Origin of the sequence: Pseudomonas sp. TWR3-1-1, from assembly GCF_049896545.1 — a bacterium.
Lineage (GTDB): Bacteria > Pseudomonadota > Gammaproteobacteria > Pseudomonadales > Pseudomonadaceae > Aquipseudomonas > Aquipseudomonas weihenstephanensis.
The window spans coordinates 171,202-228,872 of sequence record NZ_JAFCUO010000005.1; the positions used below are offsets into that span (position 1 = coordinate 171,202).

The 57,671-nt window shown below is 58.2% G+C and carries 40 protein-coding genes and 2 pseudogenes (2 of these 42 only partly in view); 18 read left to right on the forward strand and 24 right to left on the reverse strand.

What is annotated here, in order from left to right; translation table 11 throughout:
• The 7 genes from ACP7A4_RS13480 to ACP7A4_RS13510 all read right to left on the reverse strand — a co-directional run.
• A protein-coding gene (locus tag ACP7A4_RS13480; protein WP_426247358.1) for a dermonecrotic toxin domain-containing protein crosses the window boundary here: on the reverse strand, positions 1–3,580 show its 5' portion. The gene continues 1,124 nt to the left of window position 1, outside the view; the window shows 3,580 of its 4,704 coding nt (coding positions 1–3,580); the start codon lies at positions 3,578–3,580; its stop codon lies off the left edge, out of view.
• 186 nt (positions 3,581–3,766) lie between these two features.
• Entirely contained in the window at positions 3,767–6,424 is a 2,658-nt protein-coding gene (pepN, locus tag ACP7A4_RS13485) for an aminopeptidase N (protein WP_426247360.1), read from the reverse strand.
• 12 nt (positions 6,425–6,436) lie between these two features.
• Positions 6,437–7,267, reverse strand: coding sequence for a DUF2797 domain-containing protein (locus ACP7A4_RS13490; protein ID WP_059763309.1), 831 nt, complete (start codon positions 7,265–7,267; stop codon positions 6,437–6,439).
• The gene (locus ACP7A4_RS13495; protein ID WP_059763310.1) at positions 7,264–7,524 is read right to left on the reverse strand and encodes a YeaC family protein; all 261 of its coding nucleotides are present in this window, start codon (positions 7,522–7,524) and stop codon (positions 7,264–7,266) included. Before ACP7A4_RS13495 ends, ACP7A4_RS13490 begins: the two co-directional genes overlap by 4 nt.
• Positions 7,525–7,649: 125 nt before the next feature.
• The gene (locus tag ACP7A4_RS13500; RefSeq protein ID WP_426247363.1) at positions 7,650–8,528 is read right to left on the reverse strand and encodes a rhomboid family intramembrane serine protease; all 879 of its coding nucleotides are present in this window, start codon (positions 8,526–8,528) and stop codon (positions 7,650–7,652) included.
• A complete protein-coding gene (locus ACP7A4_RS13505) occupies positions 8,525–9,496 on the reverse strand; it encodes a metallophosphoesterase (protein ID WP_059763312.1) in 972 nt (323 codons plus the stop codon). The genes ACP7A4_RS13500 and ACP7A4_RS13505 overlap by 4 nt, the downstream gene beginning before the upstream one ends.
• Complete coding sequence (locus ACP7A4_RS13510) at positions 9,496–10,386, reverse strand: NAD(+) kinase (RefSeq protein WP_048364997.1); 891 nt, start codon at positions 10,384–10,386, stop codon at positions 9,496–9,498. Before ACP7A4_RS13510 ends, ACP7A4_RS13505 begins: the two co-directional genes overlap by 1 nt.
• Before the next feature lie 101 nt (positions 10,387–10,487).
• Between ACP7A4_RS13510 and ACP7A4_RS13515 the strand changes: the two genes are divergently transcribed.
• Entirely contained in the window at positions 10,488–11,471 is a 984-nt protein-coding gene (locus tag ACP7A4_RS13515) for a DUF1853 family protein (RefSeq protein ID WP_059763313.1), read from the forward strand.
• A 55-nt stretch (positions 11,472–11,526) separates the two neighbouring features.
• Positions 11,527–12,075 (forward strand): cytochrome b, encoded by a 549-nt coding sequence (locus ACP7A4_RS13520; RefSeq protein WP_203302552.1) that lies wholly within the window; start codon positions 11,527–11,529, stop codon positions 12,073–12,075.
• Here the strand turns inward: ACP7A4_RS13520 and ACP7A4_RS13525 are convergent.
• Together ACP7A4_RS13525 and ACP7A4_RS13530 are read right to left on the reverse strand one after the other, a co-directional pair.
• Positions 12,072–12,992 carry a 1-aminocyclopropane-1-carboxylate deaminase/D-cysteine desulfhydrase gene (locus ACP7A4_RS13525; protein WP_426247366.1) on the reverse strand — a complete coding sequence of 307 codons (921 nt, stop codon included), beginning with the start codon at positions 12,990–12,992 and terminating at the stop codon, positions 12,072–12,074. The genes ACP7A4_RS13520 and ACP7A4_RS13525 overlap by 4 nt on opposite strands.
• 47 nt (positions 12,993–13,039) lie before the next feature.
• Entirely contained in the window at positions 13,040–15,076 is a 2,037-nt protein-coding gene (locus tag ACP7A4_RS13530) for an FAD-dependent oxidoreductase (protein WP_426247368.1), read from the reverse strand.
• 212 nt (positions 15,077–15,288) lie between these two features.
• On the opposite strand from ACP7A4_RS13530, the gene ACP7A4_RS13535 reads away from it, so the two are divergent.
• Both ACP7A4_RS13535 and ACP7A4_RS13540 read left to right on the forward strand, forming a co-directional pair.
• Positions 15,289–16,419: a carbon-nitrogen hydrolase family protein gene (locus ACP7A4_RS13535; RefSeq protein WP_059763317.1), complete on the forward strand. Its 1,131-nt coding sequence runs from the start codon at positions 15,289–15,291 to the stop codon at positions 16,417–16,419.
• Positions 16,420–16,422: 3 nt separating this feature from the next.
• Positions 16,423–17,463 carry an AraC family transcriptional regulator gene (locus ACP7A4_RS13540; RefSeq protein WP_059763318.1) on the forward strand — a complete coding sequence of 347 codons (1,041 nt, stop codon included), beginning with the start codon at positions 16,423–16,425 and terminating at the stop codon, positions 17,461–17,463.
• Between the two features lie 16 nt (positions 17,464–17,479).
• On the opposite strand, the gene ACP7A4_RS13545 is transcribed toward ACP7A4_RS13540, so the two are convergent.
• The 8 genes from ACP7A4_RS13545 to ACP7A4_RS13580 all read right to left on the reverse strand — a co-directional run bounded on the left by ACP7A4_RS13545 (position 17,480) and on the right by ACP7A4_RS13580 (position 29,502).
• Positions 17,480–17,608 carry a hypothetical protein gene (locus tag ACP7A4_RS13545; protein ID WP_256209838.1) on the reverse strand — a complete coding sequence of 43 codons (129 nt, stop codon included), beginning with the start codon at positions 17,606–17,608 and terminating at the stop codon, positions 17,480–17,482.
• Between the two features lie 92 nt (positions 17,609–17,700).
• Positions 17,701–18,600 carry a DUF2242 domain-containing protein gene (locus ACP7A4_RS13550; RefSeq protein ID WP_426247371.1) on the reverse strand — a complete coding sequence of 300 codons (900 nt, stop codon included), beginning with the start codon at positions 18,598–18,600 and terminating at the stop codon, positions 17,701–17,703.
• A gap of 125 nt (positions 18,601–18,725) precedes the next feature.
• Positions 18,726–20,231, reverse strand: a complete 1,506-nt coding sequence (locus ACP7A4_RS13555; protein ID WP_426247373.1) for an efflux transporter outer membrane subunit — start codon at positions 20,229–20,231, stop codon at positions 18,726–18,728.
• The gene (locus ACP7A4_RS13560) at positions 20,228–23,335 is read right to left on the reverse strand and encodes an efflux RND transporter permease subunit (protein ID WP_426247375.1); all 3,108 of its coding nucleotides are present in this window, start codon (positions 23,333–23,335) and stop codon (positions 20,228–20,230) included. The genes ACP7A4_RS13555 and ACP7A4_RS13560 overlap by 4 nt, the downstream gene beginning before the upstream one ends.
• Positions 23,332–26,433, reverse strand: coding sequence for an MdtB/MuxB family multidrug efflux RND transporter permease subunit (locus tag ACP7A4_RS13565; protein ID WP_059763321.1), 3,102 nt, complete (start codon positions 26,431–26,433; stop codon positions 23,332–23,334). Before ACP7A4_RS13565 ends, ACP7A4_RS13560 begins: the two co-directional genes overlap by 4 nt.
• A complete protein-coding gene (locus ACP7A4_RS13570) occupies positions 26,430–27,740 on the reverse strand; it encodes an MdtA/MuxA family multidrug efflux RND transporter periplasmic adaptor subunit (RefSeq protein WP_059763322.1) in 1,311 nt (436 codons plus the stop codon). Before ACP7A4_RS13570 ends, ACP7A4_RS13565 begins: the two co-directional genes overlap by 4 nt.
• Before the next feature lie 322 nt (positions 27,741–28,062).
• A complete protein-coding gene (tpx, locus tag ACP7A4_RS13575) occupies positions 28,063–28,563 on the reverse strand; it encodes a thiol peroxidase (RefSeq protein ID WP_059763323.1) in 501 nt (166 codons plus the stop codon).
• A gap of 270 nt (positions 28,564–28,833) precedes the next feature.
• Positions 28,834–29,502: a DUF3313 domain-containing protein gene (locus ACP7A4_RS13580; RefSeq protein ID WP_203302545.1), complete on the reverse strand. Its 669-nt coding sequence runs from the start codon at positions 29,500–29,502 to the stop codon at positions 28,834–28,836.
• A 351-nt stretch (positions 29,503–29,853) separates the two neighbouring features.
• Between ACP7A4_RS13580 and ccoN the strand changes: the two genes are divergently transcribed.
• The 3 genes from ccoN (at position 29,854) to tal (ending at position 32,653) form a co-directional block, all read left to right on the forward strand.
• Entirely contained in the window at positions 29,854–31,281 is a 1,428-nt protein-coding gene (gene ccoN / locus ACP7A4_RS13585) for a cytochrome-c oxidase, cbb3-type subunit I (protein ID WP_059763394.1), read from the forward strand.
• Positions 31,282–31,337: 56 nt separating this feature from the next.
• On the forward strand, positions 31,338–31,568 hold the full coding sequence (locus ACP7A4_RS13590) for a hypothetical protein (RefSeq protein ID WP_048365011.1): 231 nt from the start codon (positions 31,338–31,340) through the stop codon (positions 31,566–31,568).
• A gap of 161 nt (positions 31,569–31,729) precedes the next feature.
• Positions 31,730–32,653: a transaldolase gene (gene tal, locus ACP7A4_RS13595; RefSeq protein WP_048401839.1), complete on the forward strand. Its 924-nt coding sequence runs from the start codon at positions 31,730–31,732 to the stop codon at positions 32,651–32,653.
• Between the two features lie 184 nt (positions 32,654–32,837).
• Here tal and rfaD read toward each other — a convergent pair whose 3' ends face one another.
• Positions 32,838–33,824 (reverse strand): ADP-glyceromanno-heptose 6-epimerase, encoded by a 987-nt coding sequence (gene rfaD / locus ACP7A4_RS13600; protein WP_426247379.1) that lies wholly within the window; start codon positions 33,822–33,824, stop codon positions 32,838–32,840.
• A gap of 220 nt (positions 33,825–34,044) precedes the next feature.
• Positions 34,045–35,322 (reverse strand): serine/threonine transporter, encoded by a 1,278-nt coding sequence (locus ACP7A4_RS13605; protein ID WP_059763327.1) that lies wholly within the window; start codon positions 35,320–35,322, stop codon positions 34,045–34,047.
• A 226-nt stretch (positions 35,323–35,548) separates the two neighbouring features.
• On the opposite strand from ACP7A4_RS13605, the gene ACP7A4_RS13610 reads away from it, so the two are divergent.
• Positions 35,549–36,079 carry a DUF4946 domain-containing protein gene (locus tag ACP7A4_RS13610; RefSeq protein WP_059763328.1) on the forward strand — a complete coding sequence of 177 codons (531 nt, stop codon included), beginning with the start codon at positions 35,549–35,551 and terminating at the stop codon, positions 36,077–36,079.
• Between the two features lie 6 nt (positions 36,080–36,085).
• On the opposite strand, the pseudogene ACP7A4_RS13615 reads toward ACP7A4_RS13610, so the two are convergent.
• The 3 genes and pseudogenes from ACP7A4_RS13615 to ACP7A4_RS13625 form a co-directional block, all read right to left on the reverse strand.
• Positions 36,086–36,274, reverse strand: a pseudogene (locus ACP7A4_RS13615) (transposase); the annotation flags it as partial.
• 185 nt (positions 36,275–36,459) lie between these two features.
• Positions 36,460–41,451, reverse strand: coding sequence for an RHS repeat domain-containing protein (locus ACP7A4_RS13620; protein WP_426247381.1), 4,992 nt, complete (start codon positions 41,449–41,451; stop codon positions 36,460–36,462).
• A gap of 129 nt (positions 41,452–41,580) precedes the next feature.
• Positions 41,581–41,793 (reverse strand): annotated as a pseudogene (locus ACP7A4_RS13625) (IS5/IS1182 family transposase); the annotation flags it as partial.
• Between the two features lie 133 nt (positions 41,794–41,926).
• Here ACP7A4_RS13625 and ACP7A4_RS13630 point away from each other — a divergent pair.
• From ACP7A4_RS13630 to ACP7A4_RS13675, 10 genes are all read left to right on the forward strand, one after another.
• Positions 41,927–42,373 carry a DUF411 domain-containing protein gene (locus ACP7A4_RS13630; protein ID WP_059763330.1) on the forward strand — a complete coding sequence of 149 codons (447 nt, stop codon included), beginning with the start codon at positions 41,927–41,929 and terminating at the stop codon, positions 42,371–42,373.
• Between the two features lie 522 nt (positions 42,374–42,895).
• Positions 42,896–44,473: a glycogen synthase GlgA gene (gene glgA, locus ACP7A4_RS13635; RefSeq protein WP_426247383.1), complete on the forward strand. Its 1,578-nt coding sequence runs from the start codon at positions 42,896–42,898 to the stop codon at positions 44,471–44,473.
• A gap of 167 nt (positions 44,474–44,640) precedes the next feature.
• The gene (gene malQ, locus ACP7A4_RS13640; protein WP_426247385.1) at positions 44,641–46,731 is read left to right on the forward strand and encodes a 4-alpha-glucanotransferase; all 2,091 of its coding nucleotides are present in this window, start codon (positions 44,641–44,643) and stop codon (positions 46,729–46,731) included.
• Between the two features lie 221 nt (positions 46,732–46,952).
• A complete protein-coding gene (locus tag ACP7A4_RS13645; RefSeq protein WP_048365022.1) occupies positions 46,953–47,201 on the forward strand; it encodes a DUF2934 domain-containing protein in 249 nt (82 codons plus the stop codon).
• A gap of 128 nt (positions 47,202–47,329) precedes the next feature.
• Positions 47,330–49,501 (forward strand): glycogen debranching protein GlgX, encoded by a 2,172-nt coding sequence (gene glgX / locus ACP7A4_RS13650; RefSeq protein ID WP_059763333.1) that lies wholly within the window; start codon positions 47,330–47,332, stop codon positions 49,499–49,501.
• Positions 49,498–50,499: an acyl-CoA dehydrogenase gene (locus tag ACP7A4_RS13655; RefSeq protein ID WP_426247388.1), complete on the forward strand. Its 1,002-nt coding sequence runs from the start codon at positions 49,498–49,500 to the stop codon at positions 50,497–50,499. The genes glgX and ACP7A4_RS13655 overlap by 4 nt, the downstream gene beginning before the upstream one ends.
• Positions 50,496–51,272 (forward strand): PIG-L deacetylase family protein, encoded by a 777-nt coding sequence (locus tag ACP7A4_RS13660; protein WP_426247390.1) that lies wholly within the window; start codon positions 50,496–50,498, stop codon positions 51,270–51,272. Before ACP7A4_RS13655 ends, ACP7A4_RS13660 begins: the two co-directional genes overlap by 4 nt.
• Complete coding sequence (locus ACP7A4_RS13665) at positions 51,269–51,868, forward strand: class I SAM-dependent DNA methyltransferase (protein WP_059763336.1); 600 nt, start codon at positions 51,269–51,271, stop codon at positions 51,866–51,868. Before ACP7A4_RS13660 ends, ACP7A4_RS13665 begins: the two co-directional genes overlap by 4 nt.
• A complete protein-coding gene (locus ACP7A4_RS13670; protein ID WP_203302539.1) occupies positions 51,865–52,566 on the forward strand; it encodes a glycosyltransferase in 702 nt (233 codons plus the stop codon). The genes ACP7A4_RS13665 and ACP7A4_RS13670 overlap by 4 nt, the downstream gene beginning before the upstream one ends.
• A gap of 24 nt (positions 52,567–52,590) precedes the next feature.
• Entirely contained in the window at positions 52,591–53,391 is an 801-nt protein-coding gene (locus ACP7A4_RS13675) for an endonuclease/exonuclease/phosphatase family protein (RefSeq protein ID WP_059763338.1), read from the forward strand.
• 176 nt (positions 53,392–53,567) lie between these two features.
• Here the strand turns inward: ACP7A4_RS13675 and glgB are convergent, their stop codons facing one another.
• On the reverse strand, positions 53,568–55,793 hold the full coding sequence (gene glgB, locus ACP7A4_RS13680; protein WP_426247393.1) for a 1,4-alpha-glucan branching protein GlgB: 2,226 nt from the start codon (positions 55,791–55,793) through the stop codon (positions 53,568–53,570).
• On the reverse strand, positions 55,790–57,671 hold the 3' portion of the coding sequence (treS, locus tag ACP7A4_RS13685) for a maltose alpha-D-glucosyltransferase (RefSeq protein ID WP_426247395.1). 1,469 nt of this gene lie beyond the right edge of the window; 1,882 of the gene's 3,351 nt are visible here — the last part of the coding sequence; its start codon lies beyond the right edge, outside the window; it ends in the stop codon at positions 55,790–55,792. The genes glgB and treS overlap by 4 nt, the downstream gene beginning before the upstream one ends.

Below are 57,671 nucleotides of genomic sequence, written 5' to 3' on the forward strand. Positions count from 1 at the left end.
CATGCGTTTGCAGGGAGAACGTCAACGGCCAGACAATTTCTCTCAGCGCTTGCCAATCTTCGCCAAAGGCAATCACGGGAACAACATCGGTCAGGATTCCCAGATGCATCGACATAAAATCCAGTTCCGTAGCCTGCTGTCGAGTGCCATCAGGGCGCTCTATGAGCGCCATCGCGCTGACCCGTTTTTCGGCCATTGCATAACCCACACGCGGGGACTCGCGCAGCACCTCCAGAAGCCGAACCTGTTCGCGAAAATCGTTCAAGTGTTGCTGGTGCGCCTTGAAGAGTTCACGCCTGAAGCTGGCATAACGATCCCTCTCATTTCTGGCCAGAATCTCTTCTGGCGGCCCACTGAATTCGGGGTACAAGGCAACGAGATGGACGATATACAGGTGCTGGGCGTAGACGATATCCGTCGCAAAATCGAAAAAAGCCTCGTTGAAGTTGCCTTCGCGGATATGGTCCTTAACCTCGCTCATTAGCGCGTGTCGCTCCTTGAAGTTCGCGTGCTCCACTGCAAATTCCGCACGGCTTTTCTCGGCAAGCGATCTCAGGCTTTTGACCCGCAATGTTTTTTCGAGATAGGTCAGTTGCTTACTTAAATCGCCTTCTTGCGTTTCAATTGCCTTTGTCCGCGCATCACTGAGCTGGGTATGGATCTCCTGCTCCCTGTCATGGAACGCAAAGTATTTGTTATTCAACTCATTGATACGCCTGTTGCGCAGCGCCATTTGCGCTGCCAGTTCGCGGCGGGTCTTGGGCCCCCCTCCACGCAAGCGCATACCCGTGTCAAAGTCCCAGTTTCCGGCTGAGTCTGGGCGGATCCATGGCCCTGTTTGAGTCGGGTCTTTAGGGCTGACCAGCACTACGCCCTCATCCTCAAGGGATACCTGATAACTGTGGCCTCTGATCATGGCGTGCCATGTGTTGTCAATGATATACAAGCCCTTGTACTGACCCTGCGCGACCGGGTCGCGCTCACCCGGGTCGACTCCCTGGTTACGGTCCAGCCACGTGAGATGCGTTTCGTTCAAATAGATACGCGGATTATTGAACCAGGAGAAATCCAGCGCACTGTGCTGATTGCCCACCGCGACGCTGGAAAAATAAGTGACCCCCTGTTCAACCTTGACTGAGTCAGGTTCGAAGGCCACTTCGGGCGGGCGCACCGCCGGGCCGATCAACCGCGGTGCGACATTCGCTACCTCATGCAATGGCTCATCGCTGGACGGTACGGGTTGAGTCACATGCAGCAACACCATCCCGATATTAAAAAGCAGGTCAATAATTGCCGGTGCCCTGGTGTCTTCACTGTCACTGCCAAGCGCTTCGATATCGTGCTTAAGCGCGGAGACAGTGAGTAATACCCAAGAGAATACGGCTACCGGTCCGCGCAATAACGGCACCACCGTATTGAAAAGTAACCAGCCCCCTTCCTTGAGGATTGCCCATCGGCTCTCCGTATTCGACACCGATTGGCGATCAGCCAACTCAATCAATGTCAGGGCGGTTTCCATAAACAAATCATGCAGAAAAGGACTGCTTAAAGGACGCAGATAAAATGTCTCAGATGCCTTTAGACGCACATTGACCAGGCTCAAAACACCGGCCTCCATCGTGGTGCGCGACGTTTCGGACATCCAGTCAAGTACGCTGCTGCGCAAGTCCCCCTTCTCGCGTATCGCAGCCAGCATGGCTTGCGCGCTCGCAAACTCAAGCAACACCGCCTTGAACAATGGCCGATACAATACGCAACGCCCGTCGGGGTCATGGGTCAGGCCGATCACAAACATGTTGCGCGCATAATCAGGGACCGCTTTGGGTGTGCTCAACAACGCCAATGGGCTAATGCTGACGCTCTGACCGTCAAGCACTCTGGAGGCGACGTCGACCTGCATCAATGCGGCGATACAGCGGTAACCCCACATGCTCAGCCCTCCCTCCCCCTTCAACAGTTTTTCCAGGGCCAGCATCGGCAGCGCGACGCGTAATTGATCAACGAAAAGTGTTTCTCGTCGCGCAGACTCATCTGCATCACCTATCAGCAAACGCGTGATCAATTGCGGGTATTTGGCGCCCACATTCACCCGTTGAATGAGTGATTTCACGTAGGTTGGCGTCATCCACCAGTCTTGAATCAGTTGATTATGCCGATGCCGAATCGTCATGTGCCCGCTGGGGATCGCGGCCAGGTTTTGCAACGCCAGCTCGGTCAGCGTGAACGTTACCGTGTGCACGCTGCCCGAGGTGCCCGGCAGACCACTGGCCACGAGAAAATCGAGTTCGATGTCGTCCGAGTAATACCCGGGCGCCAAAGGCTGATCCTTGAACATTTGTTCACGCAGGACTTTGGACGCGTACGTGTGCAGGTCATCAATACCGTCGTTAAACGTCTGGCCTTTGGCGTTACGCAGGACATTGGCCAGGTCAATAACGTGCGAGCGGTAAACAAAGCGATCAGCCTCGCTTGCCTGTTGTAACCATTGAGGCAACGCCGTAAACACCCGCCCCAATACCGTCGCGTCATACACGGCGTCGGCTTCATCCTCATCGGCAAACCCCGCGCTCAGGTCCGTTAGGTCGCCAAGCTGGCGCTCAAGCATTGCTACCGTGCAGTCCTTTACCCGTGAAGCCGGTTCAAGGGCTGCCACCCTCTCAAGCTGATTGTTGAGCAAAATCATCGCCTGGGTGTGCAGGCAGTTGCCGCTGGGTTCGTAGCGTTTCCATGTCAGCGAATCTATCAGGTAACGTGCGCCCAGCATCCTGCCCATGATGCGGCCATAAGCACTCCACGTTGCAAAGGCTTCGATAGCCCCGGATGGCTTGCATTGCAACATCTGCTCGTGGCCATCGACCTTGTGCGCGATAAGAAGATCGGGAGAGAGCGGCGCATACGTCGCCTGTGCGTGGCTCACTTGCAACTGGGCGACATACGCCCTGGGCCGTTCAGCAGCTCCAAACACCCGCCATCGGTCCTCGATCACCGGGTACTTGAGTATCTGGCGCACCGCGTCAATCTGCTCATCACTGAGCCCGCCACGGGTATTGGCCGAGGACAGCAACGTGTCACCCAGCAACGTGGCCAGCCAATGCTGGCGACTGCGAAAGGTCCCCGTCGGCTGGTTCCAATAATCAACCACTGCCGTTTGAAAAGCCCTGTTCCACTCGCGCAACACCTCACGTATCACGCGCTCTACCGTTGTCATCGGCAACACAGGGGCAGCACTCGCTGACGCAACACCGCCAACCGGCACCTGTGCCAGAAAACATTGCCGGGGTTCATAAAACGTGTAGTCAAGGGGCGTTGCACAGGCGATATGTTCAAGCACCGCCTCGAGCAACACGCGCTGACGCGGCACACTCAGCGCCTGTTCTCGCTGATCAACCGTCCACACAATGTTGAGTTGATTGAGCGGCGGCAAGGTTTCCCAAGGCCCTAGCTTGCTGGTCAGTTTTTTTTCAAGCAGCTCATTTACAGCACTGCGCAGTGTCGGCCGTGCAGAGAATTGATGGGCGATGGCCTGTCGCAGCATCTCGGCGGGGCTCAGCGCCAACGGCGAATCCGGGAGGTTTGTCATGGGATATCGGCTTCCAGAGGGATCAAATGGGCGGCTCAGCCACCCTTGACGCTCATCTAAAAGCAAAAACTCCCGGCACCTGCGGTACACCTTTATGGCGCGGGGCATGACGTTGATCGGGCGTTCTGCAAGCCATAAAAAAGGCGCTGTCCAAACCTCGGAGAGCGCCTTTTTTACCCCCGGGTTTTACGCCAGGCTTTTACTCACCACCTCAAACACATCACTGGACAGCTCACCCGAATTACGGATGCGCTCCAGCTCAGCTTTCATCAGCGCCTGACGGGCACTGTCGTATTTACGCCAGCGCGTCAACGGTGCCAACTGGCGCGAAGCGATCTGTGGGTTAAAGCCGTTGAGCTGGATGACCGTGTCCGCCAGGAAGCGGTAACCCGAACCGTCCGCCGCATGGAAGTTGATCAGGTTTTGGCCGGCGAACGCACCAATCAACGCGCGTACCTTGTTCGGGTTCTTGATGTTGAAGGCCGGGTGTTCCATCAACTCGCGTACCCGCTGCAAGCCGCCAGGCAAAGTGCTGCCCGCCTGCACGCTGAACCACTGATCCATGACCAACGGATTGTCCTTGAAGTGCTCGGCAAAACTGGCCAGTGCCTGGGCCTTTTCAGCCTCGAACGGCGAATTGACCAACACCGCCAGCGCTGTCAGGCGCTCAGTCATGTTATCGCTGTGCTCAAATTGCTCCAGGGCGGCGGCCAGCACTTCGGGTTTGCCTGTGAGCATCAGGTACGACAATGCGATGTTTTGCAGCGCACGGCGCGCAAAGTGCGACGCTTGGGGCACATACGGCGTGGTTTTGGACACTTCACGGTTGGCCTGATAACGCGCCCACAAGGCATCGTAAAGGCTGTCAGCGAGCTGTTTGCGGGCGAATTCGCGGGCGGCATGAATCGCCTCCACATCCGCAACGTCACTGATTTCAGTCAGGTAGGCTTCACCCGGCAGCGATAACATTTCTGCCACCATCGCCTGATCCAGTTGCTCATTGCCCAGCACACTGCGCAGGGCTTGAACCAGACGTTGATCCATGACCAGCGCTTCACCGCGCTGATGCTGCCCGATCAAGTCCTGCAACACCTGCACCGCTAACTGCTGGCCTGCTTCCCAACGGTTGAAGCCATCGCTGTCGTGTTGCATGAGGAACATCAATTGGTCACGGCTGTACGCAAAGTGCAGTTTGACCGGGGCCGAGAAACCACGCAGCAACGACGGCAGCGGCTGTTCAGCGATACCGGTAAAAGTGAACGTCTGCTGGCTTTCAGTCACCGACAACACCCGGCTGGTGCCCGCAGGCGACGATTCACCCGCCAATTGCAGTGGCAGTTCTTTGCCCTTGGCGTCCAGCAGGCCCAGTGCCACCGGGATCACAAACGGCAGTTTTTCAGTCTGCCCCGGTGTGGCCGGGCAGCTTTGGCTGAACGTCAGGCTGTAGGTCTGGCTCGCGCCATCGTACTGCTCGCTGACGCTCAGGCGCGGCGTCCCGGCCTGGCTGTACCAGCGCTTGAACTGGGTCAAGTCCACGCCGTTGGCGTCTTCCATGGCTTTGATGAAATCGTCGCAGGTCACGGCCTGGCCGTCGTGGCGATCAAAGTACAAGTCGCTGCCTTTGCGAAAACCTTCGGCACCGAGCAAGGTGTGAAGCATGCCCACCACTTCCGAGCCTTTCTCGTACACCGTCAGGGTGTAGAAGTTGGATATTTCGATGAAGCTGTCCGGGCGTACCGCGTGAGCCATCGGGCCTGCGTCTTCAGCAAACTGATGAGTGCGCAGGTAGGCCACGTCCTGGATGCGCTTGACCGTCGCCGAGTTCATGTCGGCCGAGAAACCTGCATCGCGAAACACGGTGAAGCCTTCCTTGAGCGACAACTGGAACCAGTCGCGGCAAGTCACGCGGTTGCCCGACCAGTTGTGGAAGTATTCATGCGCAACGATGGCTTCAACGCGCTGGTGGGCGGCGTCGGTCGCGGTCTCGGCACGCGCCAGCACGGCGCTGGAGTTGAAGATGTTGAGGCCCTTGTTCTCCATTGCGCCCATGTTGAAGTCGTTGACGGCCACGATCATGAAGATGTCCAGATCGTATTCACGGCCGTAGGTTTCTTCGTCCCAGCGCATGGATTTTTTCAGGCTGTTCATGGCGTGCTGGCACTTGTCGATGTTTTCAGGCTCGACATAAATACGCAGCGCCACCTCGCGCTGGCTCATCGTGGTGAAGGTGTCTTCGACGCACCACAGATCACCGGCCACCAGCGCAAACAGGTAAGCCGGTTTTTTGAACGGGTCTTCCCACGTCGCCCAGTGCCGACCGTCGTCCTGCGGGCCGCTGCCCACCGGGTTGCCGTTGGACAGCAGGATCGGGTAGCGGTTTTTATCACCGATCACCGTGGTGGTGAACGTGCTCATCACGTCAGGGCGGTCGAGGTAGTAGGTGATCTTGCGAAAGCCTTCAGCCTCGCACTGGGTGCAAAACATGCCGCCGGACTTGTACAGGCCCTCAAGCGCGGTGTTGGATTCAGGGTGGATCTTGACGCTGGTGTCCAGTACAAACTGTTCGGTTTGCGGGTGCAGGGTCAAGTGGCTGTCCGTGAGCTGATAGTCCTGCGCCGTCAGCTCCAGGTCATTGAGCTTGACCGACAGCAACTCCAACTGCTGGCCATCGAGCGCCAATGGCGGCAAGCCTGCACCCCGTTCCGGGTTGCGACGCATCACCAGCTGCGCATGAACCAGCGTGTGGTCCTCGAACAATTCAAAGGTCAGGTGCGTTTCGTCGATCAGATACTCGGGCGCCTGATAGTCCTTGAGGTAGATCATTTTCGGTTGTTCGGTGCGCATGCTGGAGTCCTTTTACTGATGCACGGCCAGCTCGTAGGCCGTGTATTTGCGAATGTTGATAACGCCGGTGTCAAAGATCAGGTACTGGCCCTTGATCCCCATCAGCGTGCCTTCGACGATCGGATCTTTGTCCAGATTGAAACTGACGATCTTGCTCGGGTATTGCTCGACCGGGTAACGAATCTCGATGGGCGCAACGTCATGCAAAGGTTGGACCGCTTGCAGGCCAAAACGCTCCTGCAACTGTTGCAGGCCTTCGGCACAGCTCTCAAACAATTGCTCACGCACTGCAACGAGGTCCACCGGCGCGGCGTCGCCCTTGAGCAGTGCACGCCAGTTGGTGCGGTCCCCCACTTGCGAGCGAAACAGGTCTTCGACAAACCCCGATTGCTGTCGCGTGGCCACACGCACAATCGGTATTGCCTGGCTGGCGCCCTGATCGAGCCAGCGCGTAGGCAACTGCGTGGCACGGGTGATGCCGACTTTGATCCCTGACGAATTGGCCAGGTACACCACGTGATCGGTCATGCAGAACTGCTCACCCCACGACGGATCACGGCACGTGCCTGCGTCGTAGTGGCAACGCTCCGGGCTCATGATGCACACATCGCATTGGGCCAGTTTGGTCATGCAGGGGTAGCAATACCCTTGACTGAAGCTTTTTTTGGTTTTGCGCCCGCAGTGGGTGCAGTTGATCGCCCCCAAAAACTCCAGGCGCAGTTTAGTGCCGATCAACGGGTTGACCGGCACCTCGGTGTCACCCAAGCGAAACGCATATTGAACAGTCGGCGATTCAAGGCTTGCCGACATTTTGCTGATTGCACCACGACCAATTTCAATCAATGGATGGCATCCGATTTGAACAGGATGTTAGGCACCGAGATGGACTTGGAGCTGCACTCCTGCGGGCCCATGTAACCGGTGCGCTGGTCTTCCGGCAGGTTGTTCACCTCCCAGGCAATCATGGCCTGCAACGACAGCTCGCGCTGTTCGGCGGTCAACTTGTTACCGTCCGCCCATTTGCCGATTTCCACGGCCAGTTTCAGGCTCTGGTAGATCTCGGGGGTGATGTTTTGGATCATTTCGTTGAAAGAGGACATGGTTGTTTTTCCACTAAAAAGTAATTAATCGCGTAGTCGCTGGCGCAGGCTGAGATAGGGCCGAAAAAACCTTCGCTAATTTCAGGAAGGCTCGCCACGTATACATCGCAGCCTTGGGCATCGACTTACAGGGCATGAGTCTGCTTTCTGCGGGCCCACAGGCCGCCGAGCAAACCGGTGAGGCAACCGATCAACAGCCCGCCCACGTGGGCGGCGTTGGCGATCTGGCCAAAACCGATCAGTGACACCAGACCGGACAAGCACACGGCCAGCCACACCAACATCATCACCAAAACCCCGCGAGGCAGGCGATAAAGCGGGTTTGGCGCCATCAACTGGTAAATCCACACATGCCCCAACAGGCCGTACAGCACGCCGGACAAGCCGCCAAACAGGCTCGGGCCGCCAAACAGGTACTGGGCAAAGTTGGACACCAGGCTGAACAACAGGCTCAACCCAATGAGATTGATGCTGCCCTGACGCATTTCAATGCGTCGCCCCAATTCCCAGTACCACAGGCCGTTCATGGCGATGTGCAAGAAACCGAAGTGAATCAGCATCGGGGTGAACAATCTCCACCATTGCCCGGCGGCCAGGCTATCCGACAAAGGTGTGAACTGGATGTACTGCCCGCGGATGCTGAAATCGAGAAACGTCAGCCCGCTGAGGGTCGAGAGGTTTTCACCCAGTTGCGTCACCCCCGCGACGATGATGCACAACAGCAAAATCGCGGCAGTGGCCGGACTGTCGCGCAGTTGCTGGACAAAGCCGGGGCGCGCCATCGCCTGCGGGCGCTCAACGATCGGCAATTGATGCTCGGGATCACCCTGAGGGAAACGCTGATACAGGCTGCGCACATCGTCAGCGATGCTGTCTGGCGCCCACACCACTTGCTCGCCCGCCTCTTCACTGACGCGATGCGGCACTTGCAGGCGCTTGAGCAGGCTGACAAAGCCACTTAAATCAGTCGACAGCGGCAAACGTAATACAGCAACAGCACTCATTGAATAGCCTCCGGGCGCTCAACATCCACCCATACAAATTTGTGCGGATCGAGGCGTGTTTCCTGATCCAGACGATAGGCCACCAACTTGCCGTACAACACGGCACTGTAATCCAGACAGGCCAGGTTTGGCCGGATCGGTGCAGGCTTGCCACTGCGCCAATAGTGACCGACAAACAACATCGGCTCTTCAATGCCGTAGCGCAGCAAGGCGCTCTTTTCAGTGGGCGATAGTGGCTTTTGTGCCACGCCTGCGGGCAGTGCATCAGGCTGAAACACAATATCGCCGTAGGTTTTGGGGTCGTCTTCCCAGAATTTGGTGCGAAAAAACGCTCGTGTCAGACCGTCGCCACCGGTCAACGTCATGCCATTCGGCAAGCGCATGTCGGTGCCGCGCAGCAGGCGATTGAAGCTCATATTGGCAAAGCTTTCAGGCTGCGCCGCCGCTTGCAGGAACGGTTCGTCGATGCAGCCATCGGGGTATTGCGCGCGCAGGGTGGCAATCACATCCGCATCCCAGCAGGCATGCACCACCCGAAAACGACCGGCATCGACAAACAGCGGCATGTCGTAAAACCACTGCACAAAGTCGCGCCACTCGCCGGGGTACTGGGCAAATTGCTCCAGGGTTTCGTGGATCAGCCGGGTGTGGCGCGGGTTGTGCTCACGCACATACTGCTTGCCACTGCCCGCAGGCGCCGGTGTGCACCAACCCAACGCGTTGAACTCATGGTTGCCCATCAGGCACAGCGCGTGCCCCGCCACAACCATGTCGCGCACGATATGCAGCGCCTCGCGGATCCGCGGACCACGGTCGATGATGTCACCCAGAAACACCGCCATGCGTTGCGCGTGTTGCCACACACCGCCATGTTTGCGATAGCCCAGACGCTCCAACAGATGCTCAAGGGTATGAGCACAGCCATGCACGTCACCGATCAGATCGTAACTGCGCGCGGGATCGAGCATCAGTCGCTCCTACCGCCCAGTCGGCTACCCCAACCGAGCTTGGTCCGACACACTTCATAGTAGTTGTGGTCCAAGGGGTGGATCAGGCGCAGCTTTTGCGCTTTTTTGCTGACGGTGATGGTGTCGCCGGGCGCGCAGGTGAAATGGTTCTGACCGTCGCACGACACTTGCGGGTAGATCTGCATGTCCTTGGCCACCACGATTTTCAGCTCGCTGTTGCCATCCACCACAATCGGCCGACTGCTGAGGGTGTGCGGGTACATGGGCACAATGACGATGGCATCCAGCTTGGGGTGCATGATCGGGCCACCGGCCGACATGGCGTAGGCCGTGGAGCCAGTCGGCGTGGCAACGATCAGGCCGTCGGCTTTCTGGCTGCACACGAACTGACCGTCGATGTGCAATTCGAATTCGATCATGCGCGTGGATTTACCGGGGTGCAGCACCACGTCGTTCAGCGCGTCGCCCTGGCCAATGGCTTCGCCGTGACGGCGCACTTCGGCTTGCAACAGAAAGCGGTTTTCAACCAGGTAATGGCCGTCGAGCACCTCGGCCACTTTGACTTCCAGTTCATCCGGACGAATGTCGGTCAAAAAACCCAGGCTGCCCCGGTTGATGCCCAGCACCGGGACATTGTGCCGCGCCAGTGCGCGAGCGGCGCCCAGCAAGCTGCCATCGCCGCCGACCACAATCACCATGTCGCACACTTCACCGAGCATTTTGCGCGAGGAGGTTTGCAAGCCATGACCGGGCAACACTTCGGCAATGGTGTCTTCGAGGATCACGTGCATGTGCCGCTCGAGCAGGAATTTTTTCAGTCGGCGAACCGTGTCGAGCACTTGCGAACTGCCCAAACGACCAATGATGCCGATATTACGAAATTGCTCCATGAGGCTCCTGCGGGATACGTGACGGGCGAAAACGACGATTATGGGCGAAAGCACACGATAGACAAAACCCTTTCAGCCCTTCAGCACGCTATGCTCGCAGCATGATCCTCTTCCCCGACTTGCTCAACCTGCCCCGCCAGCTACGTCACCCCCAGGTGCGGGATTTGGCGTGGGTGATCCTCGCGCCCCCCATGCTCAGCCAAACCCCGTGGCCACAACGTCACCCGCTGGCTGGCAGCGACTGGGTACAGGCCCCGGATGCGCTCGAACACTGGCTGCGGGCACTGGATCAGCACAGCCAACCCCTGGAGGACTGGCTCGCGCAGGCCACCACGCGCAGGCTCGGCCGTTACTACGAGCGACTGTGGCAGTTTGCTATCCAGCACGCACCCGGTGTGGCGTTGATTGCAGCCAACCTGCCCATTCGCGTGGGTGGCCACACGCTGGGCGAACTGGACATGCTGTTGCGTGATCGCGACGGCGTGCATCACCTCGAACTGGCGATCAAGCTCTATCTGGGGCCGCAACAAGGCGACGGCCGCGACCCCGCGCAATGGCTTGGCCCCGGCAGCAATGACCGACTGGACCGCAAACTCAACCACTTCGCCCAGCATCAGTTGCCGATGTCCAGCCGGGCGCAAAGCCGCGAGATTCTGGCCGGGCTGGATATCCAACAGTTCAGCGCGCACCTGTGGCTGGGCGGCTACCTGCTGTACCCGTGGCCCGGCCATGCGCAGCCACCAGCGGGCGCTCACCCTCAACACTTGCGTGGGCGGTGGTTGCACCAGCGCGACTGGCCTGCGTTTGTCCGTCAGAGCGCCCAAGGCTGCTGGCAGCCGCTGCCCCGCCATGCGTGGCTGGCGCCCGCCCACTACGGCCCGCAAGACTGCTGGAGCGCAACCCAACTCAAGGGCTGGCTGAGCCAATTGCATCCCCAGGCACCCGCGCAATTATTGGTGCGCCTGACTCAAAACAACGACGGTGACTGGGAGGAAGCCGAGCGTTTGTTTCTGGTGTCCGACGTGTGGCCAAACCTGCCGGGTAACAGCGAAACCATGCAATCGAGTGCAACCGTATTAAAGTGAACGCACTGCGTCAGACAAGAACGCAGGCTCAAGACCTGAACCGTGAGGAAACACCATGTCCTGGAAAAGCTCGACTGACCGTTACAGTCGTATGTCCATCGCCCTGCACTGGCTGATGGTGCTGTTATTTGTATTGATCTACGCCGCCATCGAGTTTCGCGGGATCTTCCCCAAAGACAGCGACGGCCGCACGCTGATGAAAGATGCACATTTCATGCTCGGTTTAACCGTGTTTGCGCTGGTTTGGCTGCGCCTGCTGGCACGCACCCTCGGCGTGGCGCCCACCATCACGCCAACACCGCCCGCCTGGCAAACCGCACTCGCGACCCTCATGCACTGGGCGTTGTATGTGTTCATGATCGCCATGCCGGTCATGGGTTATCTGGTGCTGAGCTACAACGACAAGTCGATATTTTTCTACGGCTTTGACCTGCCGCCGTTAACCCTCAAAGACATCGACACTGCCAAACAGATCAAGGGCTGGCACGAACTGGGCGGCACCCTTGGTTACTGGCTGATCGGTCTGCATGCACTGGCCGGCCTGGCGCATCACTACGTGATCAAAGACAACACCTTGCTGCGCATGCTGCCCAAGCGCAGCTAAACCGGTGATGCAAATCCCCGGCGGCCCTGCAAGCCGCCGGTGTGTACAAAAACCACTCGCCGACCGCGTGCAATATGCCCCGTTTGCACCGCCTCTTTGAGCGCCAACAAGGCCTTGGCGGTGTACAGCGGCTCCAGCGGCACCCCACTCGACTGTTCGCTGGCACGCATAAATTCAAGCAACTGATCATCGACCTTGGCAAACCCGCCACGGCAGGCCTCGATCAACTGATAGGGCCGCGAGGCCTGCCCGGCCTGTTGCAAGATGGCCAGCACATTAGGTGCCACCCCATGATCCTGCGGCACCGCCAGCGCGCCATACACCTCGCGCGGGTCTGCAAGCACCAAGCCTGCCAGCGTAGTCCCGGTGCCCGCGGCCAACCACCACGCGTCATAATCCGCCCAGCCGACAGCACCCAGTTGCTCGCGCACCTGCGTCACCAGCGGCGCGCACCCTAAAGCGCCCGCCAGCCCGCCTCCGCCTTCGGGCACGGTGTGTAACTGCGGATACATCGCGTGCCAAGGCTGCCAGAAACCCGGCTCATGCCGGGCGCGATACCCGGCAAACCCCAGCCAATGCAGATGCATGCCGAAGTCTTGCAGGTCGCGGGTGGTCGGGGTTGCTTGAGGGTGCCCGCGCAGCAGGCCCACGGTGGTAAAGCCGAAGCGTTTACCCGCAGCGGCCAGCGCATGCAAATGATTGGAGTGTGCCCCGCCGAGGCTGATCAGCCCCTGCGCGCCAGCGGCCTGAGCGGCCCTTAAGTGATGATGCAGCTTGAACCATTTGTTACCACTGATCAGTGGGTCAATCAGATCCAGGCGCAGCACCGCCACCTCAACCCCTGCGTTTGTCAGCCAGTCAACGTGCAAGCGCTGCAAAGGCGCATAAGGCTGCCAGTCGATCAAAGGCACATTCACGGCAGACTCCGCTCAAAAATGAGCGGAGTTTAGCGCACCTCAATCGCTTATAGCTCGGCCGCCAGCCGCGACCCCTGATTGATCGCACGCTTGGCGTCCAACTCAGCGGCAACATCGGCGCCACCGATCAAATGCACGCACTGCCCGGCGGCTTCCAGACCTTGCTGCAATTCACGCAGCGGGTCCTGGCCTGCGCAGATCACGATGTTGTCGACCGCCAGCAGTTGCGGCTCGCCCTCGCCGATGCGGATGTGCAGACCTTGATCGTCAATGCTCAGGTATTCGACGCTGTTGAGCATCTGAACGTGTTTGTTTTTCAAGCCGGTGCGATGAATCCAGCCGGTGGTTTTACCTAAACCTTCACCCACTTTGGTTTTTTTGCGCTGCAACAGGAACACCTGACGCGCGGGCGCTTGAACCTCAGGCTGGATACCTGCCACCCCGCCACGGGCTTCAAGCCGGGTGTCAATGCCCCACTCTTTCCAGAACGCGTCGCGGTCCTGACTGGTGGATGCGCCTTTGTGTACCAAAAACTCCGACACATCAAAACCGATACCGCCCGCGCCAATCACAGCCACCTTGGCGCCCACCGGCTTGCGTTGCAGGATCACATCCAGATAACTCAGGACTTTGGGGTGATCGATACCCGGGATCGCCGGGGTGCGCGGTGCAATGCCGGTGGCCAGAATGATTTCGTCGAAGTGGCCCGCCAGCAGCTGCTCAACATTCACGCGGGTATTGAGGCACACCTCGACCCCAGTGGTTTGCAGCTTGCGCTTGAAGTAACGCAGGGTCTCGAAGAACTCCTCTTTGCCCGGTACACGTTTGGCCACGTTGAACTGGCCGCCAATTTCACTGCCCGAATCAAACAACGTGACCTGGTGCCCCCGTTCGGCCGCCACAGTGGCCGCCGAGAGGCCCGCAGGCCCGGCACCTACCACAGCAATTTTTTTCACGGCAATGGTCGGCAAGTAGTTGAGTTCGGTTTCATGACAGGCGCGCGGGTTGACCAGGCAACTGGTGAGTTTGCCGCCAAAGGTGTGATCCAGGCACGCCTGATTACAGCCAATGCAAGTGTTGATTTCATCGCTGCGCCCGGCAGCGGCCTTGTTGACGAATTCAGGGTCAGCCAAAAACGGCCGCGCCATCGACACCATGTCGGCATCGCCCTCAGCCAGAATCTGCTCGGCGATCTCAGGGGTGTTGATGCGGTTGGTGGTAATCAGCGGCACGCTGACCGAGCCGCGCAACTTGGCGGTGACTTTGCTGAATGCGCCTCGCGGGACTTTGGTGGCAATGGTCGGAATACGCGCTTCGTGCCAGCCAATACCGGTGTTAATCAGGGTTGCACCGGCCTGCTCGACCGCTTGGGCCAGTTGCACGATTTCATCCCAGACGCTGCCGCCCTCCACCAGATCAAGCATCGACAGGCGATAAATGATGATGAAGTTCGCACCCACCGCTTCACGCACGCGGCGCACGATCTCGACCGGCAGGCGCATGCGATTTTCATAGCTGCCGCCCCAACGGTCAGTGCGCTGGTTGGTGTGCGCCGCCAGGAACTGGTTAATGAAGTAGCCTTCAGAGCCCATGATCTCGACGCCATCATAGCCAGCGCTTTGCGCCAGTTTGGCGCAGGTCACGAAATCGCTGATTTGCTTCTCGATACCCGCTTCGTCCAACTCTTTGGGCTTGAACGGGTTAATCGGTGCCTGGATCGCACTCGGCGCCACCTGGCGCGGGCTGTAGGCATAACGCCCGGCGTGAAGGATCTGCAAGCAGATTTTGCCCCCCGCTGCGTGCACCGCTTGCGTTACCACCACATGCTTCTCGGCTTCTTCAGCGGTGCTGAGTTTGGCTGCACCGCTGTACACACCGCCTTCGTCGTTGGGCGCGATGCCGCCTGTGACCATCAAGCCCACGCCGCCTTGGGCGCGTTCGGCAAAGTAGACGGCCATGCGCTCGAAACCGCCGGGTTTTTCTTCAAGGCCGGTGTGCATCGAGCCCATCAAGCTGCGGTTGCGCAGCGTGGTAAAACCCAGGTCCAGCGGGGCCATCAAATGCGGGTAGTGAGTGGCAGTCATCAGGTTGCTCCACAACAGGCTAATTCACGGAACGCGGGATGCTCTGCGGCTCCCGTCGTTGAAGGTAAGGCACAGTAATGGCACGCCCGATCCCGCTCAATGACCCAAAGTGACAAATTATTAACCCAATTGCGCAGCGCCCCTTGGCAAGTGCGCATACGCCACCTACCCTAGACGCCGAATCCTGCAAATGGTTGCCTGCTCTATTTCCCATGCGTACTTTAATTGGCTGCACCCTACTGATTGCCCTTGCCGCCGCGGGTGGCGGTTATGCGTACTGGACCGAGCAACGAGAGGTCGGCCACTACCTGTCTGACCTGCGGGTTGAACTGGCGATCAACGACGGCGTCGATAGCGGACGTGGCAACTTGTTAGGCATCGAAGCCCAACTGTCGCCGCGTGACTATCAAAGCCTGGCGCTGCTGCACCTCAAGCTGGCTGCCTATATGAGCAAAGCGCGTGATGCCGGTTTGCTCAACGACAAAACCATCGTCGTATTACCCGAACACATTGGCACCTGGCTAATGTTTCGCGGTGAAAAAAACGAACTGTACCAAGCCCGCGATTTGAGCGAAGCCATGCACTGGCTGGCCATCAGCAACCCGTTGACGTTCACCCGCGCGTGGCTGGGCGCAGTCGGTGAAAGCCGCCTCAACGATGCGCACTTGCGCATGAAAGCCGCGAGCATGGCCGCTGATTACCAAACCTTGTTTGGCGGACTGGCCAAGGAGTTCGGCGTGACGCTGGTGGCCGGGAGCATTGCGCTGCCCGACCCGCGCATCGAAAACGGCACGCTGCGGGCAGGCACAGGGCCGCTGTACAACAGCAGCGTGGTGTTTGACCGCAATGGCGCCGCGCAGGGCAAACCGCAGCGTCAATTGCTGCCCACCTATGAAGAACAAACCTACATCCAGCCCAGCCCCGACCACCAGTTGAATGTGATTGACACCCCGGCCGGGCGCCTGGGCATTTTGGTCGGCAGCGACAGCTGGTACCCCGAAAACTATCGCTCACTCAACGAGCAACAGGCGCAGTTCATCGCAGTACCTGCGTTTATCACCGGCAAAGACACCTGGCAAAAACCGTGGGGCGGCTATAAGAGCGTTTCGACACCCAGCGAAATCAGCCTTAAACCCGGTGAAGTCAGCGAGGGCGCAGCCTGGCACCGTTTAACGCTCATCAGCAGCGTGCCCACCAGCACTGCCGAAGCCGGAATCACGGTGTTCTCACAAGGCAAGTTCTGGAACAAGCACAGTGGCGGGCAAAGTTTTATCAGCCGTAATGGTTTGACCAGCCACGACATGCCGGTGACCAGCGCGCGCCTGCTCAATCTCTGGTTGTAAACCATGAAACCGTTGCCGATGCGCCTGGGGGATTTATCGGTCGGCTTCGTGCAGCAACTGGCCGATGCGGTGCGCAGTTATGGCCACGACCCGCAGCCCTTGCTCAACCAGTACGGGCTGGATGCCGCCCGCTTGAGCCAGCCGCTGGCGCGGTTGTCGATCCCGCGCTACATGCGCCTGGGGCATGCCGCCATTGCGCTGACCCAGCAACCGGCGCTGGGTTTGCGCATGGGCCAACTGAGCCGCCTGAGCCAGGCCGGGCTGGCCGGGGTGACAGCCGCCCAGGCGCCCACGGTGCGTGAAGCGGCACGCACGTTGATTCGTTTCGAAGCGCTGTACGGCTCCAATTACCGCGGTCAGTCGAGCCTGCACGAAGATGCCCAGGGCGCCTGGCTGCGCTTTTATTCCATCAGCCCGTATAACGCCTATAACCGCTTTGTCGTGGACTCGATCATTTGCGGCTGGCTGCACCAATTATCGTCGGTGGCGGGCACGACGCTGATCAGTGAACACATCGACATCGAGTTCAGTGAGCCCGATTACGCCGAGCAATACCGCCACCTCAGCCATCACCCGCTGCACTTTCGCGCCGACACCAATCAGTTGCGCTTGAACCATGACGCGCTGGACCTGCGCAATGCGCAGCATTGCCCCAGCACCTGGTCTTGTCTGCTGCTGATGTGTGAACGCGAACTGGAGCAATTGACCCGCACCCGCAGCCTGCGCGAACGCATCACTCAACTGCTCGGACCGTTGCTCAACGGCGGCCGTGAACCCGACCTGGAAGAAGTGGCTGCGCGCCTCAAGCTGCCGACCTGGACCCTGCGGCGCAAGCTCACCGAAGAAGGCACGCAGTTTCGCGCCATTCTCAACGACACGCGCCGCGACCTCGCCATGACCTACATCCGCGATACAGAGTTGGCGTTTGGTGAAATTGCGTATTTGTTGGGATTTGCCTCAGCCGAGGCGTTTCAACGCGCCTTCAAACGCTGGAACGCCGAAACCCCGGGAGAGTTTCGACGTCGCCAGCGCCAGTCGGCTTGACAGGGCAACCCTGCGATCACAACTCGGTGGCGTCGTCAGCGGGGTCCAGCGGGTCCAGTTCAGATGCCTGATATTCAAGCAGCTCTTCCTGATAGTCATCCATGTCGGCATCCTTGTGTGTCTGTGGTCGTGTTCGAGCCAGCATAAGGTGCCCGCATGAAGGAAAAATGACACCTTCGCGGGCTGACCCGGCGCTCAGAATTAAACGTAGCAGAACGTTTCGGATTTACCGCGCCTTTATTGCATCGGCATCGCTTCAAGGGTTGCTGGTGCCGTCACGGGCACCGGCGCTTGAGCGGGTTGGGACGTTTCAGGTGCCGGGGCATCAGGCGCCTGCGGTGCATCAGGCGCTGGCACTTGCGGTGTTACAGGCACCTCGATCGGGGTAATGGGCGCTGCTTCGGCTGGCGGCACCACCGGCTGTGAGCCGACCGGTTCGGCCATGACCGGTTCAACCAACGGTGTTGCGGCGGGAACCACAACCGGGGCGATAACGGCCGGAGCCACCGGTGCAAGCGCGCCCGGGACGTCATCCACCTTGGCTGGCACCGCGTCAGGCACCCCCAGGTCAGCCTTGGGTGTCTCTTCAATGTGCGCAGCCTGTTTCACATCTTTGGGCAAATACACTTCAACCAAGGAGAAGAAACGATCATAAAACTGCGCCGACGACACGGTTTCGCTGGCGACTTTGACCATCGAGTCATCGGTCGAGCCAATCGGCATCGACACCGACCCCAACACGCCCACCCCCAGGCTGGCCGAATTATTCACCTTCTTCAGCGCATAGCGGTCCTGCAAGGCGTTGGCAAACATGGTGGAGTGATGGCTGGCTGCGCCCTCATCGGCACAGACCACGCTAAAGCTGATTTCCAGATGGCTTTCACCGGTTTGTTGAAAGCTTTTGTGGCCACTGATCATTTTTGGATCGCGACTGCCGATGATGTAGCCCTGACTGAGCAAGGCACGGCGCGCCGCTTCGCACGCGGCTTTGTCGGCCACCGGGTAGTTGCGCGAGAACGTGCCGGAGTCATCGAAATTTTCATGCTCGTAAATCGCGGTTTTCTGCGTCGAGCAACCTGCGAGGCTTGTCAGCACAAAGGCGGCAAAAGCAGTACGCAGGGGGAATGACTTGAACATTGAACATCCTGAGGAGAACGGTGCGGGCGAATGCGCGCAGTTTGCTCGGATGAGTGACGCAGAACAAGTCGAAGATGAGCCGCCCGTGCGTGGCCTGCGCCAACGGCTACGCACCAGGCTCATGACTATTGAGCGGCCTTCTCGTTCGCGCTCAAGTCAGTGTTGCCATCCCAACCGCCGCCCAGCGCGGTAATCAGATTAACGCTGGCAATCAATCGGCTTTGTTGCAGGTTGAGTACGGTGCGCTCTGCACTCAACGCCGTGGCTTGCACCACGACCACGTCCAGATAGGCAATCAAGCCCGCCTTGTACTGGTTGCTGGTCAAGCGCAACGACTCACGCGCCGATTCCAGCGCCTGCTGCTGCACCACGGCCTCGTCTTCGAGCACCTTCAACTGCACCAGGTAGTTTTCAACTTCGCGAAAACCATCGAGCACGGTCTGCCGGTATTTGGCGACGGTCTGGTCATACAGCGCTTCATTGCGATCCACTTCGGCCGAACGCTGGCCACCATCAAACAGCGGCAAGGCGATTTTGGGCCCCACCGACCAAAAACGGTTCGGCACGCTGATCCAGTCTTCATAGGTACTGCTGCTGTAACCGCCGGACAGGCTCAAGCTGAAATCAGGGTAGTACGCCGCTTTGGCAACCCCGATGTTGGCGTTTGCCGCAATGATTGAGCGTTCCGCCGAAGCGATATCCGGGCGCCGCTCCAACAGCTGCGACGGCAAGCTCACAGGGATTTGTGGCAAGGCAGGCACCGCCTGGGTTTCGGCCAGCGTGAAACCTGCGGGCGGTTGCCCGGTGAGCACGGCGATGGCGTTTTCAAACTGGGCGCGCTGCCAGATCAGGTCGATCAGGTTGGCCTGGGTGTTGCGCAGCTGGGTTTGTGCCTGAGCCACGGCATCTTTGCCGGAGATGCCTGCGCGGTATTGGTTTTCGCTCATTTTCAGCGAACGCTCATAGGCCACGACGGTGTTTTGCAGCAGGCGTTTTTGTTGGTCGATCACACGCAATTGCAGGTAGTTTTGCACCAGTTCCGACTGTTGACTCAAACGCATGGCCGCCAGATCGGCCAGGCTGGCCTGGGCACTGGCTTCATTGGCTTCCAGGCCCCGGCGCAACTTGCCCCACACATCGGCCTCCCAGCTCACGCCGACCTGCGCGTTCAGGGTGTCCCGAATGCCACTGCTGGAACTGGTCAAACTGGAGTTGGAGCTGCCGGTGCCCTGGCTGGAACGGGTTTTACCCACGCTCAAGTCGGCACTCGGAAAGAAAGCTCCGCGCGCACTGCGCACCAGGGCCTGCGCCTGACGAAACTGGGCTTCGGACTGCGCAACGGTCTGGTTGGAGCGGTTGAGGGTCTGGACCAGGTCATTGAGCTGCGCGTCGCCATACAGCTCCCACCACGCACCCCGCGCCAAAGCGTCACTTGGGTTGGCTTGGCGCCAGCCCGCCGCTTCCTTGAACGCCACCGGTGTGGTGGTGTCAGGGCGCTGATAATCCGGGCCAATCGCGCAGGCGTTGAGCAACAGGGCGGACAGCAACAGTGCCAACAGGCGCGGGCCGCGGGCCAGCGCCCACGGTTGGGACGACAGAGCCGGTGCAAGGGTAAGCAAACGATGGGTCATAGCGCAGTTTCCAGAGCAGCATCAGTGCGCACGCCGCGCCATTTATTGAAACGATGGCGCGTGCGGTCGAGATAGAGGTAAACCACCGGGGTGGTGTAAAGGGTCAGGATCTGGCTGAAGATCAAACCGCCGATGATGGTCAGGCCCAGCGGTTGACGCATTTCGGCGCCCTCGGCGGTACTGAGCATCAGCGGCAGGGCGCCGAGAATGGCGGCCAGCGTGGTCATCAGAATCGGGCGCAAACGTTGCAAACAGGCGCTGCGGATCGACTCCAGCGGGTTCATGCCTGAGTGACGTTCGAGTTGCAGCGCCAGGTCGATCATCAGAATCGCGTTTTTCTTCACCACCCCGATCAGCAAGAACAAACCGAGCAGCGAGATCAGACTGAACTCTCCGCCCGTGAGGTAGATGCTCAACAACGCCCCGACCCCCGCCGACGGTAAGGTCGAAAGGATGGTTAAGGGATGAATGTAGCTTTCGTAGAGAATCCCCAGCACCAGGTACACCGCCACCAGCGCGCCAAGAATCATGAACGGCTGACTTTTTTGCGTGTCGGCAAACGCGTCGCCCGTCCCGGCCATTTTTGCAATCACTTCTTCGGGCAGCCCAAGCTTGGCAATCGCCCGTTCAATGGCCGCGGCGCCCTGCTCCAGCGTGACGCCGGGTGCCATGTCAAAGGCGATGGACTCTGACGCAAACTGACCTTCGTGCGAGACGCGATCGTTCTGCAAGCTGTTTTCATAGTGCGCAATCGCCGACAACGGGATGCGCTGGCCCTCGGCCGTAATCACCTGCACCTGATTCAGGGTTTCGGGGTCTTGAGCGTATTTGGGGTTGACCTCCATGACGACTTGATACTGGTTGAGGCTGTCGTAAATGGTAGAAATCTGGCGCTGACTGTAGGCGTTGTTGAGCACGGCAGTGACCATGTCCATGTCCACCCCCAGGCGCTTGGCCTGGTCGCGGTCGACCACCAGCGTGACTTGCTGCGCGCCACGGCCTTCGCGCGCATCAATGGCGGTCAACTCCGGCAGTGCCTTGAACGCGGCCACGACTTTGGGATACCAGGTGCGCAGTTCGGCAAGGTCGCCACTTTGCAGGATGTAGGAGTATTGCGAGCTGGTTTGATCACGTCCGCCGCCAAATTGCAGGTCCTGATCGGCCATCAGCATCAGGCGGCCGCCCGGCACCTTGGGCATGTTTTCACGCAAGCGTTCGATGACTTTTTGCGCCGACACCTTGCGCTCAGACACCGGCTTGAGGCGCACGATCATGAACGCATTGTTGGTGCCGCCGTTACCGCCAATAAAGCCCGCCACGCTTTCTACCGCAGGGTCTGCCAACACCGCCTTGCGAAAGATTTCCATCTTGGGCTGCATCACGCTGAACGACAGGCCATCGTCACCGCGTACAAAACCGATCAACTGCCCGGTGTCCTGCTGCGGCATAAACGTTTTAGGCACCACCACATACAACGCCACGTTGACGCCAATGGTCAGCAGCAGGCTCAACAGCGTCAGGCGCTTGTGCCGCAACACCCAATCCAGGCTGCGCGCATAGCCGCTGACCATGCGCTCGTTGAGGCGTATGCTCCAGCGCTGCATGGCGTTTTCAGTGCCCGGCACGTGAGGCTTGAGCCAGCGCGCGCAGAGCATCGGGGTCAGGGTCAAGGAGACCACCAGCGACACCACAATCGAGGCCGCCAGAGTAATGGAGAACTCGCGAAACAGGCTTTCGACAATCCCGCCCATAAACAGAATCGACAGGAACACCGCCACCAGCGAGACGTTCATCGAGAGCAAGGTAAAACCGACTTCCTTGGCCCCCAGGTACGCGGCTTTCATCGGCGCGATCCCGGCGTCGATATGGCGCGAGATGTTCTCCAGCACCACAATCGCATCGTCGACCACCAGTCCGGTGGCCAGGATCAGCGCCATCAGCGACAGGTTGTTCAGCGAAAAACCATACAGGTACATGATGGCAAAGGTGCCCACCAACGACACCGGCACCGCCAGCGTCGGGATCAGCGAGGCGCGAAAATTCCCCAAAAACAGAAACACCACCAAAATCACCAGCGCCACAGCAATCAGCAAGGTCATTTCGGCTTCGTGCAAGGTGGCTTTGATCACCGGTGAACGGTCCATCGCCACGTTCAGTTGCACACTGGCCGGCAACACCGCTTGCAGAGCTGGCAACTGCGCCTTGATCGCGTTCACGGTTTCAATGATGTTGGCCCCGGCCTGCCGGTTGACCACCAGCAACACCGCCGCATCATTGTTGAAAAAACCACTGTTGTAGCGGTCCTCAACGCTGTCTTTGACCGTGGCCACATGGCTGAGGCGCAACGCGGCGCCATCTTGGTAGCGGATAATCAGCGGTTCGTAATCTTTGGCCTTTTCCAGTTGATCGTTGGCCTGGATCTGCCAGTTATGTTCATCGTCGGACACCGCACCCTTGGGCCGGCGCACGTTCGCGTTGGCGATGGTGCGACGCACGTCATCCAGCGCGACGCCGTACTGGTTGAGCAGTTGCGGCTCCAACTCGATACGCACGGCAGGCAACGAACTGCCGCCAATCTGCACCTCTCCAACCCCCGGCACCTGCGACAAACTTTGCGACAGGATGGTCGAGGCCAAGTCGTACAACTGGCCCTTGGACAGCACTTGACTGGTCAGTGACAGCACCATGATGGGCGCTTGCGAGGGGTTGATTTTCTTGTAGGTCGGCATGCTTTTCATGCCGCTGGGCAGCAGGTTGCGCGAGGCGTTGATGGCCGCCTGCACTTCGCGCGCGGCACCGTTGATGTCGCGGTCCTGATCGAACTGCAAAATCACCCGGGTTGAACCCTGGCTTGAGTTGCTGCTCATGGTGTTGACCCCGGCAATCGCACCGAAGGCCCGCTCCAGCGGCGTGGCCACGGTCGACGCCATGACCTCGGGGCTGGCACCCGGCAAGTTGGCCGACACCACAATCACCGGAAAATCCATCTGCGGCAACGGCGACACCGGCAACAGGCCAAAACTCACCCCGCCCAGCAACATGATTGCCAGGCTCAGCAGCATAGTGGCGACCGGCCGCCGAATAAAAGGCCCGGACAGGTTCATACCGACGCCTGCTCAGGCTGGGCCACATCACCCCGCCAGCGGCGGCCGAGTCGGTCGAAATACAGGTAAATCACCGGGGTAGTGAACAGGGTCAGCACTTGGCTGACCAACAGACCGCCGACCATCACCAGGCCCAAAGGCTGACGCAGTTCGGCCCCGGAACCAGTGGCCAGCATCAACGGCACGGCACCAAACAGGGCCGCCAGCGTGGTCATCAGAATCGGTCGGAAGCGCAGCAGCGCCGCCTGGTAAATCGCCTGCTCGGGGGCCATGCCCTGATTGCGCTCAGCATCGAGGGCGAAGTCGATCATCATGATCGCGTTCTTTTTCACGATACCGATCAGCAGGATGATGCCGATGATGGCGATCATGCCCAGATCGTTGCCACTGAGGATCAGCGCCAACAAAGCCCCGACGGCCGCGGACGGTAAGGTCGAGAGGATGGTAATCGGGTGAATGTAGCTCTCGTACAACACGCCCAGCACGATGTACATGGTCACCACCGCTGCCAGAATCAGCAACAAGGTGCTCGACAGCGAGGCCTGAAACGCTTGCGCCGCACCCTGGAACTGGGTCTGCACACCGACCGGCATGCCGATGTCTTTGCGCACCTGATCGATCAATTCAACGGCTTGCCCCAGCGCCACGCCGGGCGCCAGGTTGAACGAGACCATCACCGAGGGGAATTGGCCGATGTGCGACACGGCCAGTTGCGCCTGGCGCTCTTCAATCCTGGCCAGGCTCGACAAGCGAACCTGCCCGCCGTCGGTGGTTTTGACGTGAATCTGGTCCAGCGCCTGCGGGCCGATTTTCTCGCCGTCCTGCGCCTGCAACACCACACGGTATTGGCTGGCCTGGGTGTAGATGGTCGAAATCTGCCGCTGCCCGAACGCGTCATACAGCGCATCCGTGATATTGGCCACCGAAACGCCCAGACGGGACGCAGCATCGCGATCAATCACCAGGTACACCTGCAAACCTTTGTCTTGCAGGTCGCTGGCGACGTCTTTGAGTTCAGGTTGATTGGCCAATGCGCTGACCAGCTTTTGGCTCCAGGTGCTGAGCAGCTCGGCATCCGGGGACGACAGGCTGAACTGGTATTGAGTGCGGCTCACACGGTCTTCGATGGTCAAGTCCTGTACCGGCTGCATGAACAGGCGAATACCCACCAATTTGTCGAGCTGCGGTTGCAACCGCGCAATCACCTCGGTCGCGGTTTCACTGCGCTCGCTGTGCGGCTTGAGGTTGATCAGCATGCGACCACTGTTAAGCGTCGCGTTGTCGCCATCGATGCCGATGTAGGACGACAGGCTCTCAACGTCCGGGTCTTGCAGAATGATTTTGCCCAACTCTTGCTGACGCTGGCTCATGGCGCTGAACGAGATGGACTGCGGCGCTTCAGAAATGCCTTGAATCACCCCGGTGTCCTGCACCGGAAAGAAGCCCTTGGGCACCACCAGGTACAGGAACACCGTGAGGGCCAAGGTGGCGATGGCGACCAGCAGGGTTAAAGGCTGATGCTTGAGTACCCAGCGCAACATGCGCCCGTATTCGGCAATCATCCAGTCAATACAGGCACCGCTGGCGCGGTAGAACCGACCTTGCTCGGCTTCTTTGGGCTCAGGCTTGAGCAGACGCGCGCACATCATCGGCGTCAGGGTCAGTGAGACCACCAGCGAGATCAGAATCGCCACCGCCAGGGTGATGGCGAACTCGCGGAACAAACGCCCGACCACGTCTGCCATAAACAGCAGCGGGATCAGCACGGCAATCAGTGACAGCGTCAACGAAATCAGGGTAAAGCCAATTTGTTTGGCGCCCTTGAGCGCCGCCTGCATCGGGCTGTCGCCCTCCTCGATATAGCGCGAGATGTTTTCCAGCATGACGATGGCGTCATCCACCACGAAGCCGGTGGCAATGGTGAGCGCCATCAAGGTCAGGTTGTTGATCGAGAAACCGGCCAGGTACATCACGCCAAACGTACCGACCAATGACAGCGGCACGGCAATCGAGGGAATGATCGTGGCACTGGCACGCCGAAGGAACAGGAACGTCACCATCACCACCAGCGCAATGGCAATCAGCAGTTCATGCTGCACATCGCGCACCGAGGCGCGGATGGTTTGCGTGCGGTCGGTCAGCACGGTCACATCGATACCGGCGGGCAGGTTGTCGGTGATGCTGGGCAGCAGCGCTTTGATGCGGTCCACCACCTCAATCACGTTGGCGCCCGGCTGACGCTGAATATTGAGCAGCACCGCCTGGTTCTCATTGGCCCACGCGGCGAGACGTTCGTTCTCGGCACCGTCGACTATTTCGGCCACATCCTTGAGGCGCAATGGCGCGCCATTGTTGTAGGCGAGAATCAGCTCGGCGTATTCCTGCGGGGTTTTAAGTTGATCGTTGGCATCGAGCATCGAGACCCGGGTCGGACCGTCAAAGTTACCCTTGGGCTGGTTGACGTTAGAGGCGCCGATCAAGGTGCGCACATCGGCCAGGTTCAAACCATTGGCCGCCAGCGCCTGCGGGTTGACCTTGATCCGCACCGCCTGGCGTTGCCCGCCCGCAATGCTGACCATGCCGACGCCGCTGATCTGTGCGATTTTCTGCGCCATGCGCGTGTCGACCAAGTCGTTGAGCTTGGGCAACGGCATGGTTTTGGAGCTGATGGCCAAGGTCAGTACCGGGGTGTCCGCCGGGTTGACCTTGTTGTACACCGGGGGTGCTGGCAGATCGCTCGGCAGCAAGTTGCTGGCAGCGTTGATCGCGGCCTGCACCTGTTGCTCGGCGACATCCATGTTGATGTCCAGATTGAAGCGCAAGGTCAACACCGACGCGCCGCCGGAACTGGTGGAGGCCATTTGCGTCAGCCCCGGCATTTGCCCGAACTGACGCTCCAGTGGCGCCGTTACGGCACTGGTCATGACGTCCGGGCTGGCACCGGGGTACAGCGTCATCACGCGGATGGTCGGGTAGTCCACCTGAGGCAGGGCCGATACCGGCAACAAGCGATAGGCGATGATCCCGGACAGCACGATGGCCAGCATGCACAGCGTGGTAGCGACCGGACGCAGGATAAACAGCCGCGACAGATTCATTCGTGGGCCTTGGTCTTGGCAGTGTCTGTAGCCTGCGCAGTACCGGCATCGGCATCGGCCCCGCCTTGCAGGTGCGAAGCAGGCGTGGCAGGCACTTGAGCGCTGTCATTGACCACTTCGACCGCCCCCCCGTCACGCAGACGGTCGGTGCCTTCGAGCACCACGCGATCACCTGCCGCCAGGCCCTCTTCAATGACGCTCACGTCACCGTCAGTGGCCCCCACTTTAATGTGGCGAATCTTGACTTTGTCGTCGCCCTCCAGCGCGTACACAAACGAGCCATCAGTGCCGAACTGAATGGCCGCCGACGGGGCCAGCACTACATCCTTCAGGGTGTCGGCCAGCAAGCGCACGCTGACAAACTGATTGGGGAACAGGACTTGATCACGGTTCTCGAACAGCGCCTTGAATTTCAGGGTGCCGGTGGTGATATCAATCTGGTTATCGATGCTGCTCAACACCCCGACCGCCAGCTCTTTACGATCGCCTCGATCCCACGCCTGCACCGGCAGTTTTGCGCCTGAGCGATAGCGGGCAAGCACCAGTGCCAGATCGGTTTCGGGCAAGGTAAAACTCACCACGATAGGCTCGGTCTGGGTGATGACCACCAAGGCTGTGGTGTCATTGGCCGCGACCAGGTTACCGACATCCAGTTGGCGCAGACCCACACGACCACTGATCGGGGCGCGAATCTTGGTGAATTCAAGGTTGAGCTTGGCGTCGTTGACCGCTGCCTGATTGGTTTTGACCGTGCCCTGATATTGGCTGACCAACGCTTCAGCGGTGTCCAGGGTTTGCTTGGCGATACTGTCTTCGGCGTACAGGCCGCGGTAGCGCTGCACATCGACCTGAGCGTTTTTCAATTGGGCCTGGTTCTGCAACAGCGTGCCTTCTGCTTGCAGCAATGCGTTCTGATAGCTGCGCGGGTCGATTTCAGCCAGCAACTCCCCCGCTTTGACCATCTGCCCTTCTTTGAAGTACACCTTGACCAACTCTCCCCCCACCCGACTGCGCACATTGATCGTGTTCAGCGCCGTCACGGTGCCCAGTGCCTTATAGAACACCGGGAAGTCCCCGCGCTTCACTTCAGAGACCCTGACCGGCACCGCCTGCGTGGAGCCGCCAAAACCTGGGCGCATCATCCCCGACTTACCGGTATGCCCGGCAGGCTGGGCCGCCTGCTGGTTTTTCGAGGCTGAAGGCCACAGCCACCAGCACAGGCCAATGACAATCAACAGGAGCAAAAGGCCAACCAGCCAGCGACGGGATTTGTGTGAAACAGAGGATTGCATGGAGTGATCAACCATTAGGCACGAGGGCTTGAATTCGAGAAGGCTGAACGATAAGCAGTGTGAGCCGTTAAGAAAAGGCTCTTTACCGGGTATTTACGTTAACGGGGTGTCTGGAGCGGGTTTAAGGGCTAAATAAGCCCAAGACGTGTAGCCACTGTCGAGTGGCGAGGCTGCGATCAAGCGCTAAGCAGACGTAAATCCTGAGCGCGTGATGGGTCGAAAACACCGGACACAAGGGTTTTACGACGGCTGGGTTGTCTCGCGTCGCCGGTCGGCGCATGCGAAAAAAAACGGCCCGGCAATCAATGCCGGGCCGTTTTAGGTGAAGCGCCGAGGCTTACTTCAAAACAGCCAATACGGCTTCGTAGTTCGGCTCTTCAGCGATCTCTTTAACCAGCTCGCTGTGCAGCACGTTGTCGTTTTCATCCAGCACCACAACAGCGCGAGCTGTCAGGCCTTTCAACGGACCGTCAGCAATGGCCACGCCGTAGTTTTGGATGAACTCTGCACCACGCAGGGTGGACAGGTTTTTAACGTTTTCCAGACCTTCAGCGCCGCAGAAACGCGCTTGAGCGAATGGCAGGTCGGCCGAGATGCACAGCACAACGGTATTGGCCAGGTTGCTGGCCTGCTCGTTGAACTTACGCACCGACGTCGCGCACGTCGGGGTATCAACGCTTGGAAAAATGTTCAGCACTTTGCGTTTACCGGCAAAGCTGGCCAACGTTACATCGGACAAATCACCCGCAACCAACGAGAACGCAGGTGCCTTGGCGCCTACTGCTGGCAGGTTGCCGTTGACTTGTACAGGGTTGCCTTGAAGCGTCACTTGAGCCATGAACAATGTCCTTCTTAACAGTTTTTGAAGAGGCCGAAGTTAAACATGAAAACATTCTGCTGACCTATGCCCTACCTGCAAAATGTCATGCTGAACCTCACATTAAGACGATTCTTAACATTATTCAGACAAATTCCTACACGCACACTCCTATAGCTCCGCACTTTTTCTGAATACAGTTACGCAAAAAACTTACAACCCCTTGCTACTGGCGTTATGGCGCGGGGGCGAGCGTACCTCGCCCCTGTAAAGGGTGGATGGTGCAACGCTTTACTGCTTCAGTTTCAAATACGACTGATGCAGGTCGGAGGCCCAGCCATCGATCACATTCTTCACATCATCGGCCTTCATGACCTGGCTGTCGTTTTCCAGCGGTTTGCCCGTGCCTTTGCGCACCACTTGCGCCACCACATCCTGGGTTCTGCCGTCGATAAACACGGCCTCTGTTGCCAAGTCGGTTTCCTGATCACGAATACCCGAAGCGGTGCTCACGGCGGCCGCCACCAACGCCACCGGGATCAACTCGTACGGCTTGAGACTTTCAGTCTTGCTGCTGACCGCCGTGATTGCCGGGCGAACCACTATCACGCCTGGCCCCGGTGCGCTGGCCAAGGGTAACGATTTGCTCAGCTCACGCTTGAGTGCCTGATCGTAGTAATGGGTGATGGCCGTGAGGGTGCTTTGCGGAATTTTTGCGGTGGGTTGTGGCGCTGGATAGAACTGGCTGGGTTCGATATAGACGCTGGTGAACTGGTTAACGTTGAGCTTGGGGTCAACCCAGCGCATGACATCAGCGCCAGAGGGCGATTTTGCTTCTTTGAGACGGCTGTAGTCCTTCAAAAAACCGGAGTATTCATCCGGTTGCGGAACATTGCTTGAACAACCGCCCAGCCCAAGCGAGGCGAGGCATAGCGCACCGATCATTAAGCCCAACTTCATGATGAAACTCCTGTAGAAAGCGCAACCGCATGCACACGGTGTTTAAGGTATAGACAAGCCTTGAGCAATCGTCACTGATTCGCCGTGCATTGCGTAGCAGGTGTGATCCAGCGCCCATTTATCACGCGCACGCTGTGAACCTGCGTCAATACGGCGCAGAGTATTCAAAAAATCAGTAAATATCCAAAAAAGCAGATCAGATAGCGATTTAAAGCCTTAAAACAGCCTTTATATCTGATCCGTATTATTTATGTTTTTCTGGATCTGTTTTGTTATGCGCAGGGTTTCTAAAGTTCAACCTGCGCCAGACCACGAGGTCTGGCAGGACTTTGAACCGTGGAAGACTTGAGCATGAGCACAGCACTAAACGGGCAGGCCTATAACTATAAGGTCGTGCGCCAATTCACCATCATGACGGTGGTGTGGGGCGTTATCGGCATGGCCATGGGGGTCTGGATTGCCTCTCAACTGGCTTGGCCCGCCATGAACCTCGACCTGCCCTGGACCACATTCGGCCGTTTACGGCCGCTGCACACCAGCCTGGTGATTTTCGGTTTTGCCGGCAGCGCACAGTTTGCCGCCAGCTACTACGCCGTGCAGCGCACCTGCCAGGTGCGGCTGTTCTCCGACAAACTGGCCGCGTTTACGTTTTGGGGCTGGCAATCGGTGATTGTGATCATGTTGGTCACCCTGCCACTGGGCTACACCACCACCAAGGAGTACGCCGAAATCGAGTTCACCGGCGCGGTGTGGTTAACCGTGGTGTGGGTGGCCTACGCCATCGTATTTTTTACCACCGTGGTCAAACGCAAGACCAAGCATATCTATGTCGGCAACTGGTTCTTCGGTGCCTTCATTCTGGTCATTGCCATGCTGCACGTGGTCAACCACTTGTCGATTCCAGTGGACTGGTTCAAGTCATACCCGGTGTACGCGGGCGCGACGGATGCCATGGTGCAGTGGTGGTACGGGCACAACGCCGTGGGCTTCTTCCTGACTACAGGCTTCCTGGGGATGATGTACTACTTCGTGCCCAAACAAGTCGGCCGCCCGATTTACTCCTATCGCTTGTCCATCGTGCATTTCTGGGCCTTGATTACCCTCTACATCTGGGCCGGCCCGCACCACCTGCACTACACCGCCCTGCCTGACTGGGCGCAATCGCTGGGCATGGCCATGTCGATCATTCTGCTGGCCCCCAGCTGGGGCGGCATGATCAACGGCATGATGACCTTGTCGGGCGCCTGGCATAAGTTGCGCACCGACCCGATCCTGCGCTTTCTGGTGCTGTCACTGGCGTTCTACGGCATGTCGACCTTTGAAGGCCCGATGATGGCCATCAAAACGGTGAATGCCTTGTCCCACTACACCGACTGGACCATCGGCCACGTGCATGCCGGGGCCTTGGGCTGGGTGGCGATGATCACCTTTGGCGCGGTGTATCACATGATTCCCAAACTGTATGGCCGCGAGCAGATGTACAGCGTGGCGCTGATTAACCTGCATTTCTGGCTGGCCACCATTGGCACCGTGCTGTACATCGCCTCGATGTGGGTCAACGGCATCACCCAGGGCCTGATGTGGCGCGCCATCAACGATGACGGCACGTTGACCTACTCGTTTGTGGAATCGTTGCAAGCCAGCCACCCGGGCTTCGTGGTGCGACTGGTGGGAGGCGTGTTCTTCCTCACCGGCATGCTGCTGATGTCCTACAACGTGTGGCGCACTGTGCGCGTTCCTGACTTCAAAAAAGCCGAGTTGTCAGCGCAAATCGCCTGACCCACACACCGCGCAAACCCTACGGTTTGCGCGGTGCTTAATAAGGAGTTTCAGAGATGATTGATATCGCCTTGAACATGGCGGCCGTGACCAGCCTCTATTTCGCGATCAGTTGGTGTTTGAAGCATCAAACCGAGCGCGACATCGATGAAGCCAGCCTCATCCCCTTCGCGGACGACCCGCAAGTGGCACGCCGGGTTGAAGAGGCCACGGGCAAAACCATCAATGCCGTACAGATGAGCGAAGAGCCTGTGCGCACATCGGGTCAGGGCACGCTGAAGTTCTAAAAAGCCTGTTCGAAAGGGATCTAATGGCGCGTGCGCGCACACACTGGTTGCATAACCCACGTCTTGAGCGGCATGCTGCCAGACCTGATGTTTAGCGAACTTTTGATCGACGACGCACTCAATCTTCACAGCCATTAATACTTTTCGGACAGAGCACGCTCATGACTTCCAAGCTGGAACAACTCAAGCAGTTCACCACCGTGGTCGCAGACACCGGCGACCTCGACGCGATTACCCGTCTTAAACCCGTAGACGCCACCACCAACCCTTCTCTGCTGCTCAAGGCTGCGGCCATGCCCGGCTATGCCGAGCTGCTGCAAAGTGCCATCAGCCACGCCAAGGGTGATGTCGGCCTGGCCTGCGACCACTTCGCGGTGTCTGTGGGTAGCGGTATCTTGAACGTGATTCCGGGCCGTATTTCGACAGAAGTCGATGCACGCCTGTCGTTTGATGAACCTGCCCTGCTGCAAAAAGCCAATCAACTGATCGAGCTGTACGACAAAGCCGGTGTAGGCCGCGATCGCGTGCTGATCAAACTGGCCTCGACCTGGGAAGGTATCCGCGCAGCTGAAAAGCTGGAAAAAGCCGGAATTCAAACCAACCTGACCCTGCTGTTCTCGTTTGCCCAAGCGGCCGCCTGCGCTGACGCCGGGGTGTTTTTGATCTCCCCGTTTGTAGGCCGGATCTACGACTGGTACAAAAAATCCACCGGGATTGACTACACCGGCTCCGATGATCCGGGCGTGCAGTCCGTGACCCGCATCTACAACTACTACAAAGCCAATGACTACAACACCGTGGTCATGGGCGCGAGCTTTCGCAACCTCAACCAGATCGAGCAGTTGGCCGGTTGCGACCGCCTGACCATCAGCCCTGACCTGATCGAAAAACTGGCGCAAGAGCAAGGCACGCTGGCGCGCAAACTGAGCCCCGGCAATGGCGGCGAGCCGCGCCTGATCCTCAACGAAGCGCAGTTCCGTTGGGCCTCCAACGAAGACGCGATGGCCACTGAAAAACTGGCAGAAGGCATCCGTCAGTTCGCCCGTGACCAAGAGAAGCTGGAAGCGCTGTTGTCGGGTAAATAACCCGCAACGCCCACAGGCTGCGGCGGCATGTGATGCAGCCGTTGCCGAAGGCGACGTTCGATTGCGAAGCGCTCGCAACCCCGTGACGCAGTGCCTGTGAGGCACCGCGTCAAGGAATTAGCGAGCGCTTCGCGTCAACGGCTACACGTATTACAGGCGCAATAGTGGGCCGGTAACAGGGCTTCTACTGGTTTATCGTGCCGATATAGCGCTGCACCCCCTCCTCTAGCGTCAGCATTGGCTCGCGATACCCCGCTTCACGCAGTTGAGTGAGATCGGCACAGGTGTACACCTGGTATTTGCCCTTCAAACTGTCGGGAAATTCGCAGTAGCGCAGCACTCCTTCGAGCAACGCAGTTTCCAGGGTCAAAGGGGGCCGATCCTCAGCCGCACGCAGGCTGTTAATCGTTGCCAAGGCCAGATCATTGAACGAGCGCGCGCGCCCTGTGCCCACATTGAAAATACCGCCGGTGTGCGGATGGTCCAGCCAGTGCAGATTGACCTTGACCACATCCTGCACCGACACAAAGTCACGCAAATGACCACCCGCCGGGTAGTTGCCGTATTCGCCAAACAACTCAACAAACCCGCGCTCGCGATACTGGTTAACGCAGTGCCACACCATCGACGCCATGCGCCCTTTGTGCTGTTCGCGCGGGCCGTACACGTTGAAGTAGCGCAAACCGACAATCTGACTGCGCGCCCTGGGCAGTAGCTGCCGTACCTTTTGGTCAAACAGGCTCTTGGACCAACCGTACACATTGAGCGCGCGTTCACACTCACGCACTTCGCGAAAGTCCGTACCAGAGCCATACACCGCCGCCGACGAGGCATACACCAACGGGACGGACTGATCCTGACAGGCTTGCAACAGGTCACAGCTGTAACGGTAGTTGTTGTCCATCATCAAGCGACCGTCATGCTCAACCGTGCTGGAGCACGCGCCCTGATGCAGCACCGCGCGCACGTCACCGAGCTGGCGATCGGCAAAGCGTTGCACAAAGTCACGTTTGTCGAAGTAATGCGCGATGTCACAGTCCGCCAGGTTGCGGAACTTGTCGCCATCGGTCAGATCATCCACCGCGATGATGTCGCGCTCACCGCGCAGATTGAGGGCTTTTACCAGGTTGCTGCCGATAAACCCGGCCGCACCGGTCACGATGATGCTCATCCAGGACCTCCTGCTGCTGCATGGAAGGTTTAAGCCTATGCCTGTGTGCGGGCGCACTCTTGATGCGGATCAATGCTCTTTGACGCTGGCAAACGCTGAAATGACGCACGGCACGTTGACCGCGCTGCCACAGTTCAAGGCAAGTATGGATGGCGAAGGGAGGGGATTGCGGGGGTTCACAGGCGGTCGCCGCACAGTCAGGCGACGACCGCTACAGGGATCAAGGAATCAGCGAGTAAACCAGCGACGAAATCGCGATCAGCCCCACCAGCGTCACGAAGACGTTGGAAATTTTGCCCGAATACTTGCGCATGGACGGCACCCGGCGGATGGCGTACATCGGCATCAGGAACAGGATGGCCGCAATCACCGGGCCGCCGAGGGTCTCGATCATCACCAGAATGCTTGGGTTCAGCGTCGCAACCGCCCAGCACACGATCAGCATGAACGCGGCGGTCATGCGGTCCAGGGTTTTGGCTGCCGGACGCTTGCCGGTTTTGAGTACCAGGCCTTTAAGCCCTTCGCTGGCACCGATGTAATGACCCAGGAACGATTTGGCAATCGCGACAAAGGCAATCAGCGGCGCAGCAAACGCAATGGTCGGGTTACTGAAGTGGTTGGCCAGGTAGGACAGGATCGACAGGTTCTGAGCCTTGGCTTCGGCCAGCTGTGCAGGCGACAGGGTCAGCACGCAACTAAACACAAAGAACAGCACCATCGCCACCATCAGCAGGTGGGCGCGGGACAGGATCTGTGAGCTGCGCTCGTCGGCATTTTCACCGTAGCGGCGCTTTTGATCGACAGCAAAGGCCGAGATGATCGGCGAATGGTTAAACGAAAACACCATCACCGGAATCGCCAGCCACAGCGTGTGCAGGAACGTCGAAGGCTCTGGCAACGTGCTGGCCGTGCTCAGAATGCCGCCGTTCCAGTGCGGAATGAGAAACACCGCCAAAAACAGCAACGCCACGATAAACGGGTAGACCATCATGCTCATGGCCTTGACGATCACTTGCTCGCCGCAGCGCACCACAATCAACAGGCCGAGGATCAATACCAGCGACAACAGTGCCCGTGGCGGGGGCGTGATCGACAGTTGGTTGAGCATGAAACTGCTCACCGTATTGGTCAGCGCCACGCTGTAAATGAGCAGGATGGGAAAGATGGCCAGAAAGTACAGCAGCGTAATGACTGCGCCAGCCTTGAGGCCGAAGTGTTCTTCTACTACGTCCGTGATGTCAGAACCCTCACGCCCGGAGAGCACGAAGCGGGTCAGGCCACGGTGCGCATAAAAGGTCATGGGGAACGCCAACAGCGCCAGAATCAATAGCGGCCAAAAGCCGCCAAGCCCGGCGTTGATCGGCAAAAACAAAGTGCCTGCGCCAATGGCTGTGCCAAACAGGCCCAGCATCCAGGTGGTGTCTTGGCGGTTCCAGCGAGTGAGTGTCGCGGGTGTCTCGTCGAAACGTTCGTCGACGCTATTAGCCTGGTCATTCATCCGGTCGAATCTCCGCTAGCCGGTCGTTACCACGCGGCCGGGGCGGACAAAACACACCTTACAGACAACGCCCCAGCCATAAGAAGGGCGCGATTGTCCGGGATTAGACATAAGAAGCAAAGGTTTAGCTGAGCAAAGGTGAAAAACATCTGGCAGAGCAAAGCAATATATGGACACCTATTGATACAATCTGACAGTCAAAAAACGCCCATAAGGCCCGCTCCCCATGACTGTTTCACCGCGCTGTAGTGCATTGATCGGACTCCTCTGTACATTCGGGTTAACTCCGGCTTGGGCTGATTCGACCCAAATCACCTGGCCCGGGGGCTGGGAGGTACAAGCCGTACCGCCTGCACCAGACGACAATGGCCAGCGCCAGCGCGCGGTGAAAAATGACGCCAACGGTGACCCTTTGATGGTCATGGAGCTGACCCAGACCACCTTGGCACCCGAGCATCAGGTCAACATGGACGCTGTGCTGCTGCAAATGCGTAAAACCTTGCAGCAAAACTTCGCCAAAGGCGGCTATCAGAGCGCGTGCAATAAAATCCACGCCAGCACGCTGGGCGGCCTGGATGCGCTGGAGACCACCTGCAAAATCACGCAGAACGGCAATCATCTGATGACCCAGACCCTGGTGGCCGCCACCCGTGGCAGCCACGCTTATGCGCTGTCCTACGCAGGCCCGGCGGACGGTTACAAAGCCGTTGAGCCTGAAGTTCAGGGCATTCGAGCCAGTTTGCGTTTCGCGCCCTGAGCCTCAGTAAACCGTCGACCATGGGCCAAAGCGCTCAGGCATATCGCGCCAGGCGGCGCCAGAACAGAGTCCCCAAGGGACGCCGTTGATCATCAAGCGATCATCTGTTTGTGGGCGCCCGCGACGGCGTGATTCATAGCAGATGTCTGCAACCAAATCCCAGACTGCGTCGGGGAGTTCGTACCGTTTGCCCATCGTGGGCTACTGCCTTTGATGGTCGCGGACTTTACTGAATTTCAATGCCCGTGGCATTCAAATGGGTTTCAGCTGGTTTCGTACAGAGCCTAAAGTCAAACACCCCAAGAGGGTTTAACCGTCTTGGGGTGTTCGAAGTCAATACCATTCACGCGAGTGACCGCTGCGGACGGCCCTTGCATTCATCATCTGGAAAAAGCGCTAGTCCAAGGGGTCCACGTCAAGTTATTAATATTTGCATTAATCTCAGCGGCCCGTTCTGAATCGAAATAGCCGCTATTGCCCAGCACCCCGGTTACTCCACAAATGACCGAGTTCAAGTCGTCTAAATCGAGTGACTCAAGGCCTTGGGCCCAAAACCGCTGCATGATGCTCATTTTTCCGCCAGCCGATGCCAGGTTAGAAGTGGCTGTCGCAGGAGCGAGCCACATCGTAGCTACAGGTACTTGAGTACTATTTTTTGCAAAATTAACCATAGCGGATTCGTATGACGCGCCACCCGAGTTGCCTAGAAAATTCCATCTATTAATAGGACGACCAATGTCATTAACTGATAATTTCGGCACCTTATAAACGTTTGATCGACCGAGCCAGGCCGAATATTTCAGATTGCTCATCAATTTACGAGCCATCCCCGCCGAAGCACGACCCAACTGAGCGAGCAGCAAGGATACTTTTCGCGCAAGCATGCCAACACCACCCGCCATCGTGAAGCCGAACGACACCCACGTCAGGATCGATGCCAAAGCCGGATTCGTATCCTTAATCAAAACAGCGGTCACTGCCAATGCCATAGCCACAACAGCAGCGGCGATCAATGCGGCGTGCAGCAAGAGCGAGCCCCCCCCCGAAAAAATGGCGGCTAATACCCCAAGGCCAGCCCACAACACAGTACCTATCATTGGGCCGCTGGATCCGAGACCAAGAGGCTTAGGAACGTTGCCACCCCACGCTTCGTATAACCTGTTATTGACTGAAAAGTGTCCAGTGCGGTCTTTGAGATTGGCCGGGTTGCCATTGCAATACCCATACGCCTGCGGGCCTCCAAGCCCAAACGGGCTCAATGAGTCTTGAGCGTGAAACTGCATGCTATCGGGCGCATACCAGCGATAGCCTTGACCCAACGGATACTGATCAGTATTAGGGTCGCGAAATTCACCATTAAAACCCAACAAAGAATCTTTTTCTTCCGAGAAGTGCTCGCCATAGGCGCTATAAGCATGATGCTTCATGGTGTCGGCAGAAAGGTCATAGCTGACCAGTACAGTTCCATCAAAATCTCGCATTTCCAATAGAAGTCTGTCGACTTCTGAACGCCGCACCCGTTGCACCGTACACGCCGCACTGCCTGGGCTTAGATAGCGCCCTGTGCGGGTGTCAGTCGGATCAATTTCTCCCCGAACTTGAAGGCCATCGTAAACAATATGCCGTTGATTTTGTCCCTCTCCGTGCCCCATGAAACGATTCAAAGGGTCATAGGTGTACACACTTGACCCGGCCTTGATTAACCTTCCTAGCCCGTCATAACTATATTTTTTGCCGTTTTGATCCTGTGTCACCCGCCCTTCTGAGTCGTACTGAAGCGTGGCAGTGGCAGGATAATCAGGGTGGGCAGCATGATCCACTTTTTCGAGTCGACTGTTGCTGAGGGTGTCATAGGTATAAGTACTGGTACATGGATTGCCTCCAACGACGTTACTGATACAGGTTTTCACGTTCCCCAGCGCGTCATAGGTGAACGTCTGGCTGTCCACATTTTTATTGTTTTTCGGGGTCTTGCTCATCCATGCGCCTTTGACTGAACATTTAACGACTCGACTATTGGCGTCGTACTCCAACCCGCGTGATGCCAGAACTTTATCCTTCTGCTTGAGTTCAACGCCCCTTAAATTACCATTTAAATGGTAATCCGTCGCCAGGGTGAACAAAACACTTCCAGACACTTTGTAATGCCGGGAGACTTCTCTAAGCGACAGGTCATACTCATATTCCACAGCGACGGGAAGCGTCTTTTTATCCGTCAAGGTCAAGGTCTCAGACTTCAATTGGCCTTTATTATTGTAAACATGCTGCGTAACAACTTCCTTGCTGACTGTTTTAACACGCTGCCCAAGCTCATTATAAGTAAACGTCGATTCGTTACCCTGTGCATCGACTTCACTGAGCAGACGCCCGCCTATGGAACAGGATGAAGTCAATGCGTGCCCCTTGCCCGTTTTAGTATTGCCATGAGACTGTTTGCTTACTTTGAACTCGTCTGCATGTTTATAATCCAGCTTGACAGAATCCTCTACGGCTGAAGAACTGGAATGTTTATTGTAGCTATAGGTAAGCGTCTGAGTCCCTCCTTTGGAACTTTTTACAGTACTCAGTCGATTACCCAACTCCTTGATGTACTCATATGTAAATGTAGTGTCACCGATTTTTCGCGAAAAAGGGACTGTACTAGCACCTTTGAACGTGAACGCCTCTGTGTTGGCTCCTCGACTCAACGTCGTCACTCGGCCCCAACCGTCAATATGACGTTCCCCAAGCGTCAGGCGTTTCCCGTCGGCTTCAATTTCAATTTTCAACGGTTCACTGGAGAGCCAGTTGGCAGCGTATGTATAGTGATACGTAAACTCCAAACACGCTGATGCTTCGTCTTTCTTATACTCTGCGTGCGTCTCCTTCAAAACGCGCCCTATGCCGTCGTGTGCATAAGAAATAGAGACCTTACCCAGCTCGCCGCTCACTATTTCATTCGTTAATTTACCGGCCTCATTATAGGAAAAAGTCCGCGTCCCATTCGAGCGAGAAAGCCTATGTTCTTCAATGCTTTTAATAGACATATCTGCATTAAAGAGCGTGAGAGTCCTATCGTCTCCAGCCTCAGCTTTACCCTCAACTTTACTTAATTTGACCGGATTGTATTCATAATATTCTTTCGTGCCATTACTGTAGTCACGCCCACATTCCTCACCCCAGTTGTCATACTTGATATTGCACCACTCACTGATCTGCACGGTGCCAGCAGAATCATACTTCTCGATGCGTGCTGTACGGCCCAAGGCGTCATAGTTGATAGCCAACGTGGGAATCCACTCAATCTTCTGGGTCTTTGGGTTATCAAAGCGCTGTAGCTCTTGAGTAATATTACCTCGACCATCATACTCGATCGCCTTCGTAAGCCCATTAGGCTCAGTAATTTCCAGACGGGATACAGTGGGGTAAGAGAACGATGTGGACGCTTTGTAAGTTTCATTTTGTGCGCACACCGTTTTTTTATTAAGTCGCCCATAGTCATCGTAGCTATAAACAGATTTATTGCCATCGGCGTCTGTCTCAGCCAGCAGTCGACCGCTTAAAACACTGTGGGTTTGCGAACTCTCACGGACGTCATTTTCCCAACGTGCCTTGGTCGTTGTAGTGAGCTCGGTTTTGCTCAGTGAATATTCATAGGTGTAGGCAGGTTCTGTAGGGGCAGCCAACTCCCCACGCTCACTCACTGTCCCTTGTTCGACCGTCTTTTTTCTCCCGCAGCGGAAGTCTTCCTCCCCATAATAGCTAAACCATTGCCCCAACCACGCAGACTTTTTAATGTCTCCGATCGCATTGACCATAGTCAACGTTCTGCTGAGCTTATTACCCACCCTGCCCAACCGTTTTTGATAAGAATGATATTTTAAAAGCACAATCTGGTCTAAATAAGCCCCCACATATCCCACTCCTGAGAGTTCAAAAGGCATGCAAAACTTAGGATCCTTGAACAATTTTTTATTAGCCATTGTCAATTCTGCTCGAGCATAACCGCCATCAAAGCCAGAGATCTCTACTTGATTATCACGGTCCATCTTACATAGCACGTCGAGATATCTTGCTTCACGTGCTGGTTCCGCTTGTTTCTTGGCTAGACACCGATAACCGATAGCGGGCCCTATATCTGTATGTATTTCATCGCTATTGAGCGCAGCGCCGTTATCATTAATCAAATAATTTAATACACCATCCTTTGTAGAACGGCACCCCCTCTCATCAAATGCAGAAAAAAACGTTTCCTTGCGCGGACTACCTCTGTCCTTGTCTTGATAGGTTACCGTAGTCAGAAGACCGTCTGACTCCTGTGTATATTCTTTTTTTATAGAGCTTCCCGAGTGATCAACAATCTCTTCAAGCAGATTATGATCAGCGCCGTACAGGTAGCTCTCCGTGCGCACCACCGAACTATCTTTAGCTTTATAGGACAATGTTGTTTTATAGCGCTTATCATTAAGCCGCTCATACTTGTATGCACACACGGTGCGTTCGCAGCCCGCGCCGATGGGCGTTATCGTATGCAACTCTACGCACGGCAACTGTGTGAGCTTAGGATTGTCATCAAATTTCAGCCCATTATCCTTATAACCAACTGTTTCCCGGAGACCGTCAAAACTGATTATCTCCGTCAACAGCCAGCCACATTTCGCGTGATTCAAATACGATAAGGTTGTACTCGTTTGTTCGGGGGCAACTACCGCCTTTAGTGCATACTCTTTCATTCGAAGTTCAAAAGACATTTTTTCGGTGCTGTCGGGCCAAAAAATGACCTGTGCACAGGTATCGTAGTCTTTAGCTTGCGACGCTGTGTAATTCACACGGAGCAATTCTCGCGCCGAGTCTTTTATACCCGCCAGTTTAATTTGGTAGTGCGTGACATTATCCAGCTGTTGTTCCGTTATATTCCAAGTGACGGACAATTTATTTAAGGTATCGTCAAGGATGGTCTCTGGCACATAAATCTTACTTTTACCGGCGGCTTTGAGTTTTTCTTTTCGCCCATCTTTACGTAAAACACTTAATGTTTTTTCCTTCTCATCCCACGTAATCCAAACTCCCGAAACGTTCAAATTCTCATTTTTTTTAACACTCAGAATTTCGCCGGTATGCAGCGTTAGCTTGGAACTGCCTTCATCGTACGTCGTAAACGCAAAGGACCAGCCATCACCCAAACCCGCCTGATTATTGACGACTGGAGAGTAAAACAGTCCCATATCCACTACGGGGCCACACCCTGCGTTGCCCGTTACTGAAGGCAGTGGAACATAGGCTTCAAATAATCCAGTGCGCTGATCTACAAACGTTCGTTTTTGAGCGGATACATTAAAAACTGCTTGGTTCTGGGCATCGCATGGGTCAATCCCCATAATATTATGCGTCATGATTCATATCTCCCTGATTTAGCACTAGCCCTTACTCCAAGAGCAGCCACAAAAACAATATAGAGTCAGAATCAGATAATTTAACCTGTCATAAATGACAGTCAGACACCTAAGAGGGTGTAGACAAAATCATGTGCTAAGTCGGCGCGCGAGTATTCGAGCCTCGTCCAACCACACCCATGCCTCGCTTACCGCAAAAAGACGGTGGTGGTGCATGATCAGTCGCAGAGCCCTCTCACTCCAGGCATGAGTTGGCTCCACCACCCATCGCTTGGGCATGACCACAAATTCAGCCTCAGCAGGTGCCACGGAAAATGGATCGCCTTGTTCTGAGTGCCATTGAACCCGATAACAAAACAACCGCCCCAACCTGACAAAACTGTCATCCAGCCCTCAGTTGACTGACAGCCGTCGTCAGCCAGGCTGGCAATTTCCCAAGGCTGCATGTACGCCTTTTTACGGACAGAGGACCTCAATGAACACCCCATTACGTATTGCTGCACTCACCGCCTTGCTGCTCAGCGCCACGGCGCATGCCGCCGAGCAATTGAGTATTGATGTTCACCGCGACGCCAACTGCGGGTGCTGCAAGGCCTGGATTTCACACCTGGAAACGAACGGTTTCAAGGTCAATGACCACGTAGAAACCGACATGAGCAGCGTTAAGCGGCGCCTTGGCGTCGAGCCTCGACTGGCTTCGTGCCATACCGGGGTGATCAATGGCAAGTTTGTAGAAGGTCACGTGCCTGCCGACCAAGTGGTGGCCCTGACTAAACGCAACGATTTAAAAGGCATTGCCGTGCCGGGCATGCCGATGGGCTCACCGGGCATGGAGATGGGTGATCGCAAGGATGCCTATCAAGTGATTGGCCTGAGCAACGATGGCCACGATGTGGTGGTTGCTCAATACCCCGGTCATTGATCAACACCCCTGCGTAGGGGCGAGTTAGCTCGCTCCTACAGTCCCGATTGACGCGCAACAACCAAACGTTCTGTGTAAGTCCAAATCGTTCTAAGCCTTGCTTGGATCTCTCACCAAATCCTTGGTAGAACTCATCTCATCGCCCCGCGATAGTCCCTGAATCGCACCATTTCTTCTCTGACTGCACCTCATTGGCGCATCCGAAACAATCAGAGAAAAAATTCCCACACATTTTGTCTGTTTAAACGCCGCTTTGTAGCTTCTCTCCTACACTCAAGCAGCTTGAAATCTGGCTTCAAAGCCGAGTCATTTAAAACGAACCTTCTGCGTCTGCGTCGGGTCAGCTTAAAAAGAGGGTCTGCGTTATCGGGTGCAATTCTTGCAAAGCCGTATTCACCCAAGATGTAGGTGTGATGCCATCAAGCGCTTTACCCAGTTTAGGCCTGTAGTGCCTGCCCACAGGATGTGAGTAATAGCCCGGCCACAGGTCGAGGCCGATCAATAAATACAAGGGGGAACATCATGATCAGTGCTGCTGCACCACACCCACACAATTGCCTCACTACGCTGGTTAATGAGGTGATCGCCGCTGCGGGCCAAACCCCGGCAGGTAAAGCAGCAGTGCCTATAGCGCCTGAAATCCCCAACAACCCCAACAAAAAGAAAGTCCTGTTTGTGACCTCCGAGCTGGCCGATCTGGTTAAAACCGGCGGCTTGGGCGATGTATCCGCCGCGCTGCCGCGTGCCATGCGCCATTTGCATGATGTGCGGGTGCTGATTCCGGGCTACCCGCAGGTGATCAACAGCGACAACCCGATCCATATTATTGGTGAGCTGGGCGGGCATGCCGCACTGCCAGCGTGCAAGATCGGGCGCATGGACTTGAAAGACGGGCTGGTGATTTATGTACTGATCTGCCCCGAACTGTACGAGCGCGAAGGCACGCCGTATGGCGCCAATAACGGTCGCGACTGGCCCGACAATCACATCCGTTTTGCGCGACTGGGCCTGGCCGCCGCCGACATTGCCGCCAACCTGGCGCAAATCCATTGGCAGCCCGATCTGGTGCACGCCCACGACTGGCCAGCCGGGCTGGCCCCCGCCTACATGCATTGGCGCGGTCAACGCACTCCCACCCTGTTCACGATTCACAACCTCGCCTATCAGGGCGTGGTCAGCCTGGCCTGCTGCCCGGAGCTGGGCATCCCCTCCCACGCCCTGCAACAGGAAGGCATGGAGTTCTACGGCAAACTGTCGTTCCTCAAGGCAGGAATGGCGTATGCCAGCCACATCACCACCGTCAGCGCCACGTATGCGCAAGAAATCACCACCCCGGCCTTTGGCTGCGGGCTGGACGGCTTTTTGCACAGCAAGACCCAGCAAGGCCTGCTCAGCGGCATCCCCAACGGGATAGACGAGACATGGGAGGCCGCGAGCGATCCGCATCTGGTGGCGCCCTTTTCAATCGGTGAATGGCAAGGCAAAGCCATCAACGCCAATCATGTGCGCACATTGTTCGGCCTCAAACCGTCCAAAGGCCCGCTGTTTGCTGTGGTCTCGCGCCTGGTGTATCAAAAAGGCCTGGACCTGACGCAAGGTGTGGCCGCGTACATCGTGGCCAACGGCGGGCAAATCGCAATCATCGGCCGCGGCGAGCCAGAAGAAGAACAGGCCATGCGCGAACTGGCGTTGCGTTTTCCCGGCCAGATCGGCGTGCGCATCGGGTTCAATGAGACCGATGCACGGCGCATGTTTGCCGGCAGCGATTTCCTGTTGATGCCTTCACGCTACGAACCCTGCGGCCTGAGCCAAATGTACGCGCAGCGCTATGCCTCTTTGCCGGTCGCGCGCAATACCGGCGGGCTGGCAGACACCATCGAAGACGGGATCACCGGGTTTCTGTTTAACGAATCCAGCGTGCAGAGCTACGAACAGGCCTTGGGCCGAGCGTTCAAAGTGTTCGCCTTTCCCGGCCTGCTCAACGCCATGCGCTGCCGCGCCATGTCAGCCCCGTTTAACTGGTGCCAGGCGGTAGAACCCTACGCGCAGCTCTATGAACAACTGGTGCTTAAATCGCTGACCCGCGTGGGCAAAACCTGACAAAAACAAGACCTGCATTGAAACCGGCCAGTTAAGTGACAGGCATTAACGGCTGGTATCTGCTGTACCTGACCTGTGAACGGCTAGAGCACTGAATTAACGCCTTAGAGCGCCCTGCTCAGCCGGGTGCCGCCAAGCGAACCCCTCGCCCCTGATGGAGAACGCCTATGAGCGACGCGCAACTGGAAATACTGGCGAGCCGTGCCGGGCTGGCCGTGGACTGGGTGGATGCCAATGGCAACCCGCAACGGGTGTCCTCCTGCGTGCTGCGTGCCGTGCTTGCCGGGCTGGATCTGCCCGCCGACAGCGACGAAGCCATCGAAACCAGTTTGTTGAACCTGCAACTGGAACAGCAAAACAAACGTCTACCGCCTTTGTTGACGGCAGACGTAGGCCGAAGCCTGGACCTGACCCGCTACTTTCACCCCCACAGCCAGTGCGTGATCCATCTGGAGACCGGCGGCTCGCTGGACATTGAGCTGGACGCCGATGCCTACCTGCCCGGCATGGTGCCGGTGGGTTATCACCGGGCACAGATCGGCGAGCAGCACTTCACCCTCGCGGTGGCGCCCGCGCGTTGCTACAGCATCAGCGATGCCGAGCACAGCGATACCCCGCGCAGCTGGGGGCTGAGCACGCAGCTCTACAGCCTGTGGCGCCCCGGCGACGGTGGGCTGGGGGACACGCAGGCACTTGAAACGTTTGCCAAGGCCGCCGGGGAACGAGGCGCCGACGCGCTGGCGATCAGCCCTATGCACGCCATGTTCACCTGCGATCCAGAGCGTTACAGCCCCTATTCCCCCTCCAGCCGTTTGTTCCTCAATTACCTCTATGCAGCCCCGGCCAGCGTATTGGGCGAAAGCGTGGTGCAACAGGCCATTGATGACTGCGGGTTACGCGAGGAGTGGCAACGCCTTGAGCACCTGCCGCTGATCGACTGGCCAGCGGCAACCCTGGCCCGCCAAACCTTGCTGCGCAGGCTCTACGACGACTTCATAAGCACTGAACAGCCGCTGCACGACGACTTCTATGCCTTTCGCGACGCCGGGGGAGAAGCCCTTGAAAACCACTGCCGTTTCGAAGCGGTGCAAGTTCAACGGCGCAGCGAGCAACTGAGCCAGGACTGGCGCGACTGGCCCGAACAGTGGCGCGACCCCAACAGCCCTGCACTGTTACTGTTTGCCGAAGAACACCACCACGACATCGGCTATTACGCGTTTTGCCAATGGCTCATTGCCCGCTGCCTGGCCCAGGCACACAAGGCGGCCCGTGACAGCGGCATGGCGATTGGCCTGATCGCGGACCTGGCAGTGGGGGCTGACGGCGCTGGCAGTCAGGCATGGTGCCGTCAGGACGAATTACTCTCGCAACTCACCGTCGGCGCCCCACCTGACCTGCTTAACCGTCAGGGGCAGGGCTGGGGCATTTCGGCGTTTTCACCCGACGGTCTCAAACGCAACGGTTTTCGGGCCTTTATTGAAATGCTGCGCGCCAATTTTGCCCATGCCGGGGGTTTACGCATCGACCACGTCATGGGCCTGCAACGGCTGTGGGTGATTCCCTTGGGTGCCCCGCCCGGCGACGGCGCTTATTTGTATTACCCGGTCGAAGACATGCTGCGCCTGCTGGCCCTCGAATCGTTACGTCATCGCGCCATTGTGTTGGGCGAAGACTTGGGCACGGTGCCGGATGGCCTGCGTGAAAAGCTCAGCGAACGCGCCATTCTGGGCATGCGCATTTTGCTGTTTGAACAGGATTATGGGGCGCGCTTTCGCCCGGTCCTCGAATGGCCCGACACCGCCCTGGCCACCACCAGCACCCACGACTTGCCCACGCTCAATGGTTGGTGGCTGGAACGCGACATCGACTGGAACGCGCAATTGGGTCTGGTGAATGCCGAGACCGAAGACCATTGGCGCGACAACCGTGCCCATGAGCGCAACGGTCTGCATCATGCGTTGAGCCAGGACCCGCAAAATTTTCAGGAGGAAGCCAGCGGCGCCGATCAGGTCCTCAACGCCAGCGCACGGTTCTTGGGGCACACCCGGGCACCGCTGGTGCTGCTCCCCATCGAGGATGCGATGGGCGTGGTGGAGCAAGCCAACTTGCCGGGTAACGTGGGCACTCATCCCAATTGGCGCCGCCGCTTACCCGTTGAATGTTCAGCCCTGCTTGATCGCCCGGATGTTGCCAAACGTCTGGAACTGCTGGCCTGCGCGCGCCTACAGGCACAAGAACGCGATGAGTGCAGACGATGATCCAGGCGCCTAAAGGCATCCAAGTGGATGCCAGCCAACCCATATAGAAATCCATATGAGCATATACCCGCATCAAATGACCGTTCGACGGAACATCTCGCAAATTAAATGGATTTTTTACACAGCCAGCAGTCATTAACAGTAAGACGATACGGGTCAGCGACGTACTAGGTTCTTTCCCTGTCAACCTCATACCCACCACCTAGTTCAGGAGCTTTGCGATGAATAATGATGACAAACGCATTCGTGAATTCGCTTACCAAATCTGGGAATCCGAAGGCAAACCTGATGGCCAGCAAGCCCGTCATTGGGACATGGCGCGCACGCTGGCCCAAGCCGAAGCGCTGGCACCAGGCAACGCTGAACCGCGCAAGGCCAAACCTAAAGCGCCATCTGCCAGCAGCAAAGCCTCGGTGAAAGAACCGGCTGCGAAAAAACCCCGCGCTGCGCGCAAACCTCCCGCTTCCTGACGCTTGGCTTGTAGTGCGCAGAACCCTGACGCACCGACGTTTCACGCCCATTTGAACAGGCCCGTAATGCCTGACGGGCACGTTTTGCCTGCCGTTTGTGAAGGCCTTTGATCCAGCCAGGAGTCAACATGACCAAGCGCAAGTCAGCCCCACCCGAGACACCGGACGTTGAACCCTCACGCCTCAGGGAGGGCCTGCCCTTCCCGTTGGGCGCTACCTGGGACGGGCTAGGTGTTAACTTCGCGATTTTTTCGGCCAATGCCACCAAGGTTGAACTGTGCCTGTTCGATGAAGCCGGCGAGGTGGAGCTAGAACGCATCGAACTGCCCGAGTACACCGACGAGACCTATCACGGCTACCTGCCCGATGCACATCCGGGGCAGATCTACGGTTACCGGGTATATGGCGCGTATGACCCGCAAAATGGCCATCGCTTCAATCACAACAAATTGCTGATCGACCCCTACGCCAAACAATTGGTCGGCGAGCTGAAATGGTCCGAGGCCTTGTTTGGCTACACCATTGGCCACCCGGATGGCGATTTAAGCTTCGATGAACGCGACAGCGCACCCTTTGTGCCCAAGTGCAAAGTCATCGACCCGGCGCACACCTGGGGGCATGACCATCGCCTGATCGTGCCATGGGACAAGACCATCTTTTATGAAACCCACGTGCGTGGCATCAGCATGCGCCACCCTGATGTGCCGCAAGCGGTACGCGGCACGTTTGCCGGGCTGATGGTGGATGAAGTCATCGAGCACATTCGCAAACTGGGCGTCACCAGTGTGGAGTTACTGCCGGTGCATGCGTTCGTCAACGATCAGCATTTGCTGCAAAAAGGCATGACCAACTACTGGGGCTATAACAGCATCGCCTTCTTCGCCCCGGACCCGCGCTACCTGGCCAGCGGCAAGATTGCCGAGTTCAAGGAAATGGTTGCGCACCTGCACGAGGCCGGGCTGGAGGTGATTCTGGACGTGGTCTACAACCACACCGCCGAAGGCAACGAGCAAGGCCCCACCCTGTCGATGCGCGGCATCGACAACGCCTCGTATTACCGCCTGATGCCGGATGACAAACGCTATTACATCAACGACTCGGGCACCGGCAATACCTTGGACCTGAGCCACCCGTGCGTGCTGCAAATGGTCACTGACTCGCTGCGTTATTGGGCGCACGAGATGCATGTGGATGGCTTCCGTTTCGACCTGGCCACCATTCTGGGGCGTTACCACGATGGCTTTAACGAACGGCACAGCTTTCTGGTCGCCTGCCGTCAGGACCCGCTGTTGCGTCAGGTAAAGATGATTGCCGAACCATGGGACTGCGGCCCCGGTGGCTATCAGGTCGGCGGCTTCCCGCCGGGGTGGGCCGAATGGAACGATCGCTTTCGTGACACCGTGCGTGGGTTCTGGAAAGGCGACGACGGCCAGTTGGCCGACTTTGCCGCACGCATGACCGCCTCGGGCGAGCTGTACAACCAGCGCGGCCGCCGCCCGTACACCTCGGTCAACTTCATTACCGCCCACGACGGCTTCACGCTGCACGATCTGGTGTCGTACAACGACAAGCACAACGAAGCCAACGACGAGAACAATCAGGACGGCAGCAACAACAACCTGTCCTGGAACCACGGCGTCGAAGGCCCGACTGACGACCCTGAAATCAATGCATTGCGCCTGCGCCAGATGCGCAATTTTTTCGCCACGCTGCTGCTCGCGCAGGGCACACCGATGATCGTGGCCGGTGATGAATTTGCCCGCACCCAGCACGGCAACAACAACGCCTATTGTCAGGACAGTGAAATCGGCTGGATCAACTGGGACCTGGATGGCGACGGCAAATCGTTGCTCAAGTTCGTCAAACGCCTGATCAAGCTGCGTAACAGCTACCCGATCCTGCGACGCGGGCGCTTTCTGGTCGGCCACTACAACGAAGAACTGGGCGTTAAAGACGTCACCTGGCTGGCGCCCGACGGTAACGAAATGTCCATCGAACAATGGCAGGACGCCCAAGGCCGCAGCTTCGCCATGTTGCTCGATGGCCGGGCGCAAGTGTCCGGGGTCCAGCGCGCCGGCGCCGACGCCACCTTGCTGATCACCTTCAATGCCCACCATGACGGGGTGGATTTCATCTTGGCGCAGGTGCCTGAAGGCTCCGCCTGGATCTGCAAGTTCGACACCTTCGACCCTGACTTCAAAAGCCCCGCCCCCTTGGCGTTTGGCAGCACGTACAGGCTTAACGGCCGCTCGCTCGCGCTGTTTGAACTGGAGCATCACAAGGAACCCAACGGCTCATGAACCTGCACGACTTCCTTGAGGACCACGCCTCGCCACTCGACACCCCGCAGGCGCTGGGTCAGTGCTTGCAGGGCATGGTGCAAGCCGGACTGGATCAACTGCCGTTGCCGGGCAGCGGCTTGACCTTGCAGCGCTGGCAACATTTGGCGTTAGTCGCGGGCCACGATTTGGGCTTGTGCAAACTGTTCGAAGGGCACACCGATGCGCTGGCGACCCTGCGCGAATTGGGCGCCCGCCCCGTGCCAGCGGGCAGCACATGGGGCATGTGGGCGGCCGAACCGCCCAATGCTCGCGTTCAAATGCGCGAAGTTCACGGCCAAACGCTGCTCATGGGCCGTAAAGCCTGGTGCTCGGGCGCAGGGGTGCTCAGCCACGGTTTGCTCACCGCTTGGGATGAGCACGGCGGCCAACAATTGGTGGCCGTAGACATGCAACAGTCGGGGATCAGCGTCACCGATGACGGCTGGGCCGCCGTGGGTATGGCCACCACTGCCAGTGTCGACATTGTGTTTGATCAGGTGCCCTGCACCCGCGTCGGCCAGCCGGGTGATTACCTGCGCCGCCCCGGTTTTTGGCAAGGCGCTATTGGCATCGCGGCGTGTTGGTTGGGGGCGGCGTACTCACTGGCGCATCATCTGCAACAGCAGTGTGCCAAACGCGCAGAGCCACACGCGCTGGCGCATTTGGGCGCGGTGCAGGCCGCGCTGTTCGGGGCACGTAACACGCTGCACACCTGCGCCACGTATCTGGATCAAAACCCGGCCGCCGACAGTCAACTCCTGGCCCGGCAGGCGCGGGCACAGATTGAGGCCTGCGCCGAGCACGTCATCGCCCATGTCGGTCGGGCGCTGGGGGCCGGGCCTTTTTGTAAAGACCCGCAGTTTGCCCGCTTAAGCGCCGACTTGCCGGTTTTCCTGCGTCAAAGCCATGCCGAGCGCGACCTCCAAGCGCTGGGTGAACGGGCGGCGCAGTCACCCGCAAGGCACTGGCCACTATGAAAGCCAACCTGATCGTGGGCAGCGGCACTGCGTTAGCACACTGGCGCCAGTCTGAGCGCTTGGCCAACTTACCGTCGATTGAGCTTGCACACCTGTTACCCCACGGTTCGCGGGCGGTGATTGTGGCGCCGCACCCGGACGATGAAGTACTAGGCTGTGGCGGCCTGCTGCAAATGGCCAATGCGCTGGGGCGCTCGATACTGCTGATTTCCGTCACGGACGGCACTGCCAGTCATCCGGGTTCAAGCCGCTGGCCCACCCACGATCTGGCGCACCAGCGAGCCTCGGAATCTGAACAGGCGCTGGCGCGCTTGGGGTTGGCATTGCCACGCTTGCAATGGGTCAGGGGCGGATTCGCCGACAGCCAGGTGCAGGCCCGCGAGGCGGCACTCGGCAGCTTCATTCAGCAGTTCTTGCGACCCGGCGACGTGGTGTTCAGCACCTGGCGCGAGGACGGGCATTGCGACCACGATGCGGTGGGCCGCGCCAGCGCTCTGGCGGCTAAAAACGTCGGCGCAGCCGTGCATGAGCTGCCGATCTGGACCTGGCATTGGGCGCACGATGATGACCCGCGTGTGCCGTGGCACCGTGCCCGCCGTATCAACCTCAGTGAGGAGCAGGTTGCGCGCAAACGTGACGCGGCCCAGGCCTTCACCAGCCAGTTAAGCGCAGACCCGAGCACCGGGGCGCCAGCCGTGCTCAGCCCGCTGGCGCTCGAACGCTTGCTGCAACCTTTTGAACTGGTTTTTGTACAGGACAGGGAGAGGCCATGAGTGTCTCAACGGCTTTTTTTGATCAGTTGTATGCCGACAACAGCGATCCGTGGGCCTTTCGCGAGCGCTGGTACGAACAGCGCAAACGGGCCGTGACGCTGGCCAGCCTGCCTCGCCAGCACTACCCGGCCATTTTCGAAATAGGCTGCGCCAACGGCGAGTTAAGTGCCGGGCTGGCGCAACGCACCGGCGCGCTACTGGCCTGCGACGCAGCCGCCAGAGCCGTTGATCTGGCCCGCCAGCGCTTGAGCCACTGCGCCCACGTTCAAGTGCACCAAAGCCGTGTGCCAGAGCAATGGCCCGAACATCGCTTTGATCTGATAGTGATCAGCGAAGTGGCGTATTACCTGGATGCCCAGGCACTTAAAGACGTGCTTGAGCGGGCCATCAACAGCCTCGCCCCCGACGGCCATCTGCTGGCCTGCCACTGGCGCCCGCCTATCGAGGGCTGCGTGCTGACGGGCGATGAGGTGCACGCCCTGATACACGACACCTTGAAATGGCCGCGTTTAGTGCAACACCTGGAAGACGATTTCATCCTTGAAGTGTGGGGCCGCGACCCTATTTCAGTAGCCAGCCGGGAGGGTTTGCGATGATTGGTGTGTTGATACCTGCGCACAACGAGCAAGCCCTGCTCGCCCACTGCCTGCATGCGGTGCTGTCAGCCGGCGCTCACCCACAGCTCAACGGCGAGCAGGTGCGCGTGCTGCTGGTGCTCGACAGCTGTGACGACCTGTCGGCTGACATCGCAGCGCAATACGACGTCAACGTGTTGGCGATCAATGCGCGCAATGTCGGCGTAGCCCGTGCGACCGGTGCGCAATGGTTATTGGAGCAAGGCGCGCGCTGGATTTCATGCACCGATGCCGACAGCCGCGTGGCCGAGGACTGGTTGGTGGCGCAATTGGCCTTGGGCAAGGACGCCGTATGCGGCACCGTGACCGTCGATGACTGGGGCACGGAAATCGATGAGCGTGCCCAGTCACGCTACCTGGCCGCCTATCAGGCCCGCGACGGGCATCGGCATATCCACGGCGCCAACCTCGGCGTCAGCGCCACAGCCTATCGGCGCGCTGGCGGTTTTCAGCCGCTGGCCTGCCATGAAGACGTGCACTTGGTGCAACAACTGGAGGCGTGCGGGGCTTCAATCGCCTGGAGCCACCGCCCGCAGGTCACCACCAGCGCGCGACTGGACTGCCGCGCGGCGGGCGGCTTTGGTGATTACCTGAAGTCGCTACTGGGTGCGGCCGAACATGACCCCCATCAAGCGGGTCCAAGGGCCGACGCGCTATAAACGCCCTATCGCACAGGAGAAACCATGACCTTCGATATTGCCGGTAACAACCTCGAACCCCCTGCACCTGTCGCAACCCCTGCTGTACACCGGATGAAGGTGTTGACGGTTAATACCCACAAGGGGTTCACCGCTTTTAATCGACGCTTCATCTTGCCCGAGCTGCGCGAAGCGGTGCGTAGCACCGGCGCCGATCTGGTGTTTTTGCAGGAGGTGCTGGGCGAGCACGAAAAGCATGCCTCACGCTATGACCACTGGCCCGCCGTGTCGCAGTACGAGTTTTTGGCCGACAGCATGTGGAGTGACTACGCCTATGGGCGCAACGCGGTGTATCCCGACGGGCATCATGGCAATGCGGTGCTGTCCAAATACCCGATCAAGTCGTACCGCAACCTGGATGTGTCGATCACCGGCCCCGAGCGGCGCGGGCTGTTGCATTGCGTGCTGGATGTGCCGGGGCATGAGCAAGTGCATGCGATTTGCGTCCATCTGAGCCTGCTCGAAAGCCATCGCCAGTTGCAAATCGTGCTGCTTAACCAACTGCTCAAATCATTGCCGCCCCACGATCCGGTGATCATTGCCGGGGACTTCAACGACTGGAAGCTGCAAGGCAACGCAGCCCTGTCGCAACGTGACGACTTGCACGAAGTGTTTGAGCGCCATCATGGGCAGTTGGCCAAAACCTACCCCGCGCGCTGGCCGTTGCTGCGGCTGGACCGCATTTACCTGCGCAACGCCAGCAGCCATAGCCCGACCATCCTGAGCAACAAACCCTGGACACATTTGTCGGATCACTTGCCGTTGGCGGTGGACGTTCATTTGTAGCCATTGCCGCAGGCGGTGCCCGGTAGCGCAACAATCGTAACGTGCGAACCCTGAGGCACCGCATTGAATGGCCTTGCGACCGCTACGTGCCCGCACGCAACCTCGCGCAACTCGTCAACGACTACAAGACGAGTGGGCGCAGGTTACGTGCGGCCACGCACGTCGGGGTGCTCGCCTTACTGCGGTTCCAGGATCAACACCCCCAGCGGTGGCAGGTTCAAGGCCACACTGAACGGTTGCCCGTGACTGGCATCGGCGTGGGTATGCACCCCGCCGCCATTGCCATAATTGGAACCGGCATACAGCGCCGCATCGCTGTTGAGCACTTCGCCCCAGGTGCCCGCAAACGGCACACCGATGCGATACGCCTCGCGCGGCACCGGGGTGAAGTTGGCAACTACCAACAGCGGCTTGCCGGCCTTGCTCCAGCGCAGCCAGGCATAGACGCTATTGGTCGCATCGTCGCCAATCAACCACTCAAAGCCCTGCGCCACGTCATCCTGGTCATGCAAGGCCGGTACGTCGCGGTACAGACGATTCAAGTCGCCGACTAACTTCTGCACGCCTTTGTGCTCGGGGTATTGCAGCAAATACCAGTCCAGTTGCTGATCGTGATTCCATTCGCGCCACTGCCCGAATTCACAGCCCATGAACAGCAGTTTTTTACCCGGATGCGCCCACATGAAGCTCAGATAAGCGCGCAAATTAGCAAACTTTTGCCAGCGGTCACCGGGCATTTTGTCGATCAGTGAATGTTTGCCGTGCACCACTTCGTCGTGGGAGATGGGCAGGATGAAACGCTCGGTCCACGCATACACCAGGCCAAAACTCAGTTCGTTGTGATGATGGGCGCGGTACACCGGGTCTTGCTGAATGTAGTGCAGCGAGTCATGCATCCAGCCCATGTTCCACTTGTACGAAAATCCCAGCCCGCCCTGTTCGGTGCTTTGACTCACACCCGGCCAGGCAGTGGACTCTTCGGCAATCATCAACGCACCAGGCGCCTCAAGCGCAACGACGTCGTTGAGGTGACGCAGAAAGTCGATGGCTTCCAGATTTTCACGCCCGCCATGGCGATTAGGAATCCATTCGCCCGGCTGACGCGAATAGTCGCGATACAACATCGACGCCACGGCATCGACCCGCAGCCCGTCGATGTGGAAGTGTTTGAGCCAATGCAGCGCTGAGGCCAGCATGAAACCGTGCACTTCAGTGCGGCCCAAGTTGTAGATCAGCGTGTTCCAGTCCTTGTGAAAGCCTTCCAGCGGGTTGGCGTATTCGTACAGCGCCGTGCCGTCAAATTGCGCCAGGCCATGGGTGTCATTGGGAAAGTGCGCGGGCACCCAATCCAGAATCACGCCGATACCCGCCACATGGCAGGCGTTGACGAATGCACCGAAGTCATCGGGCGAGCCAAAGCGCGCACTCGGGGCGAACTGCGACAGCGGTTGATAGCCCCACGAGCCACCAAACGGATGTTCCATGATCGGCATCAGTTCGATATGGGTGAAACCCATGTGCTGCACATACGGGATCAGGCGCTCAGCCAGCTCATGCCAGGTGTATTGGCGCGCGACTTCGCCCACTTCATCCACTTCACACTGCCATGAGCCCACGTGCAGCTCATAAATCGACAGCGGCGCGTCGGGGCGCTGCAACTCGCCCCGGGCGTGCATCCAGTGCGCATCTTGCCAGTCGACCGAGAGGGGCGAGGCCACTTTCGACGCGGTGTCGGGCGGCAATTGGGTGGCCAACGCCATAGGGTCGGCCTTAAGCGGCAAGATCCCCTCGGCCCCTAGAATTTCGTATTTATAGGCCTCCCCGGCCTCAAGCCGCGGAATGAACAACTCCCACACCCCGCTGGGGTGGCGCAGGCGCATGGGATGACGGCGACCGTCCCAGATATTGAAATCGCCCACCACTGAGACCCGTCGCGCGTTTGGCGCCCAGACCGCAAAGCGCACGCCGGGCACCCCATCGACACTCATCACTTGCGCACCCAGGCACGTGCTCAGGTCACGGTGATTGCCTTCGGCAAACAGATACAAATCCATTTCGCCCAGCAACGGGCCAAAACTATACGGGTCTTCACTGGTTTGCTCGCCTGCGGCCCAGTTGATGCGCAAGGCGTAGGGTTGCAGCTGCGCAAACTGGCCGACAAACAACCCCGGCACCTCTGTGATCGACAACGGGCCAAGCACCTGGCCGCCAGCCCGGTCTATCACATTGACGCTCAACGCCTGGGGCAAAAACGCCCGTATCACCTGCCCACCCTGCCCATCGGCATGAGGACCCAAAATCGAAAAGGGATCGCGGTGCTCAGCCTTAATCAGCGCCTCGATGTCTTGACGATCGGGCAATAAAGCAACACTTCCCTTACCCAGATCCTTGCCAGCATTCATCTTTTATCTCCGTTTGGTAAAGGCTTGGACATGCCTGGCAAATGGCTGAGCAATGCACTCAGCCCCTGCAATGGAACCCCAGACCAGGCAGGTCGGTTGGCCGCTTGGTACATCACTTCGTAGGCCGCCTTTTCCAGACTGAACAAGGCCAGTGCAGCCTCATGGCCACCTGACACTTGCCAGCCCTGAGCAAGACTAGCTGTTGCCTGCGAATACGCTTGAATCAATGCACTGCGTGCCTCTTTGAGATAACGCTCAACCACCTGTTGTGGCACCCGATCCGCCTCGGGCGGATGATCGGCTTGCTGCACGTTGTTGATTGCCATCGCCCCGGCGTACTCAAAAGAGCGCAACAGCCCGCAAAGATCGGTGTAAGGGCTGTGTGTGCTACGACGTGCTTGCAAGGTGCGCGCCGGGTTGCCCTCAAAGCCGATAAAGCAGGCGTCGCCGTGTACCACCAGCACTTGCCCCAGGTGTAAGTCGCCGTGTACACGTATCTTCAGCCCACCCAGGGTGCGGGTGGCCAGGTGTTCGATGTAGGCGACGATTGGCTGTTGGTGTTTCAACAGGTGCCTGATCTGCGCCTGATCGCGTGCTGGCAAAACCGGCCCCTGTAAATTGAGTTGTTGCAACGCTGCGCGCACTTGCTCACTGATCGCGGCGGCCCATTGGCTCACGTCATCGGCGCCAATGATCTGTGGGGCAAAGTCCGGGTTATCCGTAGGCTGCGCCAATACATGGTGCAGTTCACCCAGACGCTGGCCCAGCAACGCCGCGAAATCAGCCAGCTCGGCAAGTGCGCTGACTGGCTGAGCTGGCTCGGGCGCCGTACTGGCCCGCTCTGCGCGAATCGCCCGTTCAAGGATGTTTTGGGTCCAGGCCCGGGCATCGCCCTGATGAGGCACATAGCGTTGGGCAATCATCAGCAGCGTGCCATCGCCCGCGTCATCGTAACGGACCACTGAACCCAGCAGCGGCGGGACATGAGCGTAGCCAGCGGCGGTCAACCAGGCCGCCATTTCAAGCGCGGGGTGCAGGCCGCTGCTGACCTCACGCAACAGTTTGAGCATCAGCGTGCCGCCGATCACCACCGAACAGTGGGCCTGCTCATCTGTCAGTTCACCAATCTCGCTGCGCTCATCCAGTGCCAGCGGGGCTAAAAGCACCGTGGGGCTAAAACGGATCTGCCCCGCGTCAGTGTCCAGGGTGCGGGCATGTTGCAACCCGGCCAATACTGCTCGCACAAAAGGGGGCAGGTTGAAGGCCTCTGTGACCAGCCCGATCTCACGGCCCTGGCGAACTCGGCATAACACTGGCTGGCTGGCCTGCACGCTGTCGGGTTCATCCTCGCTGATCAGGCCCAGCACCAATTGATAGCGCCGCTGCTGCCCTGCGGCCGTGATCTGCACTTCGGTCAGCAACACGGGAAGCTCAGGCGCGGGGATCGACGTGCCGTAAACGATTTTGACCTGTTCAATAAGCGCCGCCGTGTGCCCCAACCACCGCCTGTCAGCCAGCCACGCGGGCAAGATGTCGCGCTCCAGCGTGGTGCGCAATGGCGGCTCAAGCACGTCTTCAAAACGCTGTTTCAGCACGAGCGTGACCCGTTCGGGCAGGCTGTGCACCGGGTGAGCCCGGGAATCGGGCATGGCGTTTTCACTGACCAGCAAAAACCAATAGAAGCCATAGGGGGCCAGGGTCAGGCTGTAAGGCATTGGCCCAATCGGCGGGAAGGGTTGGGTGCTCAGCATCTCGACCGGCACCCGCCCCGCCCACGTGGACAAGTCCAGCTCCACGGCCTGGGCACTGCGCGAGACGTTCGCCACACACACAATGGTTTGGGTGCTACCCAAAGCGTCGGTGAATTCACGCACATAG

Excerpts from the sequence above, each read along its gene's own strand:
- ACP7A4_RS13565 (WP_059763321.1), bottom strand. The coding sequence starts at position 26,433 with ATGAATCTGTCGCGGCTGTTTATCCTGCGTCCGGTCGCTACCACGCTG.
- tpx (WP_059763323.1), bottom strand. The coding sequence starts at position 28,563 with ATGGCTCAAGTGACGCTTCAAGGCAACCCTGTACAAGTCAACGGCAAC.
- ACP7A4_RS13560 (WP_426247375.1), bottom strand. The coding sequence starts at position 23,335 with ATGAACCTGTCCGGGCCTTTTATTCGGCGGCCGGTCGCCACTATGCTG.
- pepN (WP_426247360.1), bottom strand. The coding sequence starts at position 6,424 with ATGCGCACCGAACAACCGAAAATGATCTACCTCAAGGACTATCAGGCG.
- ACP7A4_RS13545 (WP_256209838.1), bottom strand. The coding sequence starts at position 17,608 with ATGCTGGCTCGAACACGACCACAGACACACAAGGATGCCGACATGGAT.
- ACP7A4_RS13520 (WP_203302552.1), top strand. The coding sequence starts at position 11,527 with ATGTCCTGGAAAAGCTCGACTGACCGTTACAGTCGTATGTCCATCGCC.
- ACP7A4_RS13515 (WP_059763313.1), top strand. The coding sequence starts at position 10,488 with ATGATCCTCTTCCCCGACTTGCTCAACCTGCCCCGCCAGCTACGTCAC.
- ACP7A4_RS13675 (WP_059763338.1), top strand. The coding sequence starts at position 52,591 with ATGACCTTCGATATTGCCGGTAACAACCTCGAACCCCCTGCACCTGTC.
- ACP7A4_RS13530 (WP_426247368.1), bottom strand. The coding sequence starts at position 15,076 with ATGACTGCCACTCACTACCCGCATTTGATGGCCCCGCTGGACCTGGGT.
- ACP7A4_RS13645 (WP_048365022.1), top strand. The coding sequence starts at position 46,953 with ATGAATAATGATGACAAACGCATTCGTGAATTCGCTTACCAAATCTGG.
- ACP7A4_RS13605 (WP_059763327.1), bottom strand. The coding sequence starts at position 35,322 with ATGAATGACCAGGCTAATAGCGTCGACGAACGTTTCGACGAGACACCC.
- glgA (WP_426247383.1), top strand. The coding sequence starts at position 42,896 with ATGATCAGTGCTGCTGCACCACACCCACACAATTGCCTCACTACGCTG.
- ACP7A4_RS13655 (WP_426247388.1), top strand. The coding sequence starts at position 49,498 with ATGAACCTGCACGACTTCCTTGAGGACCACGCCTCGCCACTCGACACC.
- ccoN (WP_059763394.1), top strand. The coding sequence starts at position 29,854 with ATGAGCACAGCACTAAACGGGCAGGCCTATAACTATAAGGTCGTGCGC.
- ACP7A4_RS13660 (WP_426247390.1), top strand. The coding sequence starts at position 50,496 with ATGAAAGCCAACCTGATCGTGGGCAGCGGCACTGCGTTAGCACACTGG.
- ACP7A4_RS13570 (WP_059763322.1), bottom strand. The coding sequence starts at position 27,740 with ATGGTTGATCACTCCATGCAATCCTCTGTTTCACACAAATCCCGTCGC.
- ACP7A4_RS13535 (WP_059763317.1), top strand. The coding sequence starts at position 15,289 with ATGCGTACTTTAATTGGCTGCACCCTACTGATTGCCCTTGCCGCCGCG.
- ACP7A4_RS13610 (WP_059763328.1), top strand. The coding sequence starts at position 35,549 with ATGACTGTTTCACCGCGCTGTAGTGCATTGATCGGACTCCTCTGTACA.
- ACP7A4_RS13495 (WP_059763310.1), bottom strand. The coding sequence starts at position 7,524 with ATGTCCTCTTTCAACGAAATGATCCAAAACATCACCCCCGAGATCTAC.
- ACP7A4_RS13580 (WP_203302545.1), bottom strand. The coding sequence starts at position 29,502 with ATGAAGTTGGGCTTAATGATCGGTGCGCTATGCCTCGCCTCGCTTGGG.
- ACP7A4_RS13630 (WP_059763330.1), top strand. The coding sequence starts at position 41,927 with ATGAACACCCCATTACGTATTGCTGCACTCACCGCCTTGCTGCTCAGC.
- ACP7A4_RS13555 (WP_426247373.1), bottom strand. The coding sequence starts at position 20,231 with ATGACCCATCGTTTGCTTACCCTTGCACCGGCTCTGTCGTCCCAACCG.
- tal (WP_048401839.1), top strand. The coding sequence starts at position 31,730 with ATGACTTCCAAGCTGGAACAACTCAAGCAGTTCACCACCGTGGTCGCA.
- ACP7A4_RS13540 (WP_059763318.1), top strand. The coding sequence starts at position 16,423 with ATGAAACCGTTGCCGATGCGCCTGGGGGATTTATCGGTCGGCTTCGTG.
- ACP7A4_RS13500 (WP_426247363.1), bottom strand. The coding sequence starts at position 8,528 with ATGAGTGCTGTTGCTGTATTACGTTTGCCGCTGTCGACTGATTTAAGT.
- ACP7A4_RS13505 (WP_059763312.1), bottom strand. The coding sequence starts at position 9,496 with ATGCTCGATCCCGCGCGCAGTTACGATCTGATCGGTGACGTGCATGGC.
- malQ (WP_426247385.1), top strand. The coding sequence starts at position 44,641 with ATGAGCGACGCGCAACTGGAAATACTGGCGAGCCGTGCCGGGCTGGCC.
- ACP7A4_RS13590 (WP_048365011.1), top strand. The coding sequence starts at position 31,338 with ATGATTGATATCGCCTTGAACATGGCGGCCGTGACCAGCCTCTATTTC.
- ACP7A4_RS13510 (WP_048364997.1), bottom strand. The coding sequence starts at position 10,386 with ATGGAGCAATTTCGTAATATCGGCATCATTGGTCGTTTGGGCAGTTCG.
- ACP7A4_RS13670 (WP_203302539.1), top strand. The coding sequence starts at position 51,865 with ATGATTGGTGTGTTGATACCTGCGCACAACGAGCAAGCCCTGCTCGCC.
- ACP7A4_RS13665 (WP_059763336.1), top strand. The coding sequence starts at position 51,269 with ATGAGTGTCTCAACGGCTTTTTTTGATCAGTTGTATGCCGACAACAGC.
- glgX (WP_059763333.1), top strand. The coding sequence starts at position 47,330 with ATGACCAAGCGCAAGTCAGCCCCACCCGAGACACCGGACGTTGAACCC.
- rfaD (WP_426247379.1), bottom strand. The coding sequence starts at position 33,824 with ATGAGCATCATCGTGACCGGTGCGGCCGGGTTTATCGGCAGCAACCTG.
- ACP7A4_RS13550 (WP_426247371.1), bottom strand. The coding sequence starts at position 18,600 with ATGTTCAAGTCATTCCCCCTGCGTACTGCTTTTGCCGCCTTTGTGCTG.
- ACP7A4_RS13620 (WP_426247381.1), bottom strand. The coding sequence starts at position 41,451 with ATGACGCATAATATTATGGGGATTGACCCATGCGATGCCCAGAACCAA.
- glgB (WP_426247393.1), bottom strand. The coding sequence starts at position 55,793 with ATGAATGCTGGCAAGGATCTGGGTAAGGGAAGTGTTGCTTTATTGCCC.